This window comes from Reichenbachiella sp. (genome assembly GCF_965223055.1).
GTDB lineage: Bacteria > Bacteroidota > Bacteroidia > Cytophagales > Cyclobacteriaceae > Reichenbachiella.
Genome location: NZ_CBDCVM010000003.1, coordinates 372,672 through 430,342 on the forward strand (window position 1 = coordinate 372,672; position 57,671 = coordinate 430,342).

Consider the following 57,671-nt stretch of genomic DNA (forward strand, 5'->3'; position numbering starts at 1 on the left):
ATCATGATATCTGGTTTTTCTTGAGCCAAGATATTATCCATCGAATGCAGATATAGTACGGCCAAAAAATAATATTTGTACATGGTTTTAGGCTTTGAGTTTTGAGTAATTGACTATTGTGCTGGAGAGCAACCCTCTCCTTGAATGGTATAGCCATTTTTATTTTCGGTATGAGTGGTACCAGTAGTAATGGCTATTACTTTCAATATTTCTTCTAGTTTAGGTTTCTTGAATTCACCTGTAAATCGGCAGTTTTTTATGTTGTCATTGGCTATGAATATTTCAACTTCGAAATAGTCCTGAAGATCAGCAAACACTTGATGAAGAGGAGAGTCTTTAAACACCAATGCGTTTGAATGCCAAGCCAACGCATTGTCCTGATTTGTTTCAAGTGCCAACAGATCGAGTGATTTATCAAAATTCGCCGCCATACCATGAGTAAGAATGAGCTCAGCTTCATTGGCTGCAAAAGAAACTTTTCCGCTTATCACATATATCTCTACTTTGGGTTCTTCTTCGACTGCTCGAATATTGAAAGAGGTACCCAATACTTGGGTTCTGGCTCCTTCGGCATGAATGATAAAAGGCTTCGACTCATCCCTGGAGATTTCAAAAAATGCTTCTCCTTTTAAAGAAACATTCCGTTCCTTAGCATTAAAATCAGAAGCCACAGTCAGCAACGTAGATTCATTAAGTTTGATTCGACTGCTATCCGGCAGTACCACCCATTTGGTCTCTCCTTCAAAGGTTGCATAATGATAAGGCTCTGTTTTCCCGAACTCCCGAATCAAGAACCCCAGACCGATAGTAAGGAGCACCATCGCTGCTAAGCGAGTGGCGAAATGAATCCAACGAACTGTGATAGGTTTATGATCAAATTTCAGTTCAGAAAACTTTTCCCAAGCCAATTGAGGATTCGCTTCGTATCTAAGTTTGAGCTTGCCACTTGTTTCCCATTGTTTTTCAAATGCATGATAAGCTTCTTTCCTCTCCGGGTCTTTTTCTAAATCAATAGAAAACTTTGATTCTTGTTCAGGAGAAAGGGCTCCGCTTAACTTTTGAGCACAGCGGTCGAAAAATTTCTGATCGTTCATGTTTTTGCCTTTGGGGTTCGGTATTAAGACGTCCCAAATTCTAAAACACGTAAAAACTTAAAAAAATAATTCTGAACTTTTATCTAGCCATTGGGTCCAAATCAAAAGGCCCCAGCCTAAAAATTCAATAAAATAGTGTCGCAGATCTGTTCTGAAACTTTTAAGGGCATTAGAAATTTGTGTTTCTACCGTTCGAATAGACACATCAAGATGTTCGGCTATCTCTGGGTTGGTCAAACCTTCAAATCGACTTAATGAAAAAACTAATCTGCATTTAGGGCTCAGTTGTGATACGGCTTGTTCTATAGCTTTGCGCATACCATCTTGCTCAGCATTTGTATCAACCAAACCTTCTTCAAACTCCAGCGGAATAAACTCTTCTCCGAGATGGTCTCCTTTTTTGACAGCATCCAGGGCTCCGTTCCTTGCCATCTGCATGATGTAAGCTTTAGGATTGTTAAGTTGATCAAGTTGCTCTCGCTTATCCCAAAGTTTGAGAAACACATTCTGAACCACATCTTCAGCAGCATCCTGTTGCTTTAGCACATATATGGCCGTACGTAGCGCAGTTTCATAAAACTCAAAATATAAGTCTTTAAAGTTTTGGTCCAGATTGTTTTGATTGGGTATGGCAGACATTGAGTCCATTAAATATACAAGGCAAAAATCAAGAAAAACAGATTCAACATCAAAGCGGATACAAAGTTTAATCGCATCGTATGTCTAAAATCTGCCTTGCTCACATCATTTCGCACTTTTAAAAACCAATAAAAAAAATATCCTACTAAGGGAAACATCAAAATGATGAACAAATGACTTATTTGAATCGAGTAAGCTTCTTTGAAGTAATAAATAAAACCCAAAGTCGATACGAAGAAAAAAGCACCCGTAAAATAGAATGTTCCCAATACACCTAGTTTCAGGCTCATCGTAATATCTCCTCGTTTTTCATCTTCAGTATGTTGATAGATCTGAGTCATAGGATAACTCCCTAGTAGTAACAATGAACTCAATAGGGCTGGTAGTTGCCACTGCCAATCAAATAAATTGAAAGTAACGGATGAAACACCATGAACTGTCATAATTAAGATGAAATAACCCTGAAAAATACCCACTGCCAACCAACCCGTTATGGCTCGTTTTTTCAATCTTACTGCAGGATGACTATAAGCTTTGGATGCTAATCCATATACCAAGAGCATCAAACTAAACTTCCAATCAATCATTAACCCAAGTCCAAGCGCCAGCAGGTCAAGAGACAAGGACCAGTAGTATAAATTCTTTGTCGCTTCAGGTGGGTGTTCAAGTCCGCCAATACTTCCCTCATCTTGATCAAAATAAGAATTGTAGCCATTACTAGCCGGATACAACAAAAAATGAAGAATAAAAAAGACCAAAGAGACTCTAACCCAATCTTCAGGCTGAGCTACAGCTACACCAAAAAGATATACCGGCATAAGAAAAAAAGAAAAAGGAAAACGTAAATGTAAAAATGTGGATTTGGTCATTGTATGCCTTTTAGGAACAATTTATTAAATGATCGTCTAATCTGTTTCTCAATCTACCTTTTTAATATTTTGTTCGAATCCCAAAATTTTCACTATTTTCCACTTTAGAAAATGGGTGCATACATCACAGCTATAGGAACAGCCAATCCGGCCAATCGCTACTCTCAAGAGGATCTGGCGCAGTTTATGTGCAATCATCTCGTTACAGATCCCATTGAACAAAAAAAAATTAAGGTACTTTATCGTGCTACAGGAATACAGCATAGATATTCCGTATTGGATGATTATAAAAAGAGCCTAGGCACATTCAGTTTTTATCCCAATGATGAAACCTTCGACCAATTTCCAAGCACACAAAAGCGAATGAATGTCTATCGACAAGAAGCTCTGAAGTTGGCCATATCTGCTATCACAGACTGTTTGGGAAACGATCACCCTTTCTCAGAATTCACCCACCTGATTACAGTGAGTTGCACAGGAATGTATGCCCCTGGTCTGGATGTTGATTTAATCAAAGCACTCAACCTGACCACAGATATTAGAAGAAATAGTCTCAACTTTATGGGCTGCTATGCCGCCATGAATGCCATAAATCTCTCTAAAGAAATTTGTGACAACAACTCCAATGCAAAAGTTCTTATTGCGAGTGTGGAACTGTGCAGTTTGCATTTGCAGAAAGAACAGACCGAGGATAATCTGCTCGCTCATTCTCTATTTGCTGATGGTGCCGCTGCTGTTGTTGTGTCAGGTCAGCATAGGCAGAATGAACAGGCACTTGAGGTCATAAGTTCATCCAGTCAACTTTTTATAAGTGGTCAAAATGATATGGCCTGGCAAATTGGAGACTTTGGTTTTGAAATGGCATTGACTTCATATGTGCCTGAAATAATAGAAGGAGGAATCAATCAATTGACAACAGAACTTCTGGCAAAGAACAATTTATCTCTTAGCGAAATAAATGGCTATGCTATCCATCCTGGAGGCAAAAAGATCCTGGAATCAATAGAAAATCAATTAGGCATTACCAAAGCACAGAACCATGCCTCCTATGAAGTATTGAAAAATTATGGGAATATGTCCTCTCCTACTGTGCTATTTGTTCTCAAACAAGTATGGTCCCAAATGAAAAATCAGACGCATAAAAAAATATTGTCTTTTGCCTTTGGTCCCGGGCTTACATTGGAAAGTCTTTTGTTCAAAACCGTCTAGACTGATGTTAGATTTTCTCAAACGACGTTCTTACAAAGAGGAAATCATGGATGACTTTCTTTGCCAGGGAGAAGTCGTTAATCAAACGCTTAAAGAGCTCAATAAAATCAACACCTATTTGGGCGGTGATCAGCTTTCGCTGAATAGTGTGATAAAATTGATGCAAAAAACTCCCCAACAGATTTTCGAAATTGTCGATCTAGGATGTGGAGGGGGAGACACACTAAAGTTGTTCTCTCAATGGGGCAGCAAACATAATCAGGACTTGAAGTTGACAGGTATAGATGCCAACGAATACATTGTGGAATATGCTGAAAGAAACTGTCAAAAAATTCTCAATATTTCGTTTGCCTCTGAAGACGTTCTAGGAGAAAAATTTAGAGCAAGGAGATTTGACATTGCCCATGCTAGTCTCTTTTTCCATCACTTACAAGAAAGTGAAATTGTAGAGTTACTCAAACAGTTAATTGCCCAAGTGCGAGTTGGCATCGTGATCAATGACCTTCATCGTCATTGGCTATCCTACCTGTTCACCAAGTACCTAATCACCAACTGGTCGAAATCTGAAATGGTCAAATATGACTCGGTGCTATCTGTTGAGCGCTCTTTTACCCGACCCGAACTTGAAAAATATTTGCGACTGGCCGGTATCGAAAACTACAGCCTCTCTTGGCGGTGGGCCTATCGCTGGGAATTGATTATTTGGAAGTAGTTATTTCTTCACCCACTTCACCTTCTTATCTATGGATTTTCGCTTCCCTTTTGGCCACTTGGCTTTCTTAGGCATCCCAATGTACAAAAAGCCCATTAATAGGTCTTTTTCTCCTAAATCAAAATAGGCATTCGCTTCCTTATTGTATGTCACTCCTCCTGTGCTCCAGTAACAACCAACGCCATGTGCTGTAGCGGTGAGGTGCATATTTTGCACAGCGGCAGCCACGGCAGCTATTTCCTCCATTTTTGGAATGGATTTGTTTCTCTTCATCCCAATCGATATAATGTGTGAACACATCAATGGCTTGGATTTTAGTTTTTTGACTTTGTCTTTATCTGACTTTTTGCCCGCAGACTTCAAGTACAAATCCGCCTGAAAATCAGCAAATACTTCGATGCCTTCATCGCAAAAAACAGTGAATCTCCATGGCTCGGTCATCTTGTGGGTTGGTGCCCAATTGGCGCTTTCTAGCATCTCAGATATTACCTCATCCGGCACACGTTCGCCTGAATAGTTTTTAGGAAAAATCGATCTGCGGTTTTTTATCAGATCAGATATTTGTGCTGTATCGTAATTCATGTTTGAATGGTTAATCGTTATTGATTAATAAGTTAATAGGGTCAATCAGTACTAGTCACTCAATAACTGATAACCAATAACTTACCTGACAATGCTGGCGTAAACCACGCTATCCGCTTGCTCAATAGGTATCTCCATAAGATCCAAGCGCTGTTGCCAAACGAGCCTGACTGAATCAAAGGTAGCCATGTTTTCGGGCAAAATGGGCTCTGAAGGAGGTAGGTCTACTTTGAGCGCATCCACTTGTACGCCATTTTTCCAGAATCTATAGCAAAGGTGCGGGCCACTTGCTAAACCCGTAGATCCCACAAATCCAATGGTTTGACCTCGTTTTACTTTTTTGCCATTTCTAATGCCACTAGCAATTTTGGACATATGGAGATATTGAGTAGCTATGTTGCCATTATGCTGTATTTTCACAAAGTTACCATTGAATCGGTTGTACTTAGCCGCTATAATTTTTCCATCGGCTACTGCTCGGATCGGCGTGCCTACTGGTGCGGCATAATCAGTCCCCAAATGCGCTTTGTATCTCTTTTGCACTGGATGGTATCTTCGCCCTGTATATCTCGAGCTAATTCGAGTAAAACTCAAAGGCGCCTTTAAAAATTCACGTCTAAGACTCTGTCCCTTTTCGTCAAAATAATCTTTTCCAATGCTATCTTGCTCAAATTGGAAACCATAAAAAGACTCCCCAATATGCTCGAAATAGGCCGCTTTGATATCTCCAATACCAACCAACTCTTCATCTACATACTGTTCCTCGTAGATCAGTTTATAATTGTCTCCCTTTTGAATGCCAAAGAAGTCTACCTGCCAGGCAAATACGTCGACCAGCTTGTTGACCAAATCAGCATTTCCACCAGACTCCAGCATATCGACATATAGCGAGGTGTTGATTTCTCCGACCATTTCTGTTTCCTTCAGCTCAATTTGTTTACTGGCCTGATACATCTGCACTGAGTCCTGAAAATCGATCACTACATAATCTATGGGGTTGGGTCTATAAATAAAGTGTGTGGCTTCTTTTAGACTATCTCCTTTGTACAACATAGAATACGGCTTGCCAGAAACAAATTTCCTGACATCAAAAACCTTCTTCGAGTCTTTAGCCACCTTATGAATTTTTTCATAAGGCACATTAAATGGTTTGAGAATGTCTGCCAGATTTTGATTTCGTCGGATCTTTCCCTCCTCCACTTGAAGAGAATCGATGACTATACCGAAATATTTTTTAGGAATATAGGCCTGAATTGTATCTTCGACTACTGGCACCTCTACCAGCTCCTCTGCTGGTACAGGCTCATACAAAAAGGCGAAATAAATAGTGACGGGTACAATCCCTGCCAACAACAACACGCTCCAACTCCACTTCTTCAAAAACTGCATATTATTCTTACTGTCTTTTCTCAAATTCCGCTTTGGCTTCATCCAAAAACGCCACAAAATTAGCAATTTCTAAGTCATAAGCCTTAATCGGAGGAATTAGCTCCCCCTCAGTATCGAGAATGACATAGTAAGGCTGAGCGTTATTATTGAATTGAGTAATTTGAAAATCGGCGTTTTGTTTACCAATAGATTTTTTGATTTTGCCGTCGTAAGTGGATTCGTACCAGTCTGATTCTTGTAGTTCAGTTTTGTCATCCACGTAAAGGGCGACTACTACAAAATCTTCTTTCAGCCTTTTTAATACTTGAGGGTCGGACCACACACGAGCTTCCATTTCGCGACAGTTCACACAACCATGCCCGGTAAAATCGATGAACAACGGCTTATTCTGTTCTTTGGCACAAGCCAATGCCTGATCATAGTCAAAGTAGCCCTGTATGCCATGTGGCAAATGCAGAAAGTCTGCATATTTGGGTAGCTCACAGATGGTGCTTTCTTCGTTTCCTGAAACGCTACTGGAAATAGTCAAATCAAAATCTAAAGTAGTCTGGGGAGGTAAATAACCCGAAAGTGCTTTTAAGGGAGCACCAAACATCCCTGGAATCAAATACACTACAAATGAAAATGTGATGATGGCAAGCATCAATCCACCTACTGATGTTTTTTCTGTTTTACTGTCGTTAGGCAATTCGATTTTACCCAACAAGTAGAATCCCATAAGTGTGAATATCACAATCCAAATCGCCAGATAAACTTCTCTATCTAGGATGTTCCAATGATAAGCTTGATCGGCAATACTCAAAAATTTGAAGGCAAAGGCCAATTCTAAAAAGCCAAGTACCACTTTTACACTGTTGAGCCAGCCACCAGACTTAGGCATATTGTTCATCAGGCTGGGAAACAATGCAAATACTGTAAACGGCAAAGCAAAAGCCAGTGAAAAGGCGAACATGCCTAGAATCGGCTTTAATATCAATCCACCAGCAGACTCCACTAGAATCGTCCCCACCAATGGGCCTGTACATGAGAAAGATACGAGAACCAAAGTAAAGGCCATAAAGAAGACCCCAATCCAGCCGCCTTTGTCGGCTTGCTTATCTACATTGTTGACGAATTTGCTGGGCAAGGTGATTTCAAATAGTCCTAAGAAGGAAAGTGCAAAAATCACAAAGACCGCAAAAAAGATGACATTTGGCACCCAGTTCGTCGCCAGCTCGTTGGCCGTCTCGGGTCCCATAAATGGCGCCAGTAGAGATCCGATCAAAGTATAAATGATAATGATGGACAAGCCGTAAAGTACACCCAGTCCCTTTTTCTTACCTGTGAAAAAGCTCACCGTCATGGGTATCATAGGAAACACACAAGGTGTAAATATGGCCGCCACACCAGCCAAAAATGCCGCAATCATAAATGCCCACAAGCTATAGGGATCACTGACATCTCGCTGATCTAGTACATCAGCTTTTTCTACTTCACGGGTAGTAGAAGTCTGTTCTTTGGACTGAGTTTCTTCTGTAGTAGGTTTCTTGGCATTAGAGCCTGTCAGTTCCCCAAAGCTAAATTCATCGTCGAAGGGAATACACTTGCCATCTACATCGGTACATACCTGGTAGGCATACGAGCCTTTGATCTCGGGATTTTCCGAAAGAATTTTTACTCTAGCGACGAATTTAGCCGTATGGCGAAAGTAGGTGTACTCACCTTCCCACAGTTCATCATATTTTTTCTTTGCACCGATCGGTGCCAGCGAATCCACAATTTCATAGCTCGAATGAGGAATAAACTCGAACTCAGTAACCATAGGGCCAAGATCAGGATCAAAGTCTGTGGAATAGAGATACCAGTCGTCATCTATCTTCACATTGAAGATCAAATCTACTTCGTCACCCATCTGTGCAGCAGGGTTAGAAACTTCGATCGACCAAGTGGCTGGCTTTAGGATTTGTGCCCAGGCCTGGACATTCAGGAGTATAAAAAAAATTGCGATTACCTTTTTCATTCTTATCAATTATAAGTCAAATGTAGTAATCGCAATTTATAGCAAAAAAGTTCGGAAAAATTATAATCCGAACGACTGCTTCACTTGATCCACGTAATCCAATTTTTCCCAAGTGAAGGTTTCAACTTCTTGCGTCACGTCCTCGGCTGCCGGGCTAGAGAAAGTCACTTTCTTGATTTCTGGCGTACGTCCCATATGACCATAGGCTGCAGTTTCAGAGTAGATAGGATTCATCAACTTCAATCTTTTGATCAAGGCAGCTGGTCGCATATCAAAAATCTCCGAAATTTTGTTGGCGATTTCGCCGTCATTCAAATTAACCTTAGCTGTTCCATAGGTATTCACAAAAATTCCCATCGGTTCGGTAACGCCAATAGCGTACGATACTTGCACCAATATTTCGTCGGCTACTCCTGCTGCTACCAAATTCTTGGCAATGTGTCTTGTCGCATAGGCCGCCGATCTATCTACCTTAGAAGGATCCTTGCCCGAAAATGCACCACCACCATGAGCACCTTTTCCACCGTATGTATCCACAATGATTTTTCTTCCTGTCAATCCAGTATCACCGTGAGGTCCTCCGATTACAAATTTTCCAGTTGGGTTGATGTGGTATTTGATATCGTCATTGAATAAAGCTTGAAGCTCAGGCTTCAATTTAGCCACTACTCTTGGTACCAATATTTTAACAATGTCTTCCTTGATTTTAGCAAGCATCGCAGACTCTTCATCAAAATCATCATGCTGAGTAGAGACCACAATGGCATCTATTCTAATTGGGTTATTGTTGTCGTCATACTCAATAGTGACCTGAGACTTCGCATCTGGTCTCAAATAATTGATGGCGTCATTTTCTCTTCTCAAAGAGGCCAATTCGATCAACAGCATGTGAGAAAGTTGCAATGCCAACGGCATATAATTTTCTGTTTCGTTGGTCGCGTAGCCAAACATCATACCCTGATCTCCGGCACCTTGCTCTTCTTCGCTGGCTCTTTCCACTCCCTGATTGATGTCAGGAGACTGCTCGTGAATCGCAGAAATTACCCCACAAGAATTTCCATCAAATTGATATTCGCCTTTAGTATAACCAATTCTATTGATCACTTCTCGCGCCACAGTTTGAACATCAATATAAGATTCAGTTTTTACCTCTCCACTCAGCACGGTCAAACCTGTAGTCACCAAAGTCTCACAAGCCACTTTGGACTGGTTGTCGAATGCAAGAAAATGGTCTAAAAGCGCATCTGAAATTTGATCTGCTACTTTATCAGGGTGTCCTTCGGATACAGATTCCGATGTAAATAAATATGGCATATTCTATATGGTTTCTAATTTTAAGTCGGCAAATTTAGGCTAAATGATTTGTTTCTAAAAACAAGTCTCACTTGCTCACGCATAAAGCGAAAAAATAGTTGGCGTTTTATGTAGATTAATTTTTTCACGTTTCCATTCGCTAATGGATTTGGTCGCAATAAACTCCTCATCGCCAGTAATACCTTTGGCTACAGAAAGTAGGGAATTCGGGTGGCAGGCTTTGAGCAGATGCTCAAACAATTTTTGATTTCTATAGGGCGTATCCATGAAGATTTGCGTCTGCCGTAATCTAATTGCAGCATCCTCCATGGCTTTAATTTTCTTCTCCCGATCTTTTTTATCGATCGGCACATAGCCATGAAAAACAAATGACTGGCCATTAAAACCAGAACCCATCAACGCCATAAAAATAGACGAAGGGCCACTGAGAGGCACTACTCTGAGGCCTTGTCTGTGTGCAACAGAAGCAGCAACGGCTCCAGGATCAGCAATACCCGGACATCCTGATTCAGAAAGTATCCCTATATTTTTTTCACCAGCTTTTGCGAAATAGGCCTCTACTTGCTCGGGTTTTGTTTTACGGTCGAGCACATCAAACTCCAGGCTTTCAATAGTCAAGCCTAAGCGCAATTTACTGATGTATCTACGGGCAGTTCTTACATTTTCTACTAAAAAATAGTCCAGTGACTTGATGACATGTTTTACCTGATCGCTAATTACCTCTTGCTCGGTGTTTTCAGCAATCACCATTGGAATCATATAGATTTTTCTATCACTCATGTCAGAAAGTTAGTCACTAGCTCGTAGAACTTGTCTGGATTTTCAGCATGAAGCCAATGGCCAGTGTTGTCGATGGTCTCCAGTTCAGCATGAGTAAAAATTTCTTTGACCTCCTCCCAGTCCTCATCAGCAATATAATCTGAACTCCCTCCTCTAATGAATAAGGCATCTGTTTCGATGGGAAGGTGATAACTGAGTTCTTTGCCCACCTCATTGATTTTGTCACAGAGTACCGGTAAGTTCATTTTCCAATCAAAACCATCTGAAGTTCTTTTAAGGTTTTTCAAAAGAAAAACTCTCGTGCTTTCAATGTCCACATATCCGGACAATACTTCGTCAGCCTCCTGGCGAGACGCTAATGTATCAACTGGAATGGCATTAAGTCCTTCTAAAATCCTATCGTGATGAACTGGGTAGCCCTTTGGGCCAATATCAGCAACAATGAGTTTGTCAATTTTTTGAGGATGAAAAGCAGCATATTGCATGACTGTTTTTCCACCCATAGAATGGCCTAGCAGAATCGGATTATCTAATTCAAGCGCATCGATCAGGTTTTCCAAATCAGTCACCATTCCTTCATATCCAAACTCATTAGAATGAAATGACTTTCCATGATTTCTTTGGTCCACTAAGATCACATCGTAGTGTTCTGAGAACCTTTTACCCAGGGTTAACCAATTGTCCAACGAACCTAAAAAACCATGAAGAATAATTAGCGGCTGCCCCTGGCCAAACCTCTTGTAGTTCAATAATTCCATCTATTCCAATTCCCTTCTGTATAGTTCAATTGTGTTCTCCAAGCCATAATATAAAGCATCGCAGACCAACGCATGACCAATAGACACTTCATTCATAAAGGGTATTTGCTCCTTCAAAAACTTAAGATTTGCCAAGTCCAAATCATGCCCCGCATTCACCCCAAGTCCTAGATCTTTAGCCAAACGTGCAGTATTAGCATAGGATCGAACAGCACCTTCCTTATCTTTCAAGTAGCCGGTGGCATAGGATTCTGTATAAAGTTCAATTCTATCTGTTCCGACTTTAGCAGCTCCTTCAATTCGTTCGGGTATGGGATCAATAAAGATAGAACTTCGAACACCCGCAGCTTTGATCCGATCAACTACTCCCTTTAAAAAAGAAGCATGAGAAAGCGTATCCCAACCAGCGTTAGAAGTTAATACTTCCGGTGGATCCGGCACTAAAGTGGCCTGCGCTGGTTTTACTTCTTCAATTATTCTCAAAAATCGTTCATCTGGGTATCCCTCAATATTGAACTCCGTGGTGACTACTTCACTCAATTGATAAACATCTTCTGAAGTAATGTGCCTTTGATCGGGCCTTGGATGAATAGTAATGCCCTGCGCTCCAAATTTTTCGCAGTCTTTGGCTACTTTCACCAAATCAGGATTGTTGCCACCACGTGCATTTCTGATGGTAGCAAATTTATTTACGTTTACGCTAAGTTTTGTCATACTAGATATACGAGCCTTTTGTATCTTAGGCGACGAATTGGGTTAGAATTCTTTCTGATTAAATTTGCCGCAAAAATAATCAAATCATCGATTAAGAAAACCAGAATTATGAGCTTGAAAGATCAAATAAATGCAGATATAAAAGCCGCCATGTTGGCTAAGGAAAAGGAAAAACTGACCGCTTTGCGAGCTATTAAGTCCATGATCCTTTTGGCAGAAACAGAAAAAGGTGCAGCAGAGGACATCTCTGAAGATGCCGAGGTGAAGCTATTGATGAAGGCCGCCAAGCAAAGGAAGGATTCTGCTGACTTATTCAGAGAACAAGGTAGAGATGATTTGGCCGACAAAGAGCAAGGAGAATTGGATATCATCAGTCAATATTTGCCTAAGCAGCTCGGAGAAGAGGAACTGAAAGCAGAATTGCAAAAGGTGATTGATCAAGTAGGCGCCTCTGGACCACAAGATATGGGCAAAGTAATGGGCATGGCGACGAAAGCCTTAGCTGGTAAAGCAGATGGCAAGACGATTTCTGCTATGGTAAAAACCCTATTAACTTAAGAGTGAATACGATAGATATAATCATTTTGGTATTCCTCCTTATTGGCGCCTATACTGGCTTCCGTAGAGGAATGCTGATGGAGATTATTTCGTTGGTGGCTTTTTTTGCTGCCATACTCGCAGGTATCAAACTATTGGACTGGGGTATTTCTATCCTATCTGAATATATTGAAGGGTACGATTCTTTGCTTCCAATCATTGCTTTTACCGTCATTTTCATCGGTATTATCGTACTACTCAATGTTATTGGGAAGACGGTGAAGAAGATAATCGACATGACGTTACTTGGAAGTCTGGATGACATCATTGGCAGTTTGATGGGCATCGTGAAATGGGCATTGTTTATTAGTATCTTCTTTTGGATATTTGAGTCTTTTGGAGGAAAAATAAGTGAATCCACAAGTGAGAGCAGTATGCTGTACGAACCGGTAGTCTCTTTTGCTCCAGGGCTGTTCAACCTTTTTTCAGGCCTGTTTCCCTACTTTATGGACTTTTTCGAACAATCGAAAGAAATGGTAAATCAGCAGGAACTTAACGTTTGATTCACAAGAAATTAATATATTATACCTAATATTAGCAAAACTACAATCACAGAATGCTAGAAGTACCCAACATCATAGAAGAAGGAGAATTCAAATATATCGAAGAAGGAGAAGGAAAAGTGATGCTCTTATTGCACGGCTTGTTTGGAGCATTGAGCAATTGGGAGGGAGTAGTAAACAAATTTTCTGCTCAATTCAAAGTAGTCATCCCTATGCTACCTATCTATGAAATGCCCGTTAGAGAAACAGGTTTGACCAAATTGACAGAATTTGTGGAGTCTTTCATTGACCATAAGGGTTATAACAACTTTGATATCATGGGTAATTCTTTGGGCGGTCATGTTGCTCTGATGTATATCATGAAACATCCTGAAAAAGTAGATCGTATGATATTGACTGGTAGTTCAGGCCTATTTGAAAATTCTATGGGAGGCTCTTACCCAAAAAGAGGCAATTATGCGTTTATAGAAGAAAAAGTGAGATATACTTTCTATGATCCCAATACAGCTACCAAAGAATACATTGATGAAATATTTGAGACCACCAATGACGTTCCAAAGTGCATGAGAATCATTCAGATGGCAAAATCTGCGCAGCGAAACAACTTGGCTGACGAGCTTCATAAAATAGAAAATGAAACGTTGCTCATTTGGGGGTTGAACGACACTATCACCCCTCCGAGTGTAGGTCATGATTTCAACCGACTGATAAAAAATTCTACTCTTCGTTTTATAGACGAATGTTGCCATGCACCGATGATGGAACAGCCTGACAAATTTAATGACATTCTAGATGAATTTTTGAATCAAACCGTACCGGCATGAGAGCAAAAGATCTAATTAATTATACCATTCCGCCTTTAAAACCTTCTGATAACATTGACAAGGCGCAATCATGGATGAGTGAATTTCATGTACATGAACTTCCTATTGTTGATAATGGTAATTTCTTAGGTTTTTTTAATGAAAATCTCCTCTTTGATCATTTTACAGGTGCTGAAAAAATAGAAGATTATCAATTCATGGGCACTGGGCTTTTTGTAGATCAGAACGAGCATTACTACGAACTGTTGAAAAAGGCTTATGAAGCCAGTTCCAATTTGGTAGCAGTTTTAGATGAAAACAAGAAATACTTAGGTACGGTCACGATTCAAGACGTGGTAGAGGCATTTTCAAAAATGTCGTCTATCAACAGCCCAGGAACAATCATTGTAATTTCAATGATTCAAACTGACTACTCCATGACGGAGTTGAGCAGAATCATAGAATCTGAAGGAGGAAAGATTCTAAGCAGCTTTATTGAAAATAATGAACAGCAACCAGGTAAGATAAGAGTAACTATCAAGTTGAATCTGGAAAATGCTTCGACCGTTATATCTTCACTTGAAAGATTCGGATATACAATAAGTTCTATCTTTGGCAAAGGAGACGAAGAATTGATCGAAAAAGAACGATTAGATACCCTTCTCAGATACCTCAAAGTCTAAAATCAATATCAAATGAGAATCGCGCTGCATGGAAGAAAATTCTCCAAAGAATCCTTCCCGTATGTTAAAACCATTGCAAAAAAATTAATAGACAATGGACACGAGATCTTTATCACTGATGTTTGTGCCAAAGAAAACAAATCTGAAATTAAGGAGTATTTAGAATCATATCCTCAAATCAATATTCTAGATAGCCTAGAGCCTATAGATTTTTTCTTCAGTCTTGGAGGAGATGGAACCCTTTTAGAAACAGTCTCTTTAGTTGGAGCATTAGAAATTCCTATTTTAGGAATAAACTTGGGAACCATGGGTTTCTTGGCTACTACAGCAAAGAATGATATCGAATCCGCATTGAATTTATTTTTTGACGGACAGTATGTTTTAGAAGATAGAACTCTATTGCACCTCAATAGTAATACAGAACTTTTCGAAGGTCAGAACTTCGCACTAAATGAAGTAGCTATTTTAAAAAGAGACACTTCTTCCATGATCATTGTGAGGTGTTTTATAGACGGAGAATTTGTCAATACTTATTGGGCTGATGGCCTCATGGTTTCCACCCCCACTGGCTCTACGGGTTATTCTCTTAGCTGTGGTGGACCTTTGGTCCTTTCGGACTCTGAAAGTTTCATCATTACTCCAGTAAGCCCTCATAATTTAAATGTGCGCCCACTGGTTGTATCGGACAAAAGCGAAATATCATTTGAAATAGAAGGTAAAGGCCGTTCCTTTCTCATCTCACTAGATTCAAGATCACACACTGTGAATAGTACAGTGAAAATATCCATGACAAAAGCCAATTTCACAGCTAAACTTGTAAAAATTTCCGGATCGAATTTCTTTGATACACTTAGGAATAAGTTAAATTGGGGACAGGACGTTAGGAATTAGAAGTTAAAAACAATAATTTTAGCGTTTATAATAAGTTGCGCCTAAGTATATTATAAAAGAATTTTGGTCGTTTGATTATTGGAAATGCGTAAATATTTATTTCTTCCTTGTGTACTGTTGCTTTTGTTTGCCTGTCTTTCAGATTCGTATGGACAAAAGAGGCGCTATGGATACTCGAAAAAAGGCAATAAAAAATACTCTAACTATAGTGGTGGACGAACAAGCTATCGAGGTGTTGGTAACACGAAATACTGGACAGCTGGTGTGAGTATTAACGTCTTAAATTACTACGGTGATTTATCTCCAAGTAATAAAAAACTCAGCACAAATTATGGCGAAACCAAGTTTGGATTTGGGATAACAGGATCTAGAATGGTTTATCCTGGGATATTTGTCCGAGCAGGTTACAACTATGGTGTGATCGAAGGGGATGACTTTGCAAATGGAAATAGAAATTCGGAAGATGCCAGCCAGTATGGACGCTATTTGAGAAATTTACATTTTCGTAATAGAATTCATGAATTGTCAATAGGCTTCGAAGCTGATATGATTCCAAATAATGGAGGCGTTAGGGGAAGGTTTCCTATTAATCCATACATGTTTGCCGGTGTTGCAGTGATAGCTCATAATCCACAAGCTATTGCACCTGCTACAGACCAAGCGGGAAATGTCCTTGAAGAAGCTGGACAATGGGTAGACCTGAGAGATTTGGGCACTGAAGGTCAAAACATTGACAGCATTGGAGCTGACCCATATGGGAAATTTGCTTTCGTTATTCCTGTCGGTCTTGGCCTAAAAGTTAAGCTTGGTCACAATTTTGATTTGAATTTTGAAATCGGACTTAGATATATGTTTACTGACTACTTGGATGACGTGAGCACAGGCTATGTAGATCTTTCGTTATTTGGTGACGACAATCTGGCTAGGGCAATGTCAGAACGAGGTGCGGAAATCAATCATGCTCCTTCTGGCGCAGATCGAGGGCTTAATCTCACTCCAGGGGCTGGAGATATCGCTGTGACTGGCCCATATACACATGGCTCAGGTTATGATCCAACCATTAATAGTTCTAGGGGTGGGCCTGGTCAGAATGATTTCTTTTTAACCACTCAAATTCGATTGGTATACATCTTCGACCAAAAAGGAGCAACCAGAGGGAAGTTTAGATAATTACATTTTTGTTGAACAACACTCTTCATATAAACTTTAAAACTTGGCCGATTTTATCGGCTTTTCTTTTATTACATATTTGTGGTTTTTCGCAAAAAACTGAGTTCGGCCTGGCACTCGGCGGTGTTAGTTATGCAGGAGACCTTTACCGTGGTTATGATATAACCAATCAAAGTTTTGGGATTCAAGGCATATATCGGATAAATTTTGAAAGAGACGTAAGCTTTAAAGCAGGATTGTTTTATGGTAAAGTTTCGGGGGATGATAGTAAACCTTATGACGCTTTAGGGAGAATCCGAAACGCTTCGTTTAATCGTTCATTCGTTGAGGCTTCAGCAAATTTCGAATATCACTTTTTAGATTATAAAAACAAGAATTCAACAATTAAATGGACTCCCTATTTTTTTGCTGGCTTTGGACTCACCAAATTCTTAAACCTTGAAGAGAAAGATACTTTTGGAAGTATCCAACCAGTTCTTCCGTTTGGAGGAGGAATAAAATATTTGGTTGGAAAACAATTCAGCCTTGCTTTAGAATTTGGTGCAAGAAAAACATTTTTTGATCAGTTAGACGGCATTTCAGATGGTGATGTTTTTGACAAAACAAACACTCAATTTGGCAACCCAAATGACAAAGATTGGTATCATTTTTTCAATATTTCATTCTCCTATCTGATCTACAAAATCCCTTGCGTATACAAGGATGTACCCAACAAATCCATGTATTAATAATAAATCTCCCTTAAGTTCATTTTAACTAAAAAAAAGCACAAATTTGCGGTTTGGTTTTGACCAGTGGCCGAATATGAGGGCATGAAAGAGAAGATTGATCCAGCAAAAATTCCATCACATATAGCCGTAATAATGGACGGAAATGGACGATGGGCAAAGAAACGGGGGGCAGCTAGACTGTTCGGTCACAGAAATGCTATTCAAGCGGTGAGAGATGTTACTGAAGGCTGTGCCGAGTTAGGCGTTAAGAACTTAACTCTTTATGCTTTCTCAACTGAAAATTGGAATAGACCGAAAATCGAAGTTGATGGGCTTATGTCTCTTCTTATTTCGACAATAAAGAAAGAAATTCCAACGCTGGCAAAAAACAATATTCGCTTACAACCAATTGGTGATATTGAGCATTTACCTGTAGAGGCGCAGAAAAATCTAGATTTGGGTATTAGAGAAACTGAATCCAATACCGGCATGATTCTCTCTCTTGCATTGAACTACGGAGGTAGATGGGAAATTAGTAACGCGGTTAAAAAGCTGGTTGAAAGGATAAAGGAAAACCCGAATGAAGTTGATACAATAAATGTTGACTACATAAACAAATATATAGATGAACATACCGCTCCTGAAGTTGAACTAATGATCAGAACAAGCGGTGAACATCGAATAAGTAATTTTTTATTGTGGCAAGCAGCTTATGCTGAGCTCCATTTTACAGAAACGCTTTGGCCAGATTTTAGAAAAGAACATTTATACAATGCCATAATAGACTTTCAGAATAGAGAAAGACGCCTCGGGAAGACAAGTGAACAACTGGTTAAAAAATAAAATCAAAGCAACAGACAGGTCAGATTTAAAGATGAAATTCAAAATACTTTTACTTTTTCTTTGCATTTCAACAGTAACTGTTGGTCAGATTAGATATGGCAGTCAGGGCAGAACTGATACGAACAATGTAAATATTAGTTATTCCAATCCTCAGGAATTTACCATAGCAGATATTGAAGTGGTGGGTGCCGAGTATTTGGATAAAATCGCTCTTATTTCAATTTCGGGTCTCAAGGTTGGTGATAAAATAAAAATTCCTGGTGATGGAATTACCGCTGCGATAAAAAAGCTCTGGAAGCAAGGACTGATCGGAGACATCCAAATCTATGCCTCCAAAGTAGTAGGTAGTGATGTTTATTTAACTATTTCATTAGCTGAAAGACCACGGTTAAGTAGATTCGACTTTAAGGGTTTAACAAAAAGTCAGGAGTCTGACATTAGAGAAAAAGTGAACCTGATTAGAGGCCGTGTAATGACTGACGCCATTCGCAAGAACGCCGAACTTACCATTAAAAAATATTTTTACGAGAAAGGATATCTAAATACTGAAGTTGATATCCGCTACAAAACAGATAGCACTTTACACAACAGTGTACTTTTAGATGTACATGTTAACAAAAACAGAAAAGTTAAGATCCGCGATGTCAACTTTGTGGGCAACGAGCACTTTACGGACACTAAACTAAAGAGTAAAATGAAGAGCTCGGGAGAACGAGCGAGATTCAAACTAGTAAGTGCTTTATTGGCCTCAAGTTTGGATTTATTTAAACCAAAAGAAGAAAGGTTTAAATTCGTTGATGATAGTGTAGAGCATAATGTATCCAATACGCTACTTGAAATTGTTCACGAAAATGTAAAATTGAATGTTTTCAAATCATCCAAATTTGTAAAAGAAAAATACGAAGAGGACAAGGCTGCCCTTATTCAGTTCTATAATTCAAAAGGACATCGTGATGCGGAAATCGTTGAAGACACTCTTGTTTTTGCTGATCGTAAATCTGTAGACATCAATATCAGAGTAAATCCTGGTAATAGATATTTTTTCAGAGATATCAATTGGGTGGGTAATTTTATCCATGATGAGAGAACTTTGGATCAAATTCTTGCTATCGAAAAAGGAGATATATACAATCTGGAATTGGTTGATAAAAAACTAAATTTTAACCCAAATGGCCCAGACATTAGCTCTCTTTACATGGATAATGGCTATTTGTTTTTCAGTGTCACTCCTGTAGAAACAAAAATCGATGGAGATTCAGTAGATATTGAAATGAGAGTCTATGAAGGAGCTCAAGCTACTATTCGCAAAGTGTTCGTAACTGGTAATGATAGAACCAATGACCATGTAATCATGCGAGAATTGCGAACCATGCCCGGTCAAAAATTTAGCCGTGCAGAACTAATAAGAACGCAGAGAGAATTATCTCAGTTAGGGTATTTTGACCCTGAACAAGTAAACCCAAAACCAATTCCTAACCCAGTAGATGAAACTGTAGATATTGAATGGGAATTAGTAGAAAGACCAAGTGATCAAGTAGAACTTTCAGGTGGATGGGGTGGAACCTTTGGGTTTGTAGGAACCTTAGGCCTTACATTCAATAACTTCTCATTAAGGAACATTCCACATTTTGACAAATGGAGGCCTCTACCTGTTGGAGATGGGCAAAAATTATCATTGAGACTTCAGGCTAACGGAAAAAGATATCAGAGTTATTCTGTGAGTTTTTCTGAACCTTGGCTAGGAGGAAAGAAACCTCATTCTTTTGGTGTCAGCTTCAATTATTCTGTCCAACGAAGTATTGATTTCTTTACTGACAAAACAATTGGTTCACTTCAGGTATTCGGAACTACTATAAGTCTAGGAAGAAGAGTAAAATGGCCCGACGATTATTTTACATTGAGTAATTCACTCTCTTACCTAAGGTATAACTTATTTAACTATGGAAACTCTCTCGGGTTTAGTACAGGAGTTGCCAACAACTTCACTTTCAATACTACTTTAGCTAGAAACAGCGTAGACAATCCGATGTATCCGAGGTCAGGGTCTTCTCTTTCATTGAGTTTGGCACTTACACCCCCCTGGTCATTGTGGAATGACATTGACTATGAAACTGCTGAAAACAGCGAGAAGTATAAGTTTGTAGAGTACCACAAGTGGATGTTTGATGCTAAGTACTACATGCAAATTGCCGGAGATTTGGTACTTGCTGCCAGAGCCCATATGGGTTTTATGGGATACTATCAAGAGAAAGTTGGCGTGGGTCCATTTGAAAGATTCCAGTTGGGTGGTGATGGTTTGACGGGTACAAACTTCTTGTTAGGAAATGATGTAATAGGACTAAGAGGTTATGACAATAACTCTATTACTCCTTATGATCCTCAAACAAACATCACAGGAGGTACTATTTACAATAAGTTTGTGATGGAATTGAGATATCCAGTATCTCTCAACCCATCCGCGACGATCTATCTTTTGGCATTCTCCGAAGCTGGCAATAATTGGAATGGCTTTGATAATTTTAACCCAAACAAATTGTATAAATCATCTGGTTTTGGAGTCAGAATATTTATGCCAGCATTTGGTCTTTTAGGAATAGATTGGGGCTATGGCTATGATGCTTTGCCAGGTCAAAGGTCCAACCCTGGTGGACAAATTCACTTCTCAATTGGCCAACAATTGAGATAAAATCAAAGATTGATTGAGTTTATTAGATATAAATATTGTGCAAAGTCTAATTTTAGTGGTATGAAAATTGTAATCAAACTTACATCGCTGATTTTAGTGCTTTTTATTTTCATTTTAAATGATACATTTGCACAGAAATTTGGCTACGTGGACACTGATTATATCCTAAGCCAAATGCCCGAATACAGCGAAGCAAAAGGCGAAATTGAAAAAATTTCTAAAGCCTGGGAACAAGAGATTCGAGAGATGTATAAAGACATCGAAGAAATGGAGGCGTCTTTGCAAGCAGAAGAAGTACTCTTGACAAAAGAAATGAAAGATGATCGATTAAAAGAAATCGATCTTAAATGGGACGAAGTCAAAGCATACCAAAAAAAGGTGTTTGGATTTGAAGGCCTGTTTTTCCTGAAGAAAAAAGAATTGATCAAACCTGTACAGGATCAAGTATTTGATGCTGTTGAGAAGGTAGCCAAAAATCATCGCTTGCAAATTGTGTTTGATAAAAGTGGAGATTTGGTGATGATCTATACAGACCCTGTTCATGACTATACGGACTATGTGCTCGAGGAACTTGGACTAGGTGATAAAAACGATGTAATAAGTAACAACTAATTAGAACTGAATTATGAAAGTTAAATCAATAATTTTTGCAGTTGTATTGTCTGCATTTAGCCTGACTGCAAGTGCGCAGGGTGTGGTGATGAAAATAGGCTATACCAATGTAGAGTATATTCTCAGCCAAATGCCAGAGGCGAAGCAAGTAGATTCTGAATTTAAAGCTTACGAAGCTCAACTTCAAAATCAGTTGCAATCAAAAGGCACTGAATTGCAAACTAAATTGCAAGAATATCAGCAAGGCGCTCCTACAATGACTGACTTGGTAAGAGCAGATAAAGAGGCAGAATTGCAATCTCTAAACCAGAGATTCGAAGCCTTCCAAAGAGAAGCTCAGACTTCATTGCAAAAAAAGCAAGGAGAGTTGTATGCTCCACTTTTCGAAAAAATTGGAAATGCAGTAAAGGCAGTTAGAACTGAAAATGGTTATGACATGATTTTCAGCACTGGCGTACCAGGTGTAGATATCCTTTTAGATGCTGATGAGAAATATGACGTTTCTGATTTGGTATTCAAGAAAATGGGTATTACTCCTCCTGCTAAGTTGAACTAAAGTTCAAGAATAAAAAGACAGAAAGCCTCAATTGATTAGCAGTTGGGGCTTTTTTATTGCCATAGATTCTCCCTTTTGAGACACACCCTACTTCATATTCCAAAGCATTGGGGGCATTTTAAGACAAGTAATTTTGGAATAAAGTCTAACCCAGTCTTACAAAAGAATTGAGATTCAGTACTAGTAATCTAGCCCATTCATAGCTTGCTTTTCTGTTTATAATTTATCCTCAAAAATTCAGTGCGTACTGATTTTGGGAATTGTAAATATTCCTATTCTCGGTAGTCACAGAATTACGCCAAGTAGCAATCCAGCAAGAATCAGAAAAGGGGTTGGTATTTTTTTGGTAAACATCAACCCAAATGTGCCAATCATAATCGCATAGTTCAAATAATCTCCCATCAATGGCTGAGAAAGCAATACAACCGCTGCAAGTATCATCCCTGAGGATGCGGCATTTACACCATCTAATGAGGCTTTAACAATCCGAAATTTCTTCAACTCCTCCCAAAAACGAATCACAAAAAATATCAGAAAAGTACCTGGAAGAAAGATTCCCAGAGCAGCCATAAACCCTCCCATCATCTGTCCAAAAATACCGTACTCTTTCATGGAAATTGACCCTACGTAAGATGCGAATGAGAACACAGGCCCCGGCACTGCTTGAACTAAGGCAAAACCAGAGAGGAATTCTTCAGATGTGAGGTATTCCTTAAACTCAACAAATTCTGTATACATAAAAGGTACGAGAACTTGTCCTCCACCAAAAATCAAACTGCCAATACGATAAAAGTTTTCAAAGATTCTAATGCCTAACCAATCCACCGATGCGCCAATTACTGCTGCTCCAACTAAAACTCCGGCCCATAAGATAAAATTTGACCATTGAATGCGAATACCTTCCTTATCTTCTTTTTCATGACGTTTATAGTTGATGGCAGTAATACTGCCACCCACTAAAAGTATCACAGGAAAGATATAGGGCGTTCGAACCAAAAAACTGGCCACAGCTGCAAGCAGCATAAGCACTACAGCTAATTTTGTAGTAACCACTTTCTTGATAATAACATATGCCGAATATGCCACTATTCCTACGGCCATGGGTTTTATAAACCGAGCAAACTCCATAGAAATATCATACTGCTCCAGTGTAGAAATGAAGATGCCAGCAAAAGTCATGATTAAGAAAGCTGGCGTAATCCAAATGAGCAGTGTCAGATAAGCCAGATTAGGCCCTCCTACTTTAAAACCTATGGCTGTCAAGGTCTGCGTGGATGTGGGTCCTGGCAAAAACTGACACAATGCAGTAAGTTCGATTAAGTCCTTTTCATCAAGATAGCCCCTTTTATGAACCAACAGATCAAGCATCATTGCAAAGTGTGCTTGAGGTCCGCCAAATGCAGAAATGGTCAGTAGAAAAACATCTTTCAGAAAAATGTAGAATCGAACCTTTTTAATCATTATTTCTTCAAACCGATTTCCGCTAGTCTTTGATGTAAAAATTCTCCAGCTGTAATGTCCTCAAATTGTTTTGGATGATCTGCATCTATGCAGTTTTCCAAACAGGTCAAATCCATGTCAGATCTTGGATGCATGAAAAATGGGATTGAAAACCTAGACGTTTTCATAAGTTCCTTAGGTGGGTTTACCACACGATGAATCGTTGACTTCAGTTTATCATTGGTATGCCTGGCCAGCATATCTCCCACATTGACCACTATTTGCTCAGGTAAAGCTGTTATCGGAATCCACTCACCATCTCTTCGAAGAACTTGCAACCCATCGGCACTTGCGCCCATGAGCAATGTGATTAAATTGATATCACCGTGTTCTGCAGCTCGTACAGCATCATCCGGAACTTCTTCGGGGTTTTCTATAGGAAAATAATGAATGGGTCTTAGGATACTATTACCGTTGTGTACACGGCTTTCAAAATAATTTTCCTCTAGTCCCAAATAAAGTGCGATGGCCTTCAGCATTTGTCTACCTGCCTTTTCTAAAGTCTGGTAAGCTTCCAACGCTATTTTATCAAAATTATCAATCTCCTCTGGCCAGATATTATCCGGATATTCTTTTTTGATTGGATCACCATCCACCACTTCCTGACCAACATGATAAAACTCCTTTAGATCTCCAGTGGCTCGACCTTTGGCGTGTTCTTTACCCTTTCCAATATATCCGCGTTGACCAAATAGCTCAGGCACTTCATACTTTTGCTTTACTTCATCGGGTAATGAGAAAAAATCTTGAACCGCCTGATAAAGTCGGGCACAAAGCTCGTCTGACAAACCATGGTTTTTGATTGCCACAAATCCAATACTATGATAAGCAGCCCCAAGATCAGCAACAAATTTCTGCTTTCTTGTTTCATCACCTGAATTAAAGTCTGCCAAATCCAGAGATGGAATTTCGTTATAAAGCTTTTCGCTCATAAGTATAATTGTTTGGGTTAAAGAAAGGGGTTATTCAACGGTAACAGTAATTGAAGTAGCCATTTTTTCACCGTAAGAAGAATGAACTCCATCTGCAAATTGCAACGAAATCATATATTCTCCTGGCTCTAATTCTAATGTGGTATCTGTCTGACCTTTGCCAAAGTGAATCGTAGAGTCTGACATGGGAATCACAGTGCCTTCCGGCCAACTCGCTTGATTTATTAATATATGATGATGACCAAATCCTTTTTTAACAGCTCCAGCTGGCTCAATTTGCATTCCTGACACACCCATTTCTATATAAACAGGGCTTGGTACAGTAGCTCCATTTGCAGGGTGCTTGAAAAAGACATAAGCTGAATCAGCCATTGGTTTTTCTGCAATGGCAGTATTGTCCTCCATAGGAGCGGATTGTTCGGTAGATTTTTTGGGAGATGAGCAGCTATAAATAATTACACTCAATAAGGCTATTGATAGATATTTCATAATTGTATTCTAAATAATGTTTAAGATAAATTTATAGATTCTTTCGGGAACGCATGTGTGCCTAGCGAAATATTTGAGTCAGCACATCCAAAGACTTGAGTTCTTTAAACCCATCCATATGCAACTTGTAGTACTCTAGCATATAATTCAATACATCCTTCCTTAAAGTGTTTCTGATTACTAATTCGCTTGTGAGACTGCTCGTATTGAGCATCAAAACTGCATCATAAATTTCGTCATAACTGGTAGATAATTCGAGCAACAAACCATCATTTTCCAGTTCCTTTTTTGTACGTATACCGAAGCCAATATAATGGGTGAGTTGTACTATAAGAAATAGATGTAAACTTCCATACCCTTCCTTTTTTTCATCAAGTGCAAGTATGAATTGATAGAGAAACTCAAACACTTCAACTTGATCATCTTCTTCCTTTAGCACTTTCGTGAGTAGCTCAGTGACGAATAAAGCTATGGCAGACTTTTTCACATCGAAGGGAATAGAAATGAAATTATGCGCTGGCTTGTACTCAGATATACGTTGTAGCCCATCTGATTTTTGATTCTTAAAATAAACGACCATATCAAGAACAGTCAGTGGTTGCAACAGAGCTAATCCCTTTTTTGACTTTTTACTTCTTACACTATTGATGATATAGGATTGTATGCCAAAACTTTCCGTATAGATTCTAGCAATAATTGAAGTTTCTCTGTACTTGATATAATTTAATACTATGCCTCTGGTCTTATGAAGCATCAGTCAATAACGGCTATTTTTCCAACGAATGTCTCGCTTCCATCCCCAGTAGCGCTAAAAATCAAATACACTCCAGTTCTTACTCTTCGACCCAAATAATCTCGTACGTCCCAAGAAGCCCCACCACCAGCTGCATTAACTTCACTAACAAGCTGGCCTGATATGGTTGTAATTTTGATGTTCACATCATTCGCCAATCCTGAGAAACCCACCCAACCTTCAAAATTAGGCAATACGGGATTTGGGAAAATTTTCACTTGCTGATGTGTATCAAAACCTTCAGATGAGTTTGTTCGATAAGACACTACGCCCAGATCGGTGGCTATGAAGAGTTCTCCCGTTTCTGGGTGAATACATAAATCAATTACGGTATTAGATGGCAATGGACTATTCTCCAAAGTAAAATGTTCTATCAAACTGGATACATTCTCATCAAACAACCAAAGTCCATCTTTTGTCCCAACCCATATTCGATTGCCTCCATCTACCGCTAATGAAAGCACCTGCTTGTCTTCAAACAAGACTTTATTTTCAAAAATCGGAAGTGTTACGTCAATCGTTTGATCTTCGATTACCCCAAATGAAAAAGGGAAGTAAGCCAGTCCTTTGTCAGTCGCAAACCAAATCTCATCATCCTTTCCAAATGCCACATCATTTACTTGATTTGAAGGCAAACTTGTAGCTGATGCTGTTATGTAACGACTGGCTTCTGCTTCAATATCATAACCCAATACTCCTTGGCCATTTTGTAATCCTAATGTCATCCAAACTTGGTTATTTGAATTAATTTTGATAGAGGTAGGTTCTGCTCCTGCCGAGGTTCCAAAATCAAAGGGTTGCCAGTCTTCAGCACCATCCCACTTATATAAGGAGTAGGCATCTAAATTTGTTAGCCAAATATTTCCTGATTGATCAAGTGCGAGACCAGTAACCAATGTATTCCCAGTGTTCGTCTCTTTTTCCTGCAAAGGACTATTGGTAAAGTCGATTATATTATCAGCCTTCAAAATTCCCTTGCCAAAAGATGCAATGTACTCCGTATCATTTACATTAAGAATGTCTGAAACATTTGAAAAGTCAACAAGATCGGATGGAGTTTTAGTTATCCATTCTCCAGACTTGAATACGGAATACCCTACTCCATTATCCGCAGGCATGGTATAATCGATAGCTTGCGCTGGAAGAGCATACACACTCGAGGCCTGGAATTCTAACTGCACTATGCCATTCAATGGACCCGCCAAGACAATATGATCAGCATGTCCTCCTTCCAATTTGGACAATCCTCTCAGGTTGTCAGCATACCAATATGTTGATGCTGACTCTTGTATGATATCATTAATATGGGCATTGGAAGGTGTCGCCAGGATCGAAATTGATTCTTCACTATTCAAGGTCATGATTCGTTGATTTGTCAAAATCAATAATCTCTCCATTCCTTTTTTAATTTCAATTATTTCTTCGCCAACTTCCATCGTAATAGATATCTCCAACCATTCACCTGAAGAAAGTTTATAAATCTCAGAAGTATTAGCTGCATAAATAATGCCGTTGGAAACGGCCACTGATTTTATGTCCATGTTGTATACTGAACTACCAGCATACCTTTCCCAATTATTGAAATCTTGTAGATTATCACCATTAGTTAACGATCCTGAAAGAACACCCACTTCACTGGCCAAATACAAATTGTCATTGAAGACTACTGAATTTCGTATAGCTACAACCTCACCATTTTCTCCTAAATTTTGATACGCTTCTTTTACCAAATTTTCAGGAGTAAGCACCAATAACCCAAAATCAGTGGATAAGTTCATGTTTCCATCATAAAAGGAAACGTGATTTATTGTTTTGTTTTCAGTTATATCACTATCGAGCAGTACAGATAGATTCTTTATTTCTTCAGAATTGATGATGTCTACATTTCCACTTTGATATCCGATGGTCAAATATTCCGAATCAGCATTAAAAGCTAGTGCGGTAATGCCTACATCACTAAGTCCATCCACTTTGGACAGCTTGTTGATGCTTCTATCTTCCAAGTCATAATACATGAGACCTTGAGATGCCGCTGCAAAAATTTTAGAATCAGTTTGCTCCACCAACGTGGTTTGTTCATAATTGAAATGAGATCGCCAAGTCCCCATAGGGATAAGCTCCTGACCTGCTGCCATATATGCGCAGAAAAGAAGAACAAGCGGAATGAGAATAAGCTTAATTCTCATGGTCTGGAGTTTTGTAAAAACAATTTCTACATCTGGCTTCATATGCTTCTTGTTCTCCAAGAAGTACCTTCTGCTCAGACTTTGTCAATCGATAGGAATAGGAAGCCACACCTCCACATTTCATACAAATGGCATGCACTTTCGTTACAAACTCAGCGATACCCATTAATCCAGGCATTGGGCCAAATGGATCTCCTTTAAAGTCCATGTCTAGACCAGCTAATATTACTCTTTTTCCATTGTTCGCCAGTGTTCTTGCTACCTTTATCAATTCCATGTCGAAAAACTGAGCCTCATCAATACCCACTACATCGCTATCGCCAACGAGAAGCAAAATATCATCTGCGAACTGAACAGGAGTAGACCGAATAGAAGACTCATTATGTGAAACTACACTTGTTTCATGATATCTGGTGTCAACGGCAGGTTTATAAATTTCAATTTTTTGTTTAGCTATTTTGGCGCGATTAAGCCGTCGAATGAGTTCTTCTGTCTTACCAGAAAACATGGATCCACATATCACCTCGATCCAACCAGCCCCTCGGGAATCGGCCTTAAAACTATCAATTCTTGGTTCGACAAACATTCGCTTTAGTCAGAGTACTGAATATGATTGAATTTATTTTCTGGAGCTACCTTCACAACAATATCACCTTTAATTTGGCATTGGCAAGTTAGTCTTTCGTTAGAAGCTAACCGATTCATTTTCCTGAATTTAAGCTCTGGTTGACTCTCTTCTGAGAAGTTTTGGAGGCCTTCAAGTACTTGAACTTTGCAGGTAGTACATCTACCCTTTCCTCCACAAGCATGCATCCAGTCGATATAATTTTCATGTATTATATCCAAAAGATTTTTATTTTCGTTGTTGATGAAAATCTCCTTGTTGTGAAGGTTTTGTATTACGATTTTCGGCATATTCTTTAACTTAGCAAAAGAAGCAAATATTATGCACGGTAGCAAATTAAATCAGGAAGCCACAAACACCTACAGTCAATCATACGCAGCCAAAATAGCCGAAGAATTTTTTAGCCAAAACGACTCTATATCAGGCCAGCAGATTATCTCGATCACACCTGTGAAACAGGTTAATTTCTTTGTCTTGAAAGTACTATTTGACGAGTGGCAAGGCGAAATTAAAAAATTCAAAAGTCCTTATTTTGATTATAAAAATGAAGATGTTAATCAGGCGTTGAAAGCCTTTATCAATACGCTCTCAAAAAACATCCGAATTGAAAAACAACACCTTCTCCCTTTGTTGGAAAAAGCAGTCACATCGACACTAGAGTTGCTTTTTGAACCGGCAAAATACTATAGCAAGGAACTATCAAAAAGTACTAGTACCGATAAAAGCAGAGAGCTTAAAGCGAACAGCAAATATATCAAGTTGCACAAGCCCTTATTTGATGATTTGCTTCAAAGGCTTGGGAATGAAAGTGATTTTAACTCTGCTATTCAAGGTGCAATTGCATCATACGGTGATGGTCAGCAGGAAATAGAACAAACGCAAAACCTGTTCGAAAACACTTTGCCATTAAATGTAATAGAGCAACAAGAAACAGCGGAAGACCTCCCAATGCCAGAGCCATTGGATGAGCTAGAAGAAATCGAATTGGCAAGCCCTGAAGAATCTGCATATCAGGAGGATATCAACAATGAATTTGAACCGATAGAGGAAGAAACTGAATCCGAATCAGACAATATAAACCAACAGTTCAAAGGGGACATTAAAACGCTCAATCAACAATACGAGGAAAAAGAAAAATCAAAAACGGTTGCTGCCGTACTAGAGACAAAATCACTTTCGAATCTCAAAAACAACATCAATATCAACCAACGTTATATGTTCGTGAATGATCTTTTTGAAGGAAATGATAGAGATTATGAAACAGCAATGGATGAGGTAGAAGATTGCGATTCATTTGATTCATCGGTTGAATTGTTGGTACAAAACTATGCCAAGAAGTATACGTGGGATATGAATTCTGATGAAGTGAAGGAATTGCTCAAAGTAATTTTCAAAAGATTTCGTTAATTCGGTTCAAAAAAGGGGTTTGTGCTGTGTAGTTGTTCTTGAATGAAACATTGCAACCATGTCAAACCTAAAGTATCTATTTCTATTCTTGATTGTCGGATGCTCATCCACCCAACAGCGTCCACTTTATTCTATTGGTTCTAAGGCTACATGCAAAGGACCGAACCGCGAGTATCACACTGCACTGCACGCTACAAAAGATGGCTACTTTCGTTTTCATCAAAGCTATTATGATGGAAATCCAGATTATGACGCTGTAGCTTTCAGTGACTCTTTGGGATTTACTTTAGCTGCAGATAGCCTAGGTGCCCGCTTAGAGGCCGCTGAAATATCTGTGGGCAAGGGTCATTCTTTCCACATGATAGCCCATCAACCTCAATTGGTTTTTAACTATTCAGATGAAAAGTACTTTGACGCGATAGGTAATGAGGTGAAATTTAAGTTTGACCCTGAATCCAAAAGAGTTGAAAGTTTTCAAATAACTAATCCTTTTGACAGCACAGAAAAAATTGACATCTATTATTCGCAATGGGAAGATGTTCAAGGTTTTATGTTTCCCATGCATGTACAAATCATACAAGGCGGAAAGGATGAATACTTTTTTGAATTTTACGAAGTGAAAGTTAATGATCCTTCATTTTCAAAAATTCCAGCTCCCTAGTTACCTCATCAGTATCTGCATTCGGTGAGAGTCGAGTTTGATCAAAATAAAGAGTAGAATGGTGAACGACCATAATGATGATCCTCCATAACTAAAAAATGGTAACGGTATGCCTATCACAGGAAAAAAACCAATCGTCATGGCAATATTCACTGCGAAGTGAAAAAAGAAAACACTCAATACCCCATACCCATATATTCTTGCAAATTTGGATTTTTGTCTTTCAGCAATCGCTGAAATTCTAAAAAGAAGTGTTACGAATAGAGCAATCAATATTAAACTTCCCAACCAACCTTGTTCTTCTCCTATCGTACAGAAAATAAAATCCGTGCTTTGTTCTGGTACAAAGTCAAATTTAGTCTGGGTGCCTTGTAAAAAGCCTTTTCCAAAAAATCCTCCAGAACCAATAGCAATCTTCGATTGAGTAACATTCCAGCCTGCGCCAAGTGGATCAGCATCTGGGTTTACCAATGAAATCACTCTACTTCGTTGATGAGGCTTTAAAACATTTGTCATCAAAAAATCGACGCTGATTACAGTTACAAATACCATAACTCCAAGAATAACAGTGGCAACAATTCTTTTCGGATGTTTAAACGACACCCCAATCATAATCACACAAATGACAGTAGTAGCAATAAACAAAACTGTTTTGCTAACTAATAAGGTCAGGATAAACAAGACAACGAATGCAATACCTAATATGAAATAGATAGGAGAAATGCCTTCTCTAAAAAGCACGATAAGGAAGGAGCCAAAAACCATGGCTGAACCAGCATCACCCTGGAGCAAAATTAGCAGCATAGGAGCTCCAAAAATAGCCAAAGCAACGAGCTGCGTCTTTATTTCCTCAAACTTAACATGAACGTTTCCTAAGTATTTTGCCAAAGCCAGGGCCGTAGCAAACTTGGCAAACTCGGCGGGCTGCAATCGAAAACTACCGATCTGAAACCAAGATTTGGATCCTGCGACTACCGTACCGGTAGTCAGTACCGCAATCAGTAATACGATAACTACACCATAAATGACATAGGCTGAGTAGTCATAGAATTTAAAATCCAGACTCATCACTCCGATAATGATGATCAAAGAAGTACCAATCCACATCAACTGCTTGCCAGGATTGTATGCTAATGAAATGAGTTCAGCCGCATTTTCTTCATCATAAACAGCAGCATAAATACTTGACCAACCCAAAAGCACCATTGCAAAATATAAACTGATGGTTGTCCAATCTACTCGATCTAATATACTCTCTGCTCTCATTCTATCTCTTCCGTTTCGAGTACCTGATTATCTTCTGTACCTACAGAATCCACTAAAACTGGGGCGACTGGAGACTTTCTTTTTCTATCTCTAAAATCTCCTACCAGTACATAGTCCTCCAGCCATTGCCTGGTATGTTCTCCTTTCAAATAAGTTTCAATCAAAAGACTAGCAGTTGATGCAGCAGCCCTACCTCCCCAACCCGCGTTTTCTACAAACACAGAAATAGCAATTTTGGGATCATCCTTAGGTGCAAAAGCCATAAACACAGAATGGTCTTCTCCATGAGGGTTTTCCACAGTACCTGTCTTACCACAAATAGCGATATCAGGTACTATTGCCCTTGGCGCCGTTCCACTCAAAGCATCAGCCATCCCTTGGATAATTACTGGAAAATGTTCAGCACTAATACCTGTCTCAATTCGCTCCCGAAACTCAGGTGGCAGGTATCCAGACTCACCAATAGATTTTACTATATGAGGTTTATAATAAAACCCTCTATTGGCCATTATAGCAGCCAGATTCGTCATTTGAATTGGGTTCATAAGAATCTCTCCTTGTCCAATACTCAACGAAGTAAGATTGGAAACCTTCCATCTTCCAGTGCCATATACTCGATTATAATAGCTAGGATCAGGCATGAACCCTGACTTCTCATTGGGTAAATCCACACCTAATGGCCTTCCCAGTCCAAATCGACCAACTTGTTCTTTCCAATTGGCCAGACCGAGTGGAGCCTGCTCAAATTGACTCATCTCAGGATGTTGATTAATAACCAAACGAAAAACTCTAGCGAAGTAATTGTTAGAAGACAACATAATGCCTCTTCGCATATCGTAAATGCCTTGAGGTGCATGATCTCCAATCAAAGAGTGATCACAGTATATTTTATCATAGGCTCCTATCACTCCTTCCTCTAAGGCGATCAACCCTTGCACAATCTTAAAAATAGAACCCGGTGGATACATCGCCATCAGTGGCCTATTGAAAAGAGGCTTTAGACTATCTGTACTCAATTCTCTGAAATTTTCACTAAAATTTCTTCCGGCCAAGTCAGCTGGGTTGTAGGTAGGGGCTGAAACGAAAGTTAGAATTTCTCCAGTTGATGGTTCGATAGCCACAACACTACCAATTTTTCCTTTCATCAATTTCTCCGCATAAGACTGCAGTTCAATGTCTATGCTTAAGGTCAAGTTTTCTCCCGGAACAGAAAGTGTGTCCAATTCACCATCTTTGAAAGAACCCATCTCCACACGACGCACGTTGACCATTTTATATTTTACTCCGCGCTTACCTCTCAAATACTTCTCATAAGAAGACTCGAGGCCTGTGATTCCCATATAGTCACCACTTTTATAGTAGTTGGTAGTATCCCGATCAAGCTGGCGCTTGCTTACTTCTCCGATGTATCCAAATACATTCGCCAATCCTTCATATTCGTATCCTCGAATAGTTCTTGCTTTTGGATAAAGGCCATCATAATTCACAAGTTTGTCTTGCACTCGCGCAAATACTTCATTGGGTACCTGCTTAACAATTGTAGTCGGTTGAATCGAAGAATACCGCTTGGCTTTCTGCAAATTCGTGAGCAGATCTTCATAGTCAATGCCAAGCATGCCACTCAACATAACCGTATCTTTGATTCGCAACTCCCTAGGTACAGCATCCAAGTCGAATATTGGCTCATTGTGAACAAGCAGTTCACCATTTCTGTCAAATATTAAACCTCGAAAGGGGTACTCTGTAACAGTGTGAATAATATTACTCTCTGCCTTTGCCTTATAATCATCATCCAACACCTGAATCGAAAATAATTTGATAAGAAAACTCGCCGCTACCAGGACGATCGCAATCCTTACTATATATTTTCTATCCTCATTCATCCTATTTCATTTTTTTATAGAATAAATACTGAATGATCAAAATAATGACCGTAGTAAAAATAGAGCTGTAAAACACCTTGGTCATGGTATACCAAAATAATCCAAAGCCTGATGCCTCAATAAAAAGTAAAAGCAAGACATGAACAAACACCAATGGATAGGTGTAGGTTAAAAACCATCCCAACCCTTGAGTCCGGACATTTATTTTGGGGCCCGAATCATAACCACCACTAGGCGTCATTACTCTGGACCAATAAATTCTTAAATAAACCAGAAACACACTGGCAGCTGCATGGATTCCTAATGTATTATAAAAGGTATCAATAATAATTCCGACGACAAACCCAACCAATAGTTGCACAATTGGATTGGTATCCATGGGTACCATTAAAAAAATCAAGACATATGCAAAACAAAAAGCACTGTCAAACAGCACAATATTTTTGAATAAAATAACCTGTGCTAGTATGAGCAAAATTGCTCTGAATAAACCACCGAAAACATTAAACCTATTCATATACGAGATCTATGTTTAATGAATCAATTTCTTCTTGTCCAGTCAAATAAAGCAAATACACATGTGTAAGTGAATAAAAATTAGTAGCCAACTTTATCTTCACTTCATAAAATGTAGCATCATCTTCCAAATGAACTTCTGTCACCACCCCAATCAATTCATCTTCAGGGAAAACTGAATTAAACCCGGAAGTACTGATCAAATCACCAGGCGCAATCGAAATGTGTCTAGGTAAGTATTCCAAATTGGCATAGAGCGGATCTTCTCCTTTCCATACTACAGAACACAAAGTTCCTGTAGCCATATGATTGGCCGAGATCATAGATTTGCCATGAAGCACAGAAGTGATTGTGGCATAATTTTCAGTTGTGTTCAAAACCTGACCAACTATACCATCAGGGCCCACTACACCCATCCCAGGCTCCACTCCATGAACGGATCCTTTGTTTATTGTTAAATAATTGTTTCTGAAGAAAAGTGAGTTGTCGATGACCTTCGCTTTGACACCCAAGTGACTGGAATCTAACAGCAATTCGGCCATAAAAACAGAATCTGTAATATTCAACAAACGCTGGCGAAGTCTGGCATTTTCTTCAGCAAGTTTTTTGTTTTGATCTGCCAGGTTAAAGTAGTCTCCTACTTGATCTGAGGTGGATGCAATAGACGCTACTAAACGATTGGACGAAGTGAAAAATTTTGCCCCTTGGTAATTATTGGATTTGACAATAATCCAAAAACAGATTCCTTCCAGCACTAGCAACAGGATGAAAGTTCTATACTTATATAGAAACTGGAGGAGCCTTTCCATTTAGCTTATTGCATTAAAACGGCACGATAACGCTCCAATTCTTTCAGAGCTTTTCCTGTACCACGAACTACTGCCTTCAATGGATCTTCAGCAATATGAATAGGCAATTTGGTCTTCATACCTAATCTCTTGTCAAGACCTCTAAGTAAAGCACCGCCACCTGTCAAGTAAATACCATTGTCGTAAATATCTGCTGACAATTCAGGTGGGGCAATTTCCAAGGCTTTGAGTACTGCTTCTTCTATTTTAGAAACCGACTTATCTATCGCAAAGGCAACCTCAGAATATGACAATTTGATCACCTTAGGGATACCCGTCATCAAATCTCTTCCTCTGATATCAAAATCCTCAGGTCCTTCATCCAATTCAGTTAAGGCAGATCCTACTTGAATTTTAACCTTTTCAGCTGTTCGCTCGCCAATCAATAAATTATGTTGCCTTCTCATGTAGTCCAAAATGTCCTTGTTGAAAGCATCTCCTGCTACACGTATAGACTGATCACATACTATACCGGAAAGTGCAATCACGGCAATCTCTGTGGTACCACCTCCGATATCTACAATCATACTACCATCAGGCCTTTCTATATCAATTCCTATTCCTATCGCAGCAGCAATCGGCTCATGAATCATAAATACCTCCTTCGCTCCGGCATGCTCTGCAGAATCACGCACCGCTCTTTTTTCTACCTCAGTAATACCCGAAGGGATACAAATAATCATGCGATGAGAAGCAGGGAAAAGTCGCTTCTTATCTCGATCGATCATTTTAATCATTCCTCGAATCATGGATTCTGCCGCCTGAAAATCAGCGATCACACCGTCCTTAAGCGGACGTATGGTTTTGATGCTTTCATGCGTTTTTTCATGCATCTGCATGGCCTCCGCACCAATAGCAAGCACTTTATTCTTAGATTTATCGATGGCGATGATAGAAGGCTCGTCGACCACAACCTCCCCTTTACTAATGATCAAGGTATTGGCTGTTCCTAAATCGATCGCAATATCACTCGAGAAAAAATCAAATATTCCCATAACTCCGTTGACTCAAATATTTTTGGTGATCAAAAGATCACAAATTACGCACAAATAATTACGTAATCAACACTAACTATCGATTGATAATTAATTTAATGATTACTTAGTGTTTGAAATGACGAGTACCAGTCATAACCATGGCCATATCTACCTCGTCGCAATAATCTATTGAAAGCTGATCCTTGATCGAGCCTCCAGGTTGAATAACTGCTGAAATTCCTGCTTTATGAGCAATTTCCACACAGTCAGGAAATGGGAAAAACGCATCTGAAGCCATCACTGCACCATTCAAATCCATACCAAAACTACCCGCTTTTTCGATGGCTTGATTCAAGGCATCCACACGACTGGTTTGACCCGTGCCACTCGACAACATCATTTCATTATTCGTGAATACAATGGTATTCGATTTGGTATGCTTACAAATTTTAGAAGCAAACAACATTGCCTCTATTTGCTCAGCAGTAGGTGATTGTTTTGTAACTGTTTTCAAGTCTTCCTTAGCGTCAGTTTTTAAGTCAGCGTCTTGCACAATTACTCCATTCAGCAAAGACTTAAATTGTACTGGATTCGGTGTTAATTCTTTGATTTTCAGAATGACTCTATTCTTCTTCGATTTTAACAACTTCAGTGCTTCTTCAGCATAGTCAGGGGCGATTAAAACTTCGCAAAAAAGTTTGTTTATTTCTTCCGCAGCAGCTAAATCTACTTTTCCATTGGTGATCAAAACTCCACCAAAGGCAGAAACATTGTCAGACGATAGCGCCCTTAAATAAGCTTCTTCTACATCCTTCCCTAAAGCAACACCACAGGCATTGTTATGCTTGATAATGGCAAAAGCTGTCTCGCCTTCAAATTCACGGATCAACGATACTGCTGCATCTACATCTACTAAATTGTTGTAGGAAAGCTCCTTGCCATTCAACTGTTCAAATAAATCTGAAAGATCACCAAAAAAACTACCACTTTGATGAGGATTCTCGCCGTATCTCAAAGTCTTAGCTTGTCTAACGCTTTGTTTGAAAGAAGGCTCATCTTGCTCCTTATTGAAATAGTTGAAAATGGCCGAATCGTAGTGAGAAGAAATATCAAATGCCTTGCAAGCAAATGCTTTTCGTTGATCCAAAGAAGTTTCACATTCTTGTGAATCGAGCATTCCTAATACTTCCTCATATTGCTCCATTGAAGAAACAATTAACACATCGTTGAAATTCTTGGCAGCTCCTCGAATCAAAGAAATACCACCAATGTCAATTTTTTCAATGATATCTGCTTCACTTGCTCCTGAAGCGACGGTCGACTCAAATGGATACAAGTCCACAATCACCAAATCAATATCCGGGATATTATGTGCTGCTTTTTCTTCCTGGTCACTGGTATTGTCTCTTCTATTTAAGATACCTCCAAAAATAGCAGGGTGTAGAGTTTTCACACGACCAGAAAAAATGGAAGGGTAAGAAGTCAGGTCCTCCACTGGAGTAACTGCAATATCCAAATCTTCAATAAATTTTTGTGTTCCGCCAGTAGAATAGATGGTTACATCATTGGCTGCAAGTACCTTTACGATATTGTCCAGGTTGTCTTTGTGAAAGACAGAAATAAGTGCTGATTTAATTTTTTTTGATCCCATTTTCCCCTTTTAAAAATAAGGGGCAAAAGTACTTATTTATTTAGCAGAAGTGCAGAAATACGCTAAAGTTTTACCCTCAAATGAGTTAAATTTTGGAAAGGTATTCTTCAATGGTTTTCGGAAAGTACTCATATTCCAATTCATGAATTTTTTCTGCCACCTGATCGGGCGTATCAGCTTCTGAAACCTCACATTTTTCTTGTCTGAGAATAGCACCATTGTCATAAATTTCGTCTACTAGATGAATCGTAATGCCAGTCTCTTTTTCTTTGTTAGCAACTACTGCTTTGTGCACATTTTCACCATACATGCCTTTGCCCCCATACTTTGGAAGCAATGCAGGGTGAATATTAACTATTCGGTTTGGAAAACCAGCTATCAAATTTTGAGGAACCAACCATAAGAACCCCGCCAAAACAACCAAATCAATTTTTTTCGACTTTAGTAAATCCACTATCTCATCAGAATTGTAAAAGGCATTCCGATCAAATACTCTGGACGCTACGTTTAGTTTTTTTGCTCGTTCAAGAACGTAAGCTTTTGGTTTGTTCGTCAATATCAATTCAACAGAAACCTCTCCTTCCTTATTGTGAAAATAATTAGTGATTTGTTCGGCGTTGGAGCCACTACCTGAAGCAAAAATTGCAATTCTTTTCATTGCCTGTTTAAAATTTTAGAATCGCCATACTCAAAATGCCTGCAATAATAAGCCATTTGCAGTAGCTACTTAAGTAAGAAAATTGTTTTTTGGTATCAGCTAAAATCAACTTATAAAGAAAAAATAAAAATGGAATCGTAAGTATACCGAAGTAGTACAAGAGAAATTCATTTTGAACCTTAAGTAAAAACACCACTAGAGTTGAAAAAAATGGAGCAATGATGACGAACAATATAATTTTGGTTTTCCTTAAGCCTAGCATCACAGGCAACGTCAAACCATCATAGTTGGCATCCCCTTCCATATCTTCAATGTCTTTGATGATTTCACGAATCAAAGTTATGCCAAATGCAAAAAGGGCATAAACCATAGTGAGTAGATCGAAAGACCTGTAATAAACTAAAAGAATCAAAAGCGTAGAGCCTGTCAAAAGCGCAACCACAAAATTGCCTATAAAAGGAAGTCGTTTGAGTTGATTTGAATAGAGCCAAAGTAAGAAGGCACAGACTAAATTTATTGTTCCTATCCACAAAGAGACCACAGCCCCTAAAAGAATGCCCAAAGCATTCAAGGTTGTATGTGCAATCATGACAGGCCTTCGTTTTATTGTATTTCCTACAATGACTCGATCAGGTTTGTTGATCAAATCAATTTTTATATCATAATAATCATTAATATAATAACCTGCCGCTGCAATAATGACGGTACTGAGTACCAATACAAAAAATCTGAAATCGCCAACAACAAACCAAAATGGCTGTTCCGAATTCAACAAGAAAATTGCCCCTGCGTACTGAGTAATAAAAATTATGACAAGATTATTGAAACGACTCAGTCTTAGGGCGTCAATTAATAATTGAATGTGAGACCTTCTTTGCATTTCACAAAGCTACTTATCCTCCCACATTTTTCTAAGTCTACTTAGTGTAATTGGTTTGTCTTTTAGTACAGTTGTGTCTGTACCTATTTCTACTGAATGAGCTTTCCAGGCATCATGATACTTGGACAAAGTCATGCTTTGTAACCTGACACCATTTTGCATCAATTGATAAGCTATTCTGATTAAATCATTCTTTTTCACAGAATCTCCATAGAATATGGCATTTGAGGCATAATCTTCAAAATCATCCTCTGCAGGACGTTCATGAATATAAAAACCCATATTTCTAAGTTTATATACACGGTCACCATCTTTGTCCTTTTTGTAATACCTAATCACAATATCTGATCTCGACCTGGGGTTTTGTTTTTGACCATCTTGTGTTTCTTGTTTTTCAAACAAATTGGCAAAAAATTCTTCATCGCTTATTCTCGCAGGTTTCTCAGGCTTTGATTTAGTTTCTACTTTAGAAGTATCGGAAGCTTGAGTAGGTGTGACAATTTTATTTGCTTCCTTTTTTTTAGCCTCGCCTGTCCGCTTTTTTCTCCTCTTCTTAGGTTTTTGCTGCTTTTTGGCTAAGTCAATCGCTTTTATTTGTTGTCGATGACGCTGCTCATTAATAACCTCACTGATGTGAATGATAGAAATACAGAAGAGTACAACACAGATATAAAATATGGGCAAGTAAGAAGAAAGGTTCCTCTGCGTCATTTCAAGTTGGATTTATTCTGAAAGATAGATTCTTTAGTTTTAAATTATATATAACCTCCTCATTAGCAGATAATTCCATTTAGCATGGATATTTGTTAAATTTAATACAATGTTTAAGATTTGCAAAATGAGGCCGAGTCATAGAATTTTTATATTTTTGGTCGGATATAGCCAATTTTGTATTATTTTAAGAATAATTAACGAATCCTCGATTAAACCTTAATGAATCGAACATGAAAAGAATCTTTACTCTACTTACCATTTTTTCACTTTCCTTTGGAGCATTTGCTCAAGAGATGGGTTCTATGACTGACCCAAGAGATGGAAAAACATATAAAACAGCTGTAATGAGAATCGAGCTGGAAGGTGGCATTTTCATTGAAAGAGAATGGATGGCAGAAAACTTAAATTATGAAACTGAGGGTTCAGTATGTTACAAAAATTATCCAGCGTATTGCGGGAAATTTGGAAGACTTTATAATTGGGTGGATGCCAAACTAGCTTGCCCAGATGGTTGGCATTTGTCTACACAACTTGAATGGCAGGAACTTATGCTCAACTATGGTGGATATAAAACTGCTGCCAAGGAACTCAAAGAAGGAGGCGTTAGCAATTTGAATATTTTAATGGCCGGTTTTTCAAATGTCGAAGGACAGTTTAGCGACATCGGAAAAACCGCTCACTTATGGGACGCCGAGATTGGCAACAAAAGAACTGCCGGTTTGATTTCTCTTTATGCAGACTACGATGAAGTAGCGCATGATGTAATCAGTGCAAGAAACATGAACAGCTGCCGCTGTGTGAAGGACTACTAATAGTATTCCGGAGCTAAATAATTTGGATAAATTTTCATATGGTGGTTTTTGACTTTCTCAAAAATCACCTTTCTGAATTCAGCCGTATTGGTCTTCTTTACGGCTGAAATAAAAATGTTTGTCTTATTCTTTGACGTCGTATCAATTCCCGCAACGAAATCAAAATTGTCCTCCTCACCAGGTGAAGTAAGCTGATCAATCTTGTTGTACACAACAATTGTTTCCTTATCAGCAGCCCCTAACTCCTGCAAAGTATCATTCACAACTTGCATGTGCTCTTCGAAAGATGGATGAGAAATATCTACAACATGTAGCAAAACATCTGCTTCTCTTACCTCATCTAAGGTCGACTTAAAAGATTCAATTAAATTGTGAGGTAGCTTTCGTATGAATCCTACTGTATCTGATAAAAGAAATGGAATGGTGTTAATCACTACTTTTCTAACTGTAGAATCCACTGTAGCAAACAATTCATTCTTAGCGTATATATCGCCTTTCGACAGCATATTCATTATGGTTGATTTACCCACATTGGTATAGCCAACCAAAGCAACTCTCACTACATTCGATCTCGACTTTCTTCTCGTCTCTCCTTGCTTATCAATCTTAATCAGTTTCTTCTTTAAAACTGAAATTTGATCACGAATCATCCGTCTATCCGTCTCAATTTCTTTTTCGCCCGCTCCTCCACGAGTTCCTGTTCCTCCTCGCTGTCGTTCAAGGTGCGTCCACATTCGAGTTAACCTAGGCATTAGGTATTGATATCTCGCTAGTTCTACCTGCGTTTTCGCTTGTGACGTTTGAGCTCTTTTTAGAAAAATATCTAGAATAAGCAGACTACGATCATATATTTTGACTTCAAGTTCTTTCTCTAGATTTCTGAGCTGAGAAGGAGAAAGGTCGTCGTCAAAAATCACAATATCTATCTTCTGATCCTTGACATAGGTGATTATTTCTTCGAGCTTGCCCTTTCCTACAAAACTTCTAATGTCAGGCTTATCCAATTTTTGGACGAATGATTTTTTGGTTTTAATACCAAGTGTCTCTGCAAGAAACTCCAATTCATCCAAGTATTCTTCAGTCTTTTCATCAGATTGTCTATTTGGTGATAGCGCAACAAGTACTGCTTTCTCTACTTCTTTTCTAGTTTCGTAATAATCGCCCATTCCTATCGGTTTTTGCAAAATTGTTCAATAAATAGGATTTCCATCAAGGAATATTGAATATTCGTCGATCAATTTATTGGCTTAACCTATAGACTAATATATTTGATAAAGCATTTATCACTTATGCTCTTTACGTTTTTGCCCATGAGAATCGCCATAACGATTAACACTTCTTGGAATATTTACAACTTTCGCATGGGATTGATCCATAGTTTAATCAGCCATGGAAATGAAATCTTTGCGATTGCACCTATCGATGATTATTCCGAAAAATTGAAAGAAGCCGGTTGCAATTTTGTTCCTATTTCAATAGACAATACAGGCTCTAATCCATTCAAGGATTTATCATTACTCAGACAATTAAAATTGATATATCAAGAGATAAAACCCGATGTGGTTTTACACTATACGGTAAAACCAAATATCTATGGAACCTTGGCTGCAAGTTCATTGAATATTCCGGTGATTAATAATGTAAGTGGATTAGGCACAGTATTTCTTTCTAAAAGTGTCGCTTCGTTTGCCGCCAAAAAATTGTATAAAAAAGCCTTCAAAGAAGCCCAAATCGTATTCTTTCAAAATGCAAACGATCGAGAAGATTTCCTTTCAGAAGTAAAGCTGCCTGAATTAAAAACTGACCTGCTGCCAGGATCAGGAATTAATTTGACAGAATTTGCGCCAAGCCCAATGCCCAACCAAACGGCAATTACATTCTTGATGATATCCAGATTAATCGTGGACAAAGGAGTGAACGAGTATCTAGAAGCAGCTAGATTGGTGAAAAAAAAGTTTCCAGATGTTACCATTCAGCTAATGGGTAAATTAGACGAGCGTCACGTTCGGGGTATTCCTAAAAGATCAATAGAACTTGCTAAAGAAAGTGGTATTATAGATTACCTTGGAGAAACAGATGATGTTAAGCCTTTTATTCAATCTGCTCACTGTATAGTCCTACCTTCCTATAGAGAAGGGACCCCCCGTACGCTTTTGGAAGCTGCTGCTTTGGGTAGGTCAATTGTAACCACAGACGTACCTGGATGTCGGGAAATTGTTGAAGACAATGAAAATGGATATTTATGTGATGTCAAGAGCTCTTCAGATTTATCAAACAAAATGATAGCCATTTGTGAAAAGCCTCATACAGATCTCCAATTGATGGGTAGCAAAAGCAGACTTATAGTAGAAAGCAAATTTGATGAGCAAATTGTGATCAATCAATATTTAAAACATCTATCAAATATTATGAAACAAATACCTAATGAATAAATTTGTTCTGTTTTATATTACCGATTGAATGGAATTTCCCCAAACTACTCATAGTGAAAAGGTTTAACTCTCTTATTTTTTCTTTCGCCATCGTTGTTTCTCTGGTCAGCTGCAAGGCATATAAACAGGACATCATGTTTAAACTAGATGATGATTTTACAGCGCAAGATCTTTCAACGGTGGTGAATCAAGCAGAAAGAAACTATGTCATTCAGGTAGATGATATGTTGTCTTTGGAGGTATTCACAAATGATGGGGAAAGAATTGTAGACCCCAACAATGAATTGCAGCAGAATATGCAGGGTATGCAAAACAAACCAGCATTCGACTACTTGGTAAAGACAGATGGAACTGTGAAGTTTCCAATTGTCGGTCAGGTTAAAATAGATAGCTTGACATTAGATCAAGCTGAGTTAATGCTTCAAAAGAAATATGATGAATATTACAAACAATCATTCGTCAAGCTGACTTTCAATAATAAGCGAGTTGTTGTCTTAGGAGCAACAGAGATTAATGGTCAAATCATTCCTTTGACTAACGAAAATGTTTCATTGGTAGAAATTCTAGCAATGGCTGGTGGTCTTGATATGGGATCAAAATCACAAAATATTAAAGTCATTCGAGGCAATCTATCAAACCCAGAAGTATACCAAATAGATTTGTCAACTGTATCTGGAATGAAACAATCCATGTTGGAAATTGAGCCAGGAGATATCATTTACGTTGAGCCTTGGAGGAGACCTTTCATAGAAGGCACTAAGGATATTGCACCAATTTTAAGCCTTCTGAGTAGCACCCTAGCACTTGTTTTAGTATTACAGAATCTATAGTTTTTGAATCCGAGAAACGTACATATTCCACAAGAAATACAAGGACATCAACCTCAAAGTGAAGATGGGCCTTTTGACAATTTTGATATCGAAAAACTTAGACAAGTATTTGTTTCTGTTTGGCCGTGGGTGATTGGAATACTCATTACTACAATGACTCTTTCATATTTATACATTCGATACACAAAACCCATTTATAGTGCAGAATCCATTCTCAAACTCGATATAAAAAATGATGCTAATCTCTTAGGCCTTCAAAACCCGCTCGAACAAGACATCAAAGGGCTTGCCGGTGAAATAGAAATTTTGCGGTCTAGGTTATTTTTCAGCAAAGTTGCTGATGCAGTCAGCATGGACATCTCATACTATCATCCTGGAAGAAGTCACCTGGTAGATGAAAGATATGGCAACTCACCCTTTGAGGTTATATACGACCTGAAGAATCAAAACATCGAAGACAAACAGTTCGACATTGAAATAATCAATGATTCAGATTTTTACCTTTCATGCGCAGCAATGGGAGGGCAAATAGGTGACATACAAAAATTCGGGAAAGAAATAATCACAAAAGACTTTAGCTTCATTGTCGAAAAAACCAGCTACTTCAGTGAACAAAAAGATTTGGTTGATTTCTATTTTGTGATAAACAGTAAATCTTCGATAATAAATTACTTGGTTTCTCACGTCACTGTAGAACCTGTTAATTTCAATGCCAACACTATAAAAATATCCCTTTCAGATTTTAACCAAACCAAGGCAAGGAATTTACTGGCAGCAATCGATACAATATATCTGGAATTTACTAAGGATGCTAAGAATCAAGCCGTTGAGCAAAAAATCAAATTTCTAGAAACTCAAATGGCGAAGACTTCGAAGGAACTTGTAGAGTACGAAGATTACTTTGAAAAATTCACGATACAAAATAGAACCACAGACCTTTCTAGTGATTTGACCAAAACTATTGCTCTCCTCAATGAACTTGATTCTCAACGCTACAATATGCGCGAACATCTAGCAGAAGTAGATATTGTAGGTGAAAATTTCAGAAATCAACAGCCCGTGAGCATATTTCGAATGCCTGCAAGAATAGCTGATCTCATCAATAGCTATAATGATTTGGTGAATGAAAGAGCCCTGAAACTCAATTCGTACAATGAAAATACCCAAGTCATTAAACGGCTGGATCAACAAATTGAAATCGCAAAAAATTCAGCCAACGACCGTTTAATCGCCTATAAGAACAATCTAGTTGAAGATTTAAAGGAGCTTAATCAGAAACGCTCCATATTGGAGAATAATTTTGTGGAATTGCCGTCCATGGGCACCTCATACAACAAAAACAGACGCCTATATACACTTCAGGAAGAGTTTTATTTCTCTCTCATTCAGAGTAAAATAGAATTGGAAATTGCACGTGCTGGTACGGTCACCAATTTTGTGATTTTATCTCCTGCAGCTGTGTCAAGCATCCCTATCCACCCACAGAAATTGCTGATATATGGATTAGGGTTCGTCGCTGGGTTGGTGCTAAGTATTTTCTTTGTTGCCATTCAATTTTTGCTACATGACAAAATCACTAGTCAGAGAGAGTTAGAAAAAATAATGCACGCACCAATCCTTGGCCTGATTCCAAATTACAAACAAGAGAAGCTAGCCAACTCCAAACTTATAGTCACCAATAACCCTAAGTCATCCATAAGTGAATCACTGCGTTCGATAAGAACAAATATGGAGTTTATGGCCACTACTGGCAAAAATCAGCTGATTTCAGTTACCTCTACCGTAAGCGGGGAAGGCAAAACTTTTATTGCTGTCAATTTAGGGGCTGTCTTCGCTTATGCCGGACAGAAAGTAGTCATTGTGGACTTAGACATGCGGAAACCTAAAGTTCATATCGCATTTGAATCGGACGAAGTTCAAAAAGGTATGAGTACTATTTTGATTGGAAAAGAGAAGGTAGAAGATTGTATTCAAGAATCGGAACTTGAAAATCTACATTTCATTTCTGCCGGACCAATGCCGCCTAACCCCTCAGAGTTACTGCTAAGCCCAAGATTTGATGAGTTCCTTGAAACTTTGAAAAAAACTTATGACGTAATTTTCCTTGATTCTCCCCCGGTAGGTTTGGTAACAGACGGCATACTTGTCATGAAAAAGGCAGATTTGCCCATTTACGTTGTTCGGGCTGATTATTCTAAGCGATCATACCTCAAATCTGTACACAGCCTTATATCAAATAATAAATTTGAGCACCTATCCGTAGTACTCAATGGAGTCAAATCCGGCAAAGGATCTTATGGATACGGTTATGGATATGGCTATTATGAAGATTGAATAAATTAAAAGCTAAGTAAATTGTTTAATTGGCTAAAACCTTCATCTAACTTTCTTGAGGTGGATCTTCATTCCCATCTAATTCCTGATATTGATGATGGAGTAAAGACTTGGGACGAGTCCTTAGAAATTCTGAGTCAACTATGTAAGTTAGGATACAAAAAGATCATTACCACTCCGCATATAATACAAAACTATTACCCTAACACACCGGATAAAATCCGTGCAGGAGTAGCCAAACTAAATGAGCTACTTGCCGAAAATAATATTTCAATGTCCATAGAAGCCGGAGCCGAGTATTATTTGGATGATGTATTTGCCAAACAAGTTGAAACCAAGGAAGATCTTTTATCCTTCGGCAACGGGTATATTCTTATTGAAACTCCTTTCATGAACAAGCCTCTTTTTTTGGAAGAAATAGTATTCACCCTTCAAGCCAATGGTTACAAACCGATATTAGCTCATCCAGAAAGATATGCCTATTTGCAAAACAATAAGGAGTTGATCCACAGTTTGAATTTTCTTGGCTTATTTATGCAAATCAATATCAGTTCATTGACTGGGTATTACTCCAAAGAAGCACAAAAAACAGCTCGATACTTAATAGATACCAGTCAAGTTCATTTTCTAGCTTCCGATATACACAACCACAAACACCTAGCAGAAGTAAAAAAGGCCATCAAATCGAAATTATTCCAAAGATGCAGGCAACTGCCACTACTAAATTCTACATTATGACAATGTTGGCAAAATCAGTCGCTGAGATAATTTTACCTCAGAGTCTTTAATTTGAAAATTAATCTATCTTTGCCAGTCCAAAAATTAGAATGCTCTACGGCAGATACATGATGAAGAAAAATATTTTTCCCTTTTTAGTAATTTTATTGTTGACTTTCAGCCATGCTGGCCAAGCACAGTTAACTGAAGAAGTAAAAAAGAAAACTCCTGAATTACCAGGTCAAATCATGGTGGATTTTGGATTTAACCTTACTTCCGATACACCTGAGACAATGCCATATCATTGGTGGAGGTCAAAATCTTTTGGTATCTATTTTGTAAAGCCTTTCGAGTTTTCAAAGAAGTTTGAGTTACGACCTGGCATAGGAGTTAGTTTAGAAAAATTTGGTCACAACAAAAACATGGCTGTTGCTTCTTACCAGGAAGACATTAACGGTAATGTGAGTATAGAATTTGATACGATTCCTGGTTCTAGTCTAAAGAAAAATCAATTTTCTATAAACTATATAGAAATACCACTAGAAGTAAGATTCAATTTTAATGGCAATGAAAAAAAGGATGGGTTATTCCTAGCCGTTGGAGGATCTGCCGCCATTAGATTTGACTCTAAAACCAAAATAAAGTATACCGATGAGTATGGAAATAAAATGAAAGACAAGCAAAAAAATGATTTTGGCATTAATACCATCAGACTCGGAGCTTCTGCAAGGTTAGGATATAGAAGTTTTAGTGTGTTTTACAAGTCCTACTTTACTAATGTCTTTTCAAGTAGTGGACCTACGGGTACGTCAGACATGGTTTATTCAACCATTGGAGTTTCTTTGACTGGGCTCTAAACAAACCAGTACAATGAACTGAAACAAATACCTAAGCCGGTAACTGTACCGGCCAATATTTCTCTTGGTGAATGGGCATTTAACTGAAGTCTCGCGCTCATCACTAACCCTGCTGCGACAAGCAAAACAAGCAAAACATAAATGGCTTGGCTGTTTGGAAATTTTAGCCCAAAGACTAAAAAGTAACCCACCACTCCGCTCATTCCTGCAGCATGAATACTAATCTTTACCCAAAAGGTAATTACCGTCAAAGCCAGAATTAATACCGTTGTTGACACTAAGATGATGGCAATGGTTTCATTGACTTGGATCTTAAATACAAACAAGTAAGTCGTTAAGCCATAAAATATTGACACAAAAGAAAATGGCATGATGCGTTCTCGTCTATTTTCTAGCTTAAAACTTGATATTGATCCTGAAAATTTAAGCATAGAAATACTTAAAAGAGGAATCAAAAAAGTAGTTATAAATAAAAATGGTAGGGTAACTAAAGTAAGCGGCTTGATCAAATCTGGCATAAGCCAAAACAAGATTAAAAATGTCATCGACGGCATGAGCAGCGGATGAAAAATGAAAGAAATAAAAGTATTTATTCTATCTGCCACTACAGTTCTTTTCTCAGTCTTGCTACAGGTAGATTAAGTTGTTCTCTGTATTTGGCCACTGTTCTGCGAGCGATATTATAGCCATCTGCTTTCAATAATTTTTCTAATTTATCATCTGACAAAGGCTTAGTCTTGTCCTCCTCTTCGATATGTTTCTTCAGTTTTTGTTTTACCTCACGGCTGCTTACATCCTCCCCTGAATCTGTAGCAATCCCTTCTGAAAAGAAATATTTTAATGGATAAATCCCAAACTCGGTTTGAATGGATTTGCTGTTGGCTACTCTGGATACAGTAGAAATATCCATACTGATCAATTCAGCTATATCCTTCAAAATCATAGGCTTCAACTTACTCTCATCCCCTTCTTGAAAAAAATCATATTGATATTTTATGATCGCGTTCATCGTGTTGAGCAAAGTATTTTGTCTCTGACGAATAGCGTCGATGAACCACTTGGCAGAATCAAGCTTTTGCTTCACGAATGAAACCGTCTCCTTCAGCTTCTTGTCCTTTTTATCACTCTTGTGATAACTCTGAAACATGTCTGCGTATGACCTGCTAATTCTCAACTCTGGAGCATTCCTTGCATTTAAAGTCAAGTCCAATTTACCATCTGTGTTCGTCAGAATAAAGTCGGGCATCAAATACTGTGTTTTGACCAGCCCATCCGTAATCCCTCCTGGTTTTGGGTTCAATTTGGTGATCAGCTGTACCGCTTCTTTCAGTTGCTCATCATCAATACCTAGCTTTTTTTGAATCTTCTCGTAGTGCTTTTTGGTGAACTCGTCAAAGCAACTAGAGATAATTTTATGAGCCAATTGATTTTCCTCAGAATGATCATCACGCTTTTCCAGTTGGATTAGTAGGCATTCTTTAAGATTTCTTGCAGCAATCCCTGGAGGATCAAAAGTCTGAATTTTGTATAAAATCTCTTCGAGTTCTTCCTCTGTAGTCTCTATGTTTTGCGAAAATGCCAAATCATTCATAATTGCCTCCAGGTCTCTTCTGATATAACCATCGGCCTCTATGCTACCAAGTAGTTGCAGTCCAATCTGATTCTGTCTCTCATCGAGCTTTTCAAATCCAAGCTGAACGATCAGCTGTTCTTGCAATGATGACCCTGAGGATATAGGCATTTCTCGCTCTTCTTCTTGCCCATTTCCATCGCCCTGCATTTTATAGCCTGCATAGTCATCTTCATTTAGATAATCATCAATGTCTAGCTCTTCGCTCACTTCCTCAGCAGTCTCTTCTGTCTGCTCTTCTGTAGTCTCTTCTTTTCCTTCTTCTAGTGCAGGGTTCACTTCCAACTCCTCCTTAATCCTAGCTTCCAATTCGGCGGTAGGTACCTGAAGCAGTTTGATAAACTGAATCTGCTGTGGCGACAGCTTCTGGCCTAAAGACTGAATTAAACTTAAATTTTGCATTGGCTACTATTTTGCACGAGTTGTATGAGGTCAAATTTATTCTTTTTAACAAAAAGATACGCTGTCTTATTATTAATTTGATCAACGGAATTTTATCTGCACGATACTTGTTAGCTCAGTATCTATAAATTTTTTACCATGAAATACCTTCTTGTACTACTTATTTTAATATCGACAGTTCCGGTTAAAGCTCAACCCTCACATGAGACATTTGATGCCTTACTCAAAAAACATGTAGACGGTGATGGAGGGGTTAATTACAGGGCTTTCAAAAGCGACGAGCAAAAACTCAATAGCTATTTGGAAACGCTAAAGCAAAATGCACCTTCAGATTCTTGGAGTAACGACGAAAAACTGACGTACTGGATAAACACTTATAATGCACTGACTATCCAATTGATTTTAAAGTACTACCCTGTCAAGAGCATCAAAGATATTGGCTCCTCCATTCAAATTCCTTTTGTGAATACGCCTTGGGACATTGAGTGCTTTGAAGTAAATGACAAAGAACTTTCACTCAACAATATTGAACATGGCATAATTCGTAAGAATTTTGAAGAGCCACGCATTCACTTTGCATTGGTATGCGCAGCGGTGTCTTGTCCAAAATTGCTCAACGAAGCTTATGAAGCCAGTCGACTTGATGCTCAGCTCACGGATCAAACCAAATCCTTCTTGGCCAACACCAGCAAAAACAAAATCAGTACAGACCGATTGGAACTCTCGAAAATTTTCAACTGGTACGGTGGTGATTTCCGTAAAAATGGAACATTGATAGATTTCTTAAATCAATACTCTTCAGTGGAAATTGGCAAAAAAGCCAAAACTTCATTCATGGATTATGATTGGAGTTTGAATGAGCAGTGAAAATATCATTCAGTCATTTCCCTAACTTGTTCATCTAGTATTTTTATCCCTTCCTCAAAGGTGTGAGGCTCATAGCCCAATACCTCTTTGGCCTTGTCTAAAATAAAACCAGTTTTAGGTGGACGCTTTGCAGGCTGGGAGAAAGTACTTGCATCCACTTTGGTAACTAGAGAGAAGTCCAGCTCAAAATATTCTGCTGTCCTTTTCGCCATATCAAAAGGTGTGAGCATTTCCTCACCAGAAATGTTAAATACTCCAGAGGCACCCTTCATTGCAGTCAAAAAACAGCCCATCGCCAAATCTTCGGCTAAAGTTGGTGTTCTCCACTGGTCATCCACTATTTTGAGTGGCTTCCCGTTTTCAAGATTTTCTTTTACCCAAAGAATGATGTTTGAACGACTCATACCTGGAGTAATGCCATAAACCAACACCGTGCGAAGGATGGACCAATTGCATTTCGCAGCTTTTACAATTTGCTCTGCATCTAGTTTACTTTGCCCATAATAACTTATAGGGTTAGCCTGATCATCTTCTTTATATGGCCCGTTTTCTCCATCAAAAATGAAGTCAGTGGATAGATGAATAAAGTGAGTACGGTGTCTTTCACAAGCTTCAACCAAGTATTTTACAGCATCCACATTCAACTTTCTGCAATTTGCCTGCTCCTGTTCGCACTGGTCTACATTCGTCATAGCTGCAGTATTTATCACAGCATCTGGCTCATACTTTCCAAACACCTCATCGACCTCGTTCTGATTGGAAATGTCCAATTCACAATATTCAAAACGACGAGCCGAAAAGTCAATTCTATTAGTTCCTCGTGAGGTAGCCACAAAGTCTACGCCTTGGTCTAGTAAAAGCTTGACTAATTTTTGTCCTAATAGACCATTGGATCCTGTGATCAGTACTTTCATCGTAAATGGAAAAGTTAACGTATTGATAAGCTGTTGCAAACATAGAAAATTAAATATTTTTTATATTCGCCTAAGTGCCTCAAGACTGACCATCATTTTACAAAATCATATTTTGACCTAATGGAAACTGAAGAGTACCAAAAATCATCGCGGTTTCAATCTGTCCTTCTCATCCTCTCTATCTATGTGGTTATCGAGCTATACATCGGGACTATTGTTGATTATCCGCCACAGCTAAAGAAAATTTTGGCTTGGATAGATTTTAGCATTTGCATGCTTTTTCTGTATGATTTTTTTAATGGTTTCTTTAGAGCAAGCGACAAATGGAAATACTTTAAGGGCAACTGGATAGATTTAGTATCTTCTATACCTACAATCGAAGCCCTTCGAATGGGTAGAATTGTCAGAGTAATTAGAATCCTGAGAGTACTGCGATCTGCCAAGTACATTTTCAATGCCTTTAGCAGAAAGAACAGTTTCAATACTTTTAGAAATTTGATGCTCATTAGCGGAATGATCATCTTATTTTTTACGCTTAGCTTTTATCATCTCGAAAGACATGCCAATCCACATATTACCTCCATGTCGGACAGCCTCTGGTGGACGACTGTCACCACCATTACTGTGGGGTTTTTACAGGATATTCCGCCCGTGACGGTCGAAGGAAAATTCCTGAGCGTTGCACTAATTCTATTGGGAATGATCATGTTTTCTACACTGACCGGTACGATTACAGACTACTTCATCGAAGATGAGGACATCCAGGAGAACATTGACCAACTCAAAGAAAAGGTAGAGTCTCTAGAGCAAAAGATAGACTTGATGACCAGTAAAATTGATCAACTCAATAAATAAAACACAAGAAAAATGGCTCCGTTTGACACTTTAGGAAATCAGTCGAAGTTGCCTAAAATAGACGTGGATCTGTATCTTCAGCGCATCAAATGTCCACGAGAAAGAGTACCAAACCTTCGGTATCTGAAAACACTACACAGAAACCATGTATTCCATGTGCCTTTCGAAAACCTTGACATTCATTTGGGCAATCAAATCATATTGGATGTTAAAAAATTATTTACCAAAATAGTCCTTAACAAGCGTGGTGGATTTTGTTTTGAGTTGAATGGCCTATTCTACCACTTGCTTTCTCAACTAGGATTTACCTGTCACCTCATTTCTGCACAGGTTTACAAAGATGGTGAATGGGGTTTGCCATTTGAGCATGCGGCTATTCTTGTATATTTTGAAGACAAAGTCTATTTGGTAGATGTGGGTTTTGGTGATCTTTTTTTACAGCCTCAATTGTTACAACCAGGGCAGATACAAATGGACTTCAACCGATATTTCAGAATTGATAAAACCATTGATGAAGAATATATTATTCTCCTTTCTGAGAATTCAATAGACTTTGAACCAAAATACCTTTTTTCAGACAAGGAAAGACAACTCATTGAGTTTATTGATATGTGCGATTATCATCAAACTCATGAAAATTCACATTTCAGAAAGAAAAAAATGATCACGCGCGCTACCCCCAATGGTCGAATCACCCTGACAGACTCAAAACTGACCACTACAATAGCTGGGAAAAAAGAGGAACAAAACATCTTGAATTTTGACGAATTTCGTGTGAAGCTCAAAGAGCACTTTGGTATTCAATAATTCAGAATGCCTTAGACCAATGCATCCCAAAGTACCTCTACCGGATGTTTGGCAATTTTGCCTGTGCCATCTTTGATCTGATGACGACAGCTGGTACCCGGCGCGGCAATGATGGTGTCCGATGGAGCTTTTCTTACCGTAGGAAACAGTACTAATTCGCCCACTTTCATCGAAACCTCGTAGTGATTTTTTTCATACCCAAAGGAACCAGCCATACCACAACAGCCTGAAGAAATTACCTCCACTTTGTAATTTTCTGGAATGGAAAGTGTGTCCTTTAGTGTTTGAATAGAAGACAGTGCTTTTTGATGACAGTGTCCATGGACTTTCAAATTTCGTTGCTCGCGCGAGAAATTCGTCTTTTTGATATTTCCTCTTCTAGTTTCGCGAGCCAAAAACTCTTCTATAGTCATTGAAGCATCAGCCAATGCTTTAGCTTTTTCTCTCCATTGATCATTCACCAAGTCTGGATATTCATCCCTGATAGTCAGAATCGTAGAAGGTTCTACACCAATCAAGGGCACCTCATTGGACACCAAATCGCTCAACAACTCTACGTTTTGATCGGCAATCGTTTTGGCTTTTTTCACCATGCCTTTAGAAATCAATGCCCGACCAGATTCTCTGTGCTCAGGTATGACAACATTATATCCCAACTTGCCCAAAAGTTTGATAGCTTTAATCCCTATTTCGGCATCCAAGTAATTGGTAAATTCATCGCAAAAGAAGTAGACCTTTTTGTCTGACTGTCTACTCAATAACTTTCCTTTTTTTGCATTATACCAACTGCTCACGGTTCGGTTAGCTATAGGAGGCATGGAACGGTCTTGGTGTACACCCATTACAGCCTTAGCTATTCCACCTGTCAGTTTATTGCCAAATACAAAATTGTAAAGTGAAGGAACTTTAGAAGCCAGCTTCATATTTGTCGCAAACTCTCCCATCATTCTGGTCTGGATGGGCAAGCCATTTGCATCATAGTAATTCTGCTGAAACTCAGCCTTAAGGCGAGCCATATCTACATTGGAAGGGCACTCGGATTTACAGCCTTTGCAGGATAAGCACAAGTCCAGTACCTCTTTGATTTCTTCATTGTCAAATTTATTCGCCTGATCAGAATTGGTAAGGATTTCTCTCAGGATATTGGCACGGGCTCTGGTGGTATCTTTCTCATTTTGAGTAGCCATGTAGCTTGGACACATGGTACCTCCACTACCCGCGGACTTTCTACAGTCTCCGGAGCCATTACACAACTCGGCTGAGCGAAGAACACCTTGATTCTTATCCCAATTGAAATAAGTTTTGATCTCATCATCTTTCTGATCTGCAGTATAGCGCAGACAAGAGTCCATAGGGGGGGTATCGGTGATTTTTCCGGGATTGAAAATCCCTTTGGGGTCCCACGTCCTTTTTATCTCTTTGAGTAACTCATAGTTTTTTTCGCCAATTTGCTCCTTGATAAACTCGCCTCTCAAACGCCCATCACCATGCTCTCCACTCAAGGAACCTTTGTACTTTTTTACCAGTTTAGAAATCTCCTCAGCGACCACTCTAAACATTTTATGGCCTTCTTCGGTCTTGAGATTGAGAATAGGTCTCAAATGCAACTCACCAGAGCCCGCATGGGCATAGTGCACACAGCTCATATTGTACTTGTCAAGGGTCTCGTTGAATTCTTTGATATAAGCAGGGAGATCATTAACGTCTACTGCCGTATCCTCGATGACAGGTTGAGCTTTGGCGTCCCCAGGGATATTGGCTAATAAGCCCAGGCCAGCTTTACGCAAATTCCAAATTTTGCCCACATCACCTCCTTTAAGTACAGGAAAATGGTAGCCCAATTTTTCCTTCTTCAAGTCACTTATCAAGTCCAAGACCAGATTGTCCAAGTCTTCTTCATTGCCCGCAGCTAACTCAACCACCAAAATGGCTCCAGGGTCACCTTCAATGAAAAATCTATTTTTTTGTTGCTCGATGTTCTCTTTAGTACACTCTAGAATATAGTGGTCGATCAATTCACAAGCATGGGGTCCATATTTGAGTGCTACCAGATTAGCTAATAGCGATTCATTCACATCTTTGGAGTGAATGCAAACCAGTGCTTTGTCTTTTGGCGGAACAGGAATTGTACCCACCTTGATTTCAGTGATAAACATTAAAGTACCTTCGGAACCTGCTACCAGTTTACAGAAATTAAATGGTTCGCCGCTTTCAGTGAAAGGTTGATTAATGGCCAAAAGGTCTATGGCGTATCCTGTGTTTCTTCTTGGGATCGAAGGCTTTGGGAATTCTTTTTCTATTTCTGCTCGATGTGCTTTAGAGGAAAGCATTTCCTGTACATTTCGATAGACTTCACCCTCGAGAGTCTGAAGCTTCAGTTTCTCCTCAAATTCATTCGCCGAAAGACTGGAAAAAGTAACTTCGCTACCATCCGATAAATAACCCGTAACTTCGATCAGATGCTCCCTGGTGCTGCCATAAACCACGGAATTGGAGCCGCAGGAATTGTTGCCCACCATACCTCCGATCATGGCTCTATTGGCGGTAGAAGTCTCTGGCCCAAAATACAGACCAAAGGGTTTCAAATGTCTATTCAGGTCGTCACGAATTACACCTGGGTGTACTTTTACCCAATTTTCATTCTCGTTGACTTCCAGAACTTTATTGAAGTGTTTGGAAACGTCTACAACTATACCACTACCCACCACCTGACCAGCCAAAGACGTTCCAGCAGTCCTTGGAATTAAGTTGGTGCCTTGTTCATTGGCGAATGCAATAAGGGCTTTAATATCAGCTTTGGTCTTAGGAAGTGCCACAGCCAATGGCATCTCTCTGTAGGCTGAAGCATCAGTAGCATAAAGCTTGCGTAATGTTTCATCCCAGTATAGCTCTCCTTCGAGCCTCTTTGCCAATCCTTTTAGTGCACTTTCCATGGCGACAAAATTATGGATTTAACAACATAATCGTGTTTACCTTAGATGTACTTTTCGTTAGTGCCGGCTAATTTTAAATTATTATAAATTTCAAGACCAATTATTAAAAATATAATATGGTCTAGTTTAACTTCATCCTTTAATTTAAAAATCAATGAAGATGAATCTATTCAAAAAAGGAATGACCCTGTTATTGGTAGTGGTTATAGTAATATCAAACGCCACTGCTCAAAAAACACTGAAAAAAATAATAAAAAACGGTGAATTAAGAGTGGGCCTTACAGCTGATCAACCACCATTTTCCATGAAAAACAAGTCAGGTAAAATCATAGGCTATGAAGTAGACATGGCTGAATTACTTGCCCAATCTATGGGTGTGAAGCTACAACTTGTTCAACTTCCTTTCAATGGTTTGATAGAAGCTTTAGATGGAGGCAAAGTTGATATAGTTATGTCAGGTATGACAATCACCCCTGAAAGAAATCTGAAAGTAGCATTTGTAGGACCTTATATGGTATCAGGAAAATCTATATTGACAAAATCCAATGTATTAGCACAAACTCAAAGTACAAAACAATTAAATGAAGGTTCCAGAATAAGCGTGGCAGTCCTTGAAGGTTCTACAAGTCAATCCTTCGTTGAAACATTCCTTGATAATGTAGAAGTCACCAAGGTTGATAATTATGACGAAGGGATCAACCTCGTGAGGAAAGACTTGGTCAATGCATTAATTGCAGACTACCCATTCTGTGTTATTTCTGCCATGAAATATAGAAGCGAAGGGATGGTAGCCTTAGACCAACCTATCACTATCGAGCCAATAGGTGCTGCAATTCCCAAAAATGATCCATTGTTTCTTAACCTTGTTCAGAACTACATGAATTCTTTAGAATTAGCTGAAGTATTTGATGTACTATCTGCTAAATGGTTGGAAGATGGGATGTGGATGCTAGAAGTAGAATAAACTAAGAGATTGATTATTTTTAAGGCGATAACCATGTGCATGGTTATCGCCTTTTTAGTCTAACATCGCTTCTAATGGATCAAGAATTTTCTAACATGAAAAAATGGCAGCAAAAAATTCATGAGGTCATCTTCGGCTATCATACCACTGCGGGTCGAATTTTTGACTTGGCTTTGCTTGTAGCAATTGTTGCTAGTGTTTTGGTTGTCATGCTGGAA

At 38.8% G+C, this 57,671-nt stretch carries 58 protein-coding genes (2 of these 58 cut by a window edge); 26 read left to right on the top strand and 32 right to left on the bottom strand.

The window, feature by feature from the left end; translation table 11 throughout:
- The 4 genes in view from ACOQO5_RS02110 to ACOQO5_RS02125 are tightly spaced (at most 57 nt apart) and all read right to left on the bottom strand, a layout consistent with a single transcriptional unit that may run on beyond the window.
- Positions 1-83 carry the beginning of a TonB-dependent receptor gene (locus ACOQO5_RS02110; RefSeq protein ID WP_420580023.1) on the bottom strand. It extends 2,509 nt beyond the left edge of the window, so 83 of the gene's 2,592 nt are visible here — the first part of the coding sequence; the start codon lies at positions 81-83; the stop codon falls past the left edge of the window.
- Between the two features lie 30 nt (positions 84-113).
- Complete coding sequence (locus ACOQO5_RS02115; protein ID WP_420580024.1) at positions 114-1,094, bottom strand: FecR family protein; 981 nt, start codon at positions 1,092-1,094, stop codon at positions 114-116.
- Positions 1,095-1,151: 57 nt separating this feature from the next.
- Positions 1,152-1,733: an RNA polymerase sigma-70 factor gene (locus ACOQO5_RS02120; RefSeq protein WP_420580025.1), complete on the bottom strand. Its 582-nt coding sequence runs from the start codon at positions 1,731-1,733 to the stop codon at positions 1,152-1,154.
- An 8-nt stretch (positions 1,734-1,741) separates the two neighbouring features.
- Entirely contained in the window at positions 1,742-2,551 is an 810-nt protein-coding gene (locus tag ACOQO5_RS02125) for a UbiA family prenyltransferase (RefSeq protein WP_420580026.1), read from the bottom strand.
- A 162-nt stretch (positions 2,552-2,713) separates the two neighbouring features.
- Here ACOQO5_RS02125 and ACOQO5_RS02130 point away from each other — a divergent pair, with 162 nt between their 5' ends.
- Positions 2,714-3,811 carry a type III polyketide synthase gene (locus tag ACOQO5_RS02130; RefSeq protein WP_420580027.1) on the top strand — a complete coding sequence of 366 codons (1,098 nt, stop codon included), beginning with the start codon at positions 2,714-2,716 and terminating at the stop codon, positions 3,809-3,811.
- 4 nt (positions 3,812-3,815) lie between these two features.
- Entirely contained in the window at positions 3,816-4,523 is a 708-nt protein-coding gene (locus ACOQO5_RS02135) for a methyltransferase domain-containing protein (protein WP_420580028.1), read from the top strand.
- Here the strand turns inward: ACOQO5_RS02135 and ACOQO5_RS02140 are convergent, their stop codons facing one another.
- From ACOQO5_RS02140 to ACOQO5_RS02170, 7 genes are all read right to left on the bottom strand, one after another.
- Positions 4,524-5,105, bottom strand: a complete 582-nt coding sequence (locus ACOQO5_RS02140; RefSeq protein ID WP_420580029.1) for a nitroreductase family protein — start codon at positions 5,103-5,105, stop codon at positions 4,524-4,526.
- Between the two features lie 81 nt (positions 5,106-5,186).
- On the bottom strand, positions 5,187-6,518 hold the full coding sequence (locus ACOQO5_RS02145; RefSeq protein WP_420580030.1) for a peptidoglycan DD-metalloendopeptidase family protein: 1,332 nt from the start codon (positions 6,516-6,518) through the stop codon (positions 5,187-5,189).
- Positions 6,502-8,493, bottom strand: coding sequence for a thioredoxin family protein (locus ACOQO5_RS02150; RefSeq protein WP_420580031.1), 1,992 nt, complete (start codon positions 8,491-8,493; stop codon positions 6,502-6,504). Before ACOQO5_RS02150 ends, ACOQO5_RS02145 begins: the two co-directional genes overlap by 17 nt.
- 60 nt (positions 8,494-8,553) lie before the next feature.
- Positions 8,554-9,807: a methionine adenosyltransferase gene (gene metK, locus ACOQO5_RS02155; protein WP_420580032.1), complete on the bottom strand. Its 1,254-nt coding sequence runs from the start codon at positions 9,805-9,807 to the stop codon at positions 8,554-8,556.
- A 75-nt stretch (positions 9,808-9,882) separates the two neighbouring features.
- Positions 9,883-10,587 carry an SAM-dependent methyltransferase gene (locus ACOQO5_RS02160; protein ID WP_420580033.1) on the bottom strand — a complete coding sequence of 235 codons (705 nt, stop codon included), beginning with the start codon at positions 10,585-10,587 and terminating at the stop codon, positions 9,883-9,885.
- Positions 10,584-11,345 carry an alpha/beta fold hydrolase gene (locus ACOQO5_RS02165; protein WP_420580034.1) on the bottom strand — a complete coding sequence of 254 codons (762 nt, stop codon included), beginning with the start codon at positions 11,343-11,345 and terminating at the stop codon, positions 10,584-10,586. Before ACOQO5_RS02165 ends, ACOQO5_RS02160 begins: the two co-directional genes overlap by 4 nt.
- On the bottom strand, positions 11,346-12,059 hold the full coding sequence (locus ACOQO5_RS02170; RefSeq protein WP_420580035.1) for a pyridoxine 5'-phosphate synthase: 714 nt from the start codon (positions 12,057-12,059) through the stop codon (positions 11,346-11,348).
- Positions 12,060-12,167: 108 nt separating this feature from the next.
- On the opposite strand from ACOQO5_RS02170, the gene ACOQO5_RS02175 reads away from it, so the two are divergent.
- The 11 genes from ACOQO5_RS02175 (at position 12,168) to ACOQO5_RS02225 (ending at position 22,113) form a co-directional block, all read left to right on the top strand.
- Positions 12,168-12,617, top strand: coding sequence for a GatB/YqeY domain-containing protein (locus tag ACOQO5_RS02175; protein WP_420580036.1), 450 nt, complete (start codon positions 12,168-12,170; stop codon positions 12,615-12,617).
- 2 nt (positions 12,618-12,619) lie between these two features.
- On the top strand, positions 12,620-13,159 hold the full coding sequence (locus ACOQO5_RS02180; RefSeq protein WP_420580037.1) for a CvpA family protein: 540 nt from the start codon (positions 12,620-12,622) through the stop codon (positions 13,157-13,159).
- A 53-nt stretch (positions 13,160-13,212) separates the two neighbouring features.
- Positions 13,213-13,983 (top strand): alpha/beta fold hydrolase, encoded by a 771-nt coding sequence (locus ACOQO5_RS02185; RefSeq protein WP_420580038.1) that lies wholly within the window; start codon positions 13,213-13,215, stop codon positions 13,981-13,983.
- A complete protein-coding gene (locus ACOQO5_RS02190) occupies positions 13,980-14,645 on the top strand; it encodes a CBS domain-containing protein (protein WP_420580039.1) in 666 nt (221 codons plus the stop codon). Before ACOQO5_RS02185 ends, ACOQO5_RS02190 begins: the two co-directional genes overlap by 4 nt.
- Positions 14,646-14,657: 12 nt before the next feature.
- Positions 14,658-15,536, top strand: coding sequence for an NAD kinase (locus tag ACOQO5_RS02195; protein ID WP_420580040.1), 879 nt, complete (start codon positions 14,658-14,660; stop codon positions 15,534-15,536).
- 84 nt (positions 15,537-15,620) lie between these two features.
- Positions 15,621-16,706 (top strand): DUF6089 family protein, encoded by a 1,086-nt coding sequence (locus ACOQO5_RS02200; RefSeq protein ID WP_420580041.1) that lies wholly within the window; start codon positions 15,621-15,623, stop codon positions 16,704-16,706.
- Between the two features lie 11 nt (positions 16,707-16,717).
- A complete protein-coding gene (locus ACOQO5_RS02205; RefSeq protein ID WP_420580042.1) occupies positions 16,718-17,434 on the top strand; it encodes a DUF6089 family protein in 717 nt (238 codons plus the stop codon).
- Between the two features lie 84 nt (positions 17,435-17,518).
- Positions 17,519-18,259, top strand: a complete 741-nt coding sequence (locus tag ACOQO5_RS02210) for an isoprenyl transferase (protein WP_420580043.1) — start codon at positions 17,519-17,521, stop codon at positions 18,257-18,259.
- 31 nt (positions 18,260-18,290) lie between these two features.
- Positions 18,291-20,945 carry a BamA/OMP85 family outer membrane protein gene (locus ACOQO5_RS02215; RefSeq protein WP_420580044.1) on the top strand — a complete coding sequence of 885 codons (2,655 nt, stop codon included), beginning with the start codon at positions 18,291-18,293 and terminating at the stop codon, positions 20,943-20,945.
- A 60-nt stretch (positions 20,946-21,005) separates the two neighbouring features.
- Positions 21,006-21,557 carry an OmpH family outer membrane protein gene (locus ACOQO5_RS02220; protein WP_420580045.1) on the top strand — a complete coding sequence of 184 codons (552 nt, stop codon included), beginning with the start codon at positions 21,006-21,008 and terminating at the stop codon, positions 21,555-21,557.
- A 13-nt stretch (positions 21,558-21,570) separates the two neighbouring features.
- Positions 21,571-22,113: an OmpH family outer membrane protein gene (locus tag ACOQO5_RS02225; protein WP_420580046.1), complete on the top strand. Its 543-nt coding sequence runs from the start codon at positions 21,571-21,573 to the stop codon at positions 22,111-22,113.
- 285 nt (positions 22,114-22,398) lie between these two features.
- Here ACOQO5_RS02225 and chrA read toward each other — a convergent pair whose 3' ends face one another.
- The 7 genes from chrA to ACOQO5_RS02260 form a co-directional block, all read right to left on the bottom strand.
- On the bottom strand, positions 22,399-23,574 hold the full coding sequence (gene chrA, locus ACOQO5_RS02230; RefSeq protein ID WP_420580047.1) for a chromate efflux transporter: 1,176 nt from the start codon (positions 23,572-23,574) through the stop codon (positions 22,399-22,401).
- Positions 23,574-24,545 carry an isopenicillin N synthase family dioxygenase gene (locus ACOQO5_RS02235; protein WP_420580048.1) on the bottom strand — a complete coding sequence of 324 codons (972 nt, stop codon included), beginning with the start codon at positions 24,543-24,545 and terminating at the stop codon, positions 23,574-23,576. The genes chrA and ACOQO5_RS02235 overlap by 1 nt, the downstream gene beginning before the upstream one ends.
- A 30-nt stretch (positions 24,546-24,575) precedes the next feature.
- A complete protein-coding gene (locus ACOQO5_RS02240; RefSeq protein WP_420580049.1) occupies positions 24,576-25,034 on the bottom strand; it encodes a DUF4399 domain-containing protein in 459 nt (152 codons plus the stop codon).
- 61 nt (positions 25,035-25,095) lie between these two features.
- Positions 25,096-25,788, bottom strand: coding sequence for a DNA repair protein RecO (gene recO, locus ACOQO5_RS02245; RefSeq protein ID WP_420580050.1), 693 nt, complete (start codon positions 25,786-25,788; stop codon positions 25,096-25,098).
- Positions 25,788-28,013: a hypothetical protein gene (locus tag ACOQO5_RS02250; protein ID WP_420580051.1), complete on the bottom strand. Its 2,226-nt coding sequence runs from the start codon at positions 28,011-28,013 to the stop codon at positions 25,788-25,790. The genes recO and ACOQO5_RS02250 overlap by 1 nt, the downstream gene beginning before the upstream one ends.
- On the bottom strand, positions 28,003-28,599 hold the full coding sequence (locus tag ACOQO5_RS02255) for a thymidine kinase (RefSeq protein WP_420580052.1): 597 nt from the start codon (positions 28,597-28,599) through the stop codon (positions 28,003-28,005). The genes ACOQO5_RS02250 and ACOQO5_RS02255 overlap by 11 nt, the downstream gene beginning before the upstream one ends.
- Before the next feature lie 5 nt (positions 28,600-28,604).
- Positions 28,605-28,928, bottom strand: a complete 324-nt coding sequence (locus ACOQO5_RS02260) for a 2Fe-2S iron-sulfur cluster-binding protein (RefSeq protein ID WP_420580053.1) — start codon at positions 28,926-28,928, stop codon at positions 28,605-28,607.
- Positions 28,929-28,959: 31 nt separating this feature from the next.
- Here ACOQO5_RS02260 and ACOQO5_RS02265 point away from each other — a divergent pair, with 31 nt between their 5' ends.
- Positions 28,960-30,045 (top strand): hypothetical protein, encoded by a 1,086-nt coding sequence (locus ACOQO5_RS02265; RefSeq protein ID WP_420580054.1) that lies wholly within the window; start codon positions 28,960-28,962, stop codon positions 30,043-30,045.
- A gap of 58 nt (positions 30,046-30,103) precedes the next feature.
- Complete coding sequence (locus ACOQO5_RS02270; RefSeq protein WP_420580055.1) at positions 30,104-30,706, top strand: DUF4292 domain-containing protein; 603 nt, start codon at positions 30,104-30,106, stop codon at positions 30,704-30,706.
- Here ACOQO5_RS02270 and rodA read toward each other — a convergent pair whose 3' ends face one another.
- The 9 genes from rodA to ACOQO5_RS02315 all read right to left on the bottom strand — a co-directional run bounded on the left by rodA (position 30,707) and on the right by ACOQO5_RS02315 (position 40,096).
- Positions 30,707-31,972, bottom strand: coding sequence for a rod shape-determining protein RodA (rodA, locus tag ACOQO5_RS02275; RefSeq protein ID WP_420580056.1), 1,266 nt, complete (start codon positions 31,970-31,972; stop codon positions 30,707-30,709).
- The gene (locus ACOQO5_RS02280) at positions 31,969-33,855 is read right to left on the bottom strand and encodes a penicillin-binding transpeptidase domain-containing protein (protein ID WP_420580057.1); all 1,887 of its coding nucleotides are present in this window, start codon (positions 33,853-33,855) and stop codon (positions 31,969-31,971) included. The genes rodA and ACOQO5_RS02280 overlap by 4 nt, the downstream gene beginning before the upstream one ends.
- Before the next feature lies 1 nt (position 33,856).
- Positions 33,857-34,234 (bottom strand): Rod shape-determining protein MreD, encoded by a 378-nt coding sequence (locus ACOQO5_RS02285; protein ID WP_420580058.1) that lies wholly within the window; start codon positions 34,232-34,234, stop codon positions 33,857-33,859.
- A 130-nt stretch (positions 34,235-34,364) separates the two neighbouring features.
- A complete protein-coding gene (mreC, locus tag ACOQO5_RS02290) occupies positions 34,365-35,180 on the bottom strand; it encodes a rod shape-determining protein MreC (RefSeq protein WP_420580059.1) in 816 nt (271 codons plus the stop codon).
- Positions 35,181-35,185: 5 nt separating this feature from the next.
- Positions 35,186-36,214, bottom strand: a complete 1,029-nt coding sequence (locus ACOQO5_RS02295) for a rod shape-determining protein (protein WP_420580060.1) — start codon at positions 36,212-36,214, stop codon at positions 35,186-35,188.
- Positions 36,215-36,320: 106 nt separating this feature from the next.
- A complete protein-coding gene (gene purH, locus ACOQO5_RS02300) occupies positions 36,321-37,847 on the bottom strand; it encodes a bifunctional phosphoribosylaminoimidazolecarboxamide formyltransferase/IMP cyclohydrolase (protein ID WP_420580061.1) in 1,527 nt (508 codons plus the stop codon).
- An 85-nt stretch (positions 37,848-37,932) separates the two neighbouring features.
- Positions 37,933-38,505 (bottom strand): phosphoribosylglycinamide formyltransferase, encoded by a 573-nt coding sequence (gene purN, locus ACOQO5_RS02305; protein ID WP_420580062.1) that lies wholly within the window; start codon positions 38,503-38,505, stop codon positions 37,933-37,935.
- A 7-nt stretch (positions 38,506-38,512) separates the two neighbouring features.
- The gene (locus tag ACOQO5_RS02310) at positions 38,513-39,385 is read right to left on the bottom strand and encodes a geranylgeranylglycerol-phosphate geranylgeranyltransferase (protein ID WP_420580063.1); all 873 of its coding nucleotides are present in this window, start codon (positions 39,383-39,385) and stop codon (positions 38,513-38,515) included.
- Between the two features lie 9 nt (positions 39,386-39,394).
- Positions 39,395-40,096, bottom strand: coding sequence for a hypothetical protein (locus ACOQO5_RS02315; protein WP_420580064.1), 702 nt, complete (start codon positions 40,094-40,096; stop codon positions 39,395-39,397).
- Between the two features lie 233 nt (positions 40,097-40,329).
- On the opposite strand from ACOQO5_RS02315, the gene ACOQO5_RS02320 reads away from it, so the two are divergent.
- Positions 40,330-40,911 carry an FISUMP domain-containing protein gene (locus ACOQO5_RS02320; RefSeq protein ID WP_420580065.1) on the top strand — a complete coding sequence of 194 codons (582 nt, stop codon included), beginning with the start codon at positions 40,330-40,332 and terminating at the stop codon, positions 40,909-40,911.
- Here ACOQO5_RS02320 and hflX read toward each other — a convergent pair.
- Positions 40,908-42,077 (bottom strand): GTPase HflX, encoded by a 1,170-nt coding sequence (gene hflX / locus ACOQO5_RS02325; RefSeq protein WP_420580066.1) that lies wholly within the window; start codon positions 42,075-42,077, stop codon positions 40,908-40,910. The genes ACOQO5_RS02320 and hflX overlap by 4 nt on opposite strands.
- Positions 42,078-42,221: 144 nt before the next feature.
- Between hflX and ACOQO5_RS02330 the strand changes: the two genes are divergently transcribed.
- The 5 genes from ACOQO5_RS02330 to ACOQO5_RS02350 all read left to right on the top strand — a co-directional run bounded on the left by ACOQO5_RS02330 (position 42,222) and on the right by ACOQO5_RS02350 (position 48,081).
- Positions 42,222-43,343: a glycosyltransferase family 4 protein gene (locus tag ACOQO5_RS02330; protein WP_420580067.1), complete on the top strand. Its 1,122-nt coding sequence runs from the start codon at positions 42,222-42,224 to the stop codon at positions 43,341-43,343.
- Positions 43,344-43,477: 134 nt separating this feature from the next.
- A complete protein-coding gene (locus ACOQO5_RS02335; RefSeq protein ID WP_420580068.1) occupies positions 43,478-44,173 on the top strand; it encodes a polysaccharide biosynthesis/export family protein in 696 nt (231 codons plus the stop codon).
- A gap of 3 nt (positions 44,174-44,176) precedes the next feature.
- Positions 44,177-46,507, top strand: coding sequence for a polysaccharide biosynthesis tyrosine autokinase (locus tag ACOQO5_RS02340; protein ID WP_420580069.1), 2,331 nt, complete (start codon positions 44,177-44,179; stop codon positions 46,505-46,507).
- Between the two features lie 60 nt (positions 46,508-46,567).
- The gene (locus ACOQO5_RS02345) at positions 46,568-47,245 is read left to right on the top strand and encodes a tyrosine-protein phosphatase (RefSeq protein WP_420580070.1); all 678 of its coding nucleotides are present in this window, start codon (positions 46,568-46,570) and stop codon (positions 47,243-47,245) included.
- An 89-nt stretch (positions 47,246-47,334) separates the two neighbouring features.
- Entirely contained in the window at positions 47,335-48,081 is a 747-nt protein-coding gene (locus ACOQO5_RS02350) for an outer membrane beta-barrel protein (protein ID WP_420580071.1), read from the top strand.
- Here the strand turns inward: ACOQO5_RS02350 and ACOQO5_RS02355 are convergent.
- Positions 48,078-48,686, bottom strand: coding sequence for a PA-phosphatase (locus tag ACOQO5_RS02355; RefSeq protein ID WP_420580072.1), 609 nt, complete (start codon positions 48,684-48,686; stop codon positions 48,078-48,080). The genes ACOQO5_RS02350 and ACOQO5_RS02355 overlap by 4 nt on opposite strands.
- Complete coding sequence (gene rpoN / locus ACOQO5_RS02360) at positions 48,686-50,113, bottom strand: RNA polymerase factor sigma-54 (RefSeq protein ID WP_420580073.1); 1,428 nt, start codon at positions 50,111-50,113, stop codon at positions 48,686-48,688. The genes ACOQO5_RS02355 and rpoN overlap by 1 nt, the downstream gene beginning before the upstream one ends.
- Positions 50,114-50,251: 138 nt before the next feature.
- On the opposite strand from rpoN, the gene ACOQO5_RS02365 reads away from it, so the two are divergent.
- Positions 50,252-50,980, top strand: coding sequence for a DUF547 domain-containing protein (locus tag ACOQO5_RS02365; protein WP_420580074.1), 729 nt, complete (start codon positions 50,252-50,254; stop codon positions 50,978-50,980).
- Between the two features lie 5 nt (positions 50,981-50,985).
- Here ACOQO5_RS02365 and ACOQO5_RS02370 read toward each other — a convergent pair whose 3' ends face one another.
- Positions 50,986-51,894, bottom strand: coding sequence for an SDR family oxidoreductase (locus ACOQO5_RS02370; protein WP_420580075.1), 909 nt, complete (start codon positions 51,892-51,894; stop codon positions 50,986-50,988).
- A gap of 120 nt (positions 51,895-52,014) precedes the next feature.
- Here ACOQO5_RS02370 and ACOQO5_RS02375 point away from each other — a divergent pair, with 120 nt between their 5' ends.
- Both ACOQO5_RS02375 and ACOQO5_RS02380 read left to right on the top strand, forming a co-directional pair.
- Positions 52,015-52,749 carry an ion transporter gene (locus ACOQO5_RS02375; protein ID WP_420580076.1) on the top strand — a complete coding sequence of 245 codons (735 nt, stop codon included), beginning with the start codon at positions 52,015-52,017 and terminating at the stop codon, positions 52,747-52,749.
- A 12-nt stretch (positions 52,750-52,761) separates the two neighbouring features.
- Positions 52,762-53,556 carry an arylamine N-acetyltransferase family protein gene (locus ACOQO5_RS02380; RefSeq protein WP_420580077.1) on the top strand — a complete coding sequence of 265 codons (795 nt, stop codon included), beginning with the start codon at positions 52,762-52,764 and terminating at the stop codon, positions 53,554-53,556.
- An 11-nt stretch (positions 53,557-53,567) separates the two neighbouring features.
- Here the strand turns inward: ACOQO5_RS02380 and ACOQO5_RS02385 are convergent, their stop codons facing one another.
- Positions 53,568-56,489, bottom strand: a complete 2,922-nt coding sequence (locus tag ACOQO5_RS02385) for an FAD-binding and (Fe-S)-binding domain-containing protein (RefSeq protein WP_420580078.1) — start codon at positions 56,487-56,489, stop codon at positions 53,568-53,570.
- Positions 56,490-56,649: 160 nt separating this feature from the next.
- Between ACOQO5_RS02385 and ACOQO5_RS02390 the strand changes: the two genes are divergently transcribed.
- The gene (locus tag ACOQO5_RS02390; protein ID WP_420580079.1) at positions 56,650-57,453 is read left to right on the top strand and encodes a transporter substrate-binding domain-containing protein; all 804 of its coding nucleotides are present in this window, start codon (positions 56,650-56,652) and stop codon (positions 57,451-57,453) included.
- 74 nt (positions 57,454-57,527) lie between these two features.
- Positions 57,528-57,671 carry the 5' end (the start) of an ion transporter gene (locus tag ACOQO5_RS02395; protein ID WP_420580080.1) on the top strand. Its footprint extends 693 nt past the window's final position, so 144 of the gene's 837 nt are visible here — the first part of the coding sequence; the start codon lies at positions 57,528-57,530; its stop codon lies beyond the right edge, outside the window.

Coding starts and splice junctions, on each gene's coding strand:
- ACOQO5_RS02115 (WP_420580024.1), bottom strand. CDS start 1,094: ATGAACGATCAGAAATTTTTCGACCGCTGTGCTCAAAAGTTAAGCGGA.
- ACOQO5_RS02120 (WP_420580025.1), bottom strand. CDS start 1,733: ATGTCTGCCATACCCAATCAAAACAATCTGGACCAAAACTTTAAAGAC.
- ACOQO5_RS02125 (WP_420580026.1), bottom strand. CDS start 2,551: ATGCCGGTATATCTTTTTGGTGTAGCTGTAGCTCAGCCTGAAGATTGG.
- ACOQO5_RS02130 (WP_420580027.1), top strand. CDS start 2,714: ATGGGTGCATACATCACAGCTATAGGAACAGCCAATCCGGCCAATCGC.
- ACOQO5_RS02135 (WP_420580028.1), top strand. CDS start 3,816: ATGTTAGATTTTCTCAAACGACGTTCTTACAAAGAGGAAATCATGGAT.
- ACOQO5_RS02140 (WP_420580029.1), bottom strand. CDS start 5,105: ATGAATTACGATACAGCACAAATATCTGATCTGATAAAAAACCGCAGA.
- ACOQO5_RS02150 (WP_420580031.1), bottom strand. CDS start 8,493: ATGAAAAAGGTAATCGCAATTTTTTTTATACTCCTGAATGTCCAGGCC.
- metK (WP_420580032.1), bottom strand. CDS start 9,807: ATGCCATATTTATTTACATCGGAATCTGTATCCGAAGGACACCCTGAT.
- ACOQO5_RS02160 (WP_420580033.1), bottom strand. CDS start 10,587: ATGAGTGATAGAAAAATCTATATGATTCCAATGGTGATTGCTGAAAAC.
- ACOQO5_RS02165 (WP_420580034.1), bottom strand. CDS start 11,345: ATGGAATTATTGAACTACAAGAGGTTTGGCCAGGGGCAGCCGCTAATT.
- ACOQO5_RS02170 (WP_420580035.1), bottom strand. CDS start 12,059: ATGACAAAACTTAGCGTAAACGTAAATAAATTTGCTACCATCAGAAAT.
- ACOQO5_RS02175 (WP_420580036.1), top strand. CDS start 12,168: ATGAGCTTGAAAGATCAAATAAATGCAGATATAAAAGCCGCCATGTTG.
- ACOQO5_RS02185 (WP_420580038.1), top strand. CDS start 13,213: ATGCTAGAAGTACCCAACATCATAGAAGAAGGAGAATTCAAATATATC.
- ACOQO5_RS02190 (WP_420580039.1), top strand. CDS start 13,980: ATGAGAGCAAAAGATCTAATTAATTATACCATTCCGCCTTTAAAACCT.
- ACOQO5_RS02195 (WP_420580040.1), top strand. CDS start 14,658: ATGAGAATCGCGCTGCATGGAAGAAAATTCTCCAAAGAATCCTTCCCG.
- ACOQO5_RS02200 (WP_420580041.1), top strand. CDS start 15,621: ATGCGTAAATATTTATTTCTTCCTTGTGTACTGTTGCTTTTGTTTGCC.
- ACOQO5_RS02210 (WP_420580043.1), top strand. CDS start 17,519: ATGAAAGAGAAGATTGATCCAGCAAAAATTCCATCACATATAGCCGTA.
- ACOQO5_RS02215 (WP_420580044.1), top strand. CDS start 18,291: ATGAAATTCAAAATACTTTTACTTTTTCTTTGCATTTCAACAGTAACT.
- ACOQO5_RS02220 (WP_420580045.1), top strand. CDS start 21,006: ATGAAAATTGTAATCAAACTTACATCGCTGATTTTAGTGCTTTTTATT.
- ACOQO5_RS02225 (WP_420580046.1), top strand. CDS start 21,571: ATGAAAGTTAAATCAATAATTTTTGCAGTTGTATTGTCTGCATTTAGC.
- chrA (WP_420580047.1), bottom strand. CDS start 23,574: ATGATTAAAAAGGTTCGATTCTACATTTTTCTGAAAGATGTTTTTCTA.
- ACOQO5_RS02235 (WP_420580048.1), bottom strand. CDS start 24,545: ATGAGCGAAAAGCTTTATAACGAAATTCCATCTCTGGATTTGGCAGAC.
- ACOQO5_RS02240 (WP_420580049.1), bottom strand. CDS start 25,034: ATGAAATATCTATCAATAGCCTTATTGAGTGTAATTATTTATAGCTGC.
- recO (WP_420580050.1), bottom strand. CDS start 25,788: ATGCTTCATAAGACCAGAGGCATAGTATTAAATTATATCAAGTACAGA.
- ACOQO5_RS02250 (WP_420580051.1), bottom strand. CDS start 28,013: ATGAGAATTAAGCTTATTCTCATTCCGCTTGTTCTTCTTTTCTGCGCA.
- ACOQO5_RS02255 (WP_420580052.1), bottom strand. CDS start 28,599: ATGTTTGTCGAACCAAGAATTGATAGTTTTAAGGCCGATTCCCGAGGG.
- ACOQO5_RS02260 (WP_420580053.1), bottom strand. CDS start 28,928: ATGCCGAAAATCGTAATACAAAACCTTCACAACAAGGAGATTTTCATC.
- ACOQO5_RS02265 (WP_420580054.1), top strand. CDS start 28,960: ATGCACGGTAGCAAATTAAATCAGGAAGCCACAAACACCTACAGTCAA.
- ACOQO5_RS02270 (WP_420580055.1), top strand. CDS start 30,104: ATGTCAAACCTAAAGTATCTATTTCTATTCTTGATTGTCGGATGCTCA.
- rodA (WP_420580056.1), bottom strand. CDS start 31,972: ATGAGAGCAGAGAGTATATTAGATCGAGTAGATTGGACAACCATCAGT.
- ACOQO5_RS02280 (WP_420580057.1), bottom strand. CDS start 33,855: ATGAATGAGGATAGAAAATATATAGTAAGGATTGCGATCGTCCTGGTA.
- ACOQO5_RS02285 (WP_420580058.1), bottom strand. CDS start 34,234: ATGGATACCAATCCAATTGTGCAACTATTGGTTGGGTTTGTCGTCGGA.
- mreC (WP_420580059.1), bottom strand. CDS start 35,180: ATGGAAAGGCTCCTCCAGTTTCTATATAAGTATAGAACTTTCATCCTG.
- ACOQO5_RS02295 (WP_420580060.1), bottom strand. CDS start 36,214: ATGGGAATATTTGATTTTTTCTCGAGTGATATTGCGATCGATTTAGGA.
- purH (WP_420580061.1), bottom strand. CDS start 37,847: ATGGGATCAAAAAAAATTAAATCAGCACTTATTTCTGTCTTTCACAAA.
- purN (WP_420580062.1), bottom strand. CDS start 38,505: ATGAAAAGAATTGCAATTTTTGCTTCAGGTAGTGGCTCCAACGCCGAA.
- ACOQO5_RS02310 (WP_420580063.1), bottom strand. CDS start 39,385: ATGCAAAGAAGGTCTCACATTCAATTATTAATTGACGCCCTAAGACTG.
- ACOQO5_RS02315 (WP_420580064.1), bottom strand. CDS start 40,096: ATGACGCAGAGGAACCTTTCTTCTTACTTGCCCATATTTTATATCTGT.
- ACOQO5_RS02320 (WP_420580065.1), top strand. CDS start 40,330: ATGAAAAGAATCTTTACTCTACTTACCATTTTTTCACTTTCCTTTGGA.
- hflX (WP_420580066.1), bottom strand. CDS start 42,077: ATGGGCGATTATTACGAAACTAGAAAAGAAGTAGAGAAAGCAGTACTT.
- ACOQO5_RS02330 (WP_420580067.1), top strand. CDS start 42,222: ATGAGAATCGCCATAACGATTAACACTTCTTGGAATATTTACAACTTT.
- ACOQO5_RS02335 (WP_420580068.1), top strand. CDS start 43,478: ATGTTTAAACTAGATGATGATTTTACAGCGCAAGATCTTTCAACGGTG.
- ACOQO5_RS02350 (WP_420580071.1), top strand. CDS start 47,335: ATGCTCTACGGCAGATACATGATGAAGAAAAATATTTTTCCCTTTTTA.
- rpoN (WP_420580073.1), bottom strand. CDS start 50,113: ATGCAAAATTTAAGTTTAATTCAGTCTTTAGGCCAGAAGCTGTCGCCA.
- ACOQO5_RS02365 (WP_420580074.1), top strand. CDS start 50,252: ATGAAATACCTTCTTGTACTACTTATTTTAATATCGACAGTTCCGGTT.
- ACOQO5_RS02370 (WP_420580075.1), bottom strand. CDS start 51,894: ATGAAAGTACTGATCACAGGATCCAATGGTCTATTAGGACAAAAATTA.
- ACOQO5_RS02375 (WP_420580076.1), top strand. CDS start 52,015: ATGGAAACTGAAGAGTACCAAAAATCATCGCGGTTTCAATCTGTCCTT.
- ACOQO5_RS02380 (WP_420580077.1), top strand. CDS start 52,762: ATGGCTCCGTTTGACACTTTAGGAAATCAGTCGAAGTTGCCTAAAATA.
- ACOQO5_RS02385 (WP_420580078.1), bottom strand. CDS start 56,489: ATGGAAAGTGCACTAAAAGGATTGGCAAAGAGGCTCGAAGGAGAGCTA.
- ACOQO5_RS02390 (WP_420580079.1), top strand. CDS start 56,650: ATGAATCTATTCAAAAAAGGAATGACCCTGTTATTGGTAGTGGTTATA.